The organism is Streptomyces sp. LUP47B (assembly GCF_001746295.1).
Taxonomy (GTDB): domain Bacteria; phylum Actinomycetota; class Actinomycetes; order Streptomycetales; family Streptomycetaceae; genus Streptomyces.
In genome coordinates this window covers 400845-456159 of record NZ_MJAH01000002.1, presented here as the reverse complement: position 1 = coordinate 456159, position 55315 = coordinate 400845, and the positions used below count along the sequence as shown (strand labels likewise).

The 55315-nt window shown below is 70.9% G+C and carries 53 protein-coding genes, 1 tRNA gene and 2 pseudogenes (2 of these 56 only partly in view); 32 read left to right on the top strand and 24 right to left on the bottom strand.

The features are described 5' to 3' along the window. A protein-coding gene (locus tag BFN33_RS08655) for a helix-turn-helix domain-containing protein (protein WP_069759312.1) crosses the window boundary here: on the top strand, window positions 1–1808 show its 3' portion. 457 nt of this gene lie to the left of the window's left edge; 1808 of the gene's 2265 nt are visible here — the last part of the coding sequence; the start codon falls outside the window, past its left edge; its stop codon occupies window positions 1806–1808. Between the two features lie 38 nt (window positions 1809–1846). Here the strand turns inward: BFN33_RS08655 and BFN33_RS49575 are convergent. Then, window positions 1847–2116, bottom strand: a pseudogene (locus tag BFN33_RS49575) (DUF664 domain-containing protein); the annotation flags it as partial. Between the two features lie 200 nt (window positions 2117–2316). Here BFN33_RS49575 and BFN33_RS54210 point away from each other — a divergent pair. The 3 genes from BFN33_RS54210 to BFN33_RS08640 all read left to right on the top strand — a co-directional run bounded on the left by BFN33_RS54210 (window position 2317) and on the right by BFN33_RS08640 (window position 4186). Further along, a complete protein-coding gene (locus BFN33_RS54210) occupies window positions 2317–2445 on the top strand; it encodes an RHS repeat-associated core domain-containing protein (RefSeq protein WP_370743270.1) in 129 nt (42 codons plus the stop codon). A 228-nt stretch (window positions 2446–2673) separates the two neighbouring features. Further along, window positions 2674–3045 (top strand): hypothetical protein, encoded by a 372-nt coding sequence (locus BFN33_RS52610; RefSeq protein WP_141757953.1) that lies wholly within the window; start codon window positions 2674–2676, stop codon window positions 3043–3045. Window positions 3046–3370: 325 nt separating this feature from the next. Then, window positions 3371–4186: a hypothetical protein gene (locus tag BFN33_RS08640; RefSeq protein ID WP_069759309.1), complete on the top strand. Its 816-nt coding sequence runs from the start codon at window positions 3371–3373 to the stop codon at window positions 4184–4186. Window positions 4187–4282: 96 nt separating this feature from the next. Here the strand turns inward: BFN33_RS08640 and BFN33_RS08635 are convergent. After that, window positions 4283–4510, bottom strand: a pseudogene (locus tag BFN33_RS08635) (hypothetical protein); the annotation flags it as partial. A gap of 286 nt (window positions 4511–4796) precedes the next feature. Further along, a complete protein-coding gene (locus BFN33_RS08630; protein WP_256122691.1) occupies window positions 4797–5189 on the bottom strand; it encodes an ATP-binding protein in 393 nt (130 codons plus the stop codon). Window positions 5190–5281: 92 nt separating this feature from the next. On the opposite strand from BFN33_RS08630, the gene BFN33_RS08625 reads away from it, so the two are divergent. Beyond that, a complete protein-coding gene (locus tag BFN33_RS08625; RefSeq protein WP_069759307.1) occupies window positions 5282–6109 on the top strand; it encodes a helix-turn-helix transcriptional regulator in 828 nt (275 codons plus the stop codon). Beyond that, entirely contained in the window at window positions 6090–6272 is a 183-nt protein-coding gene (locus tag BFN33_RS08620) for a DUF397 domain-containing protein (protein WP_069759306.1), read from the top strand. Before BFN33_RS08625 ends, BFN33_RS08620 begins: the two co-directional genes overlap by 20 nt. On the opposite strand, the gene BFN33_RS08615 is transcribed toward BFN33_RS08620, so the two are convergent. Then, a complete protein-coding gene (locus tag BFN33_RS08615) occupies window positions 6256–7425 on the bottom strand; it encodes a steroid 3-ketoacyl-CoA thiolase (protein WP_069759305.1) in 1170 nt (389 codons plus the stop codon). The genes BFN33_RS08620 and BFN33_RS08615 overlap by 17 nt on opposite strands. A gap of 253 nt (window positions 7426–7678) precedes the next feature. On the opposite strand from BFN33_RS08615, the gene BFN33_RS08610 reads away from it, so the two are divergent. Further along, on the top strand, window positions 7679–8917 hold the full coding sequence (locus BFN33_RS08610; protein WP_069759304.1) for a cytochrome P450: 1239 nt from the start codon (window positions 7679–7681) through the stop codon (window positions 8915–8917). Here BFN33_RS08610 and BFN33_RS08605 read toward each other — a convergent pair. Continuing rightward, the gene (locus tag BFN33_RS08605; protein ID WP_069759303.1) at window positions 8904–10952 is read right to left on the bottom strand and encodes a bifunctional glycosyltransferase 87/phosphatase PAP2 family protein; all 2049 of its coding nucleotides are present in this window, start codon (window positions 10950–10952) and stop codon (window positions 8904–8906) included. The two genes, BFN33_RS08610 and BFN33_RS08605, sit on opposite strands and share 14 nt — an antisense overlap. A 311-nt stretch (window positions 10953–11263) precedes the next feature. Between BFN33_RS08605 and proP the strand changes: the two genes are divergently transcribed. Both proP and BFN33_RS08595 read left to right on the top strand, forming a co-directional pair. Further along, a complete protein-coding gene (proP, locus tag BFN33_RS08600) occupies window positions 11264–12628 on the top strand; it encodes a glycine betaine/L-proline transporter ProP (protein ID WP_069759302.1) in 1365 nt (454 codons plus the stop codon). Between the two features lie 86 nt (window positions 12629–12714). Further along, on the top strand, window positions 12715–13386 hold the full coding sequence (locus BFN33_RS08595; protein ID WP_069759301.1) for an O-methyltransferase: 672 nt from the start codon (window positions 12715–12717) through the stop codon (window positions 13384–13386). A gap of 10 nt (window positions 13387–13396) precedes the next feature. Here the strand turns inward: BFN33_RS08595 and BFN33_RS08590 are convergent, their stop codons facing one another. From BFN33_RS08590 to BFN33_RS08575, 4 genes are all read right to left on the bottom strand, one after another. Continuing rightward, window positions 13397–13789: a hypothetical protein gene (locus BFN33_RS08590; RefSeq protein WP_069759300.1), complete on the bottom strand. Its 393-nt coding sequence runs from the start codon at window positions 13787–13789 to the stop codon at window positions 13397–13399. 159 nt (window positions 13790–13948) lie between these two features. Next, a complete protein-coding gene (locus BFN33_RS08585; RefSeq protein WP_069759299.1) occupies window positions 13949–14626 on the bottom strand; it encodes a hypothetical protein in 678 nt (225 codons plus the stop codon). 5 nt (window positions 14627–14631) lie between these two features. Then, entirely contained in the window at window positions 14632–15327 is a 696-nt protein-coding gene (locus BFN33_RS08580; protein ID WP_069759298.1) for a hypothetical protein, read from the bottom strand. A gap of 87 nt (window positions 15328–15414) precedes the next feature. Continuing rightward, window positions 15415–17457, bottom strand: a complete 2043-nt coding sequence (locus BFN33_RS08575) for an MDR family MFS transporter (protein WP_069759297.1) — start codon at window positions 17455–17457, stop codon at window positions 15415–15417. A gap of 159 nt (window positions 17458–17616) precedes the next feature. On the opposite strand from BFN33_RS08575, the gene BFN33_RS08570 reads away from it, so the two are divergent. Beyond that, window positions 17617–18561: a peptidoglycan-binding domain-containing protein gene (locus BFN33_RS08570; protein ID WP_069759296.1), complete on the top strand. Its 945-nt coding sequence runs from the start codon at window positions 17617–17619 to the stop codon at window positions 18559–18561. Window positions 18562–19241: 680 nt separating this feature from the next. Here the strand turns inward: BFN33_RS08570 and BFN33_RS08565 are convergent. Together BFN33_RS08565 and BFN33_RS08560 are read right to left on the bottom strand one after the other, a co-directional pair. Further along, a complete protein-coding gene (locus tag BFN33_RS08565) occupies window positions 19242–19910 on the bottom strand; it encodes an HAD-IA family hydrolase (protein WP_069759295.1) in 669 nt (222 codons plus the stop codon). 190 nt (window positions 19911–20100) lie between these two features. Then, window positions 20101–20682 carry a TMEM165/GDT1 family protein gene (locus BFN33_RS08560; RefSeq protein ID WP_069759294.1) on the bottom strand — a complete coding sequence of 194 codons (582 nt, stop codon included), beginning with the start codon at window positions 20680–20682 and terminating at the stop codon, window positions 20101–20103. A 343-nt stretch (window positions 20683–21025) separates the two neighbouring features. On the opposite strand from BFN33_RS08560, the gene BFN33_RS08555 reads away from it, so the two are divergent. The 5 genes from BFN33_RS08555 (at window position 21026) to BFN33_RS08535 (ending at window position 27123) form a co-directional block, all read left to right on the top strand. After that, window positions 21026–21670, top strand: a complete 645-nt coding sequence (locus BFN33_RS08555; protein ID WP_069759293.1) for an HNH endonuclease family protein — start codon at window positions 21026–21028, stop codon at window positions 21668–21670. A gap of 71 nt (window positions 21671–21741) precedes the next feature. Then, entirely contained in the window at window positions 21742–23421 is a 1680-nt protein-coding gene (locus tag BFN33_RS08550) for an alkaline phosphatase D family protein (RefSeq protein WP_069759292.1), read from the top strand. Between the two features lie 220 nt (window positions 23422–23641). Next, window positions 23642–25762, top strand: a complete 2121-nt coding sequence (locus BFN33_RS08545) for an FAD/NAD(P)-binding protein (protein ID WP_370743269.1) — start codon at window positions 23642–23644, stop codon at window positions 25760–25762. An 86-nt stretch (window positions 25763–25848) separates the two neighbouring features. Then, complete coding sequence (locus BFN33_RS08540) at window positions 25849–26298, top strand: DoxX family protein (RefSeq protein WP_069759291.1); 450 nt, start codon at window positions 25849–25851, stop codon at window positions 26296–26298. Window positions 26299–26511: 213 nt separating this feature from the next. Next, window positions 26512–27123 carry a DedA family protein gene (locus BFN33_RS08535; protein ID WP_069759290.1) on the top strand — a complete coding sequence of 204 codons (612 nt, stop codon included), beginning with the start codon at window positions 26512–26514 and terminating at the stop codon, window positions 27121–27123. Window positions 27124–27792: 669 nt separating this feature from the next. On the opposite strand, the gene BFN33_RS08530 is transcribed toward BFN33_RS08535, so the two are convergent. Next, window positions 27793–28023, bottom strand: coding sequence for a DUF2277 domain-containing protein (locus tag BFN33_RS08530; RefSeq protein WP_069759289.1), 231 nt, complete (start codon window positions 28021–28023; stop codon window positions 27793–27795). 117 nt (window positions 28024–28140) lie between these two features. On the opposite strand from BFN33_RS08530, the gene BFN33_RS08525 reads away from it, so the two are divergent. Next, window positions 28141–29055: a ketopantoate reductase family protein gene (locus BFN33_RS08525; protein WP_069759656.1), complete on the top strand. Its 915-nt coding sequence runs from the start codon at window positions 28141–28143 to the stop codon at window positions 29053–29055. A 41-nt stretch (window positions 29056–29096) separates the two neighbouring features. Here the strand turns inward: BFN33_RS08525 and BFN33_RS08520 are convergent, their stop codons facing one another. After that, complete coding sequence (locus BFN33_RS08520; protein ID WP_069759288.1) at window positions 29097–29609, bottom strand: GNAT family N-acetyltransferase; 513 nt, start codon at window positions 29607–29609, stop codon at window positions 29097–29099. A 150-nt stretch (window positions 29610–29759) separates the two neighbouring features. Between BFN33_RS08520 and BFN33_RS08515 the strand changes: the two genes are divergently transcribed. After that, a complete protein-coding gene (locus BFN33_RS08515) occupies window positions 29760–30728 on the top strand; it encodes an alpha/beta fold hydrolase (protein WP_088245286.1) in 969 nt (322 codons plus the stop codon). Here the strand turns inward: BFN33_RS08515 and BFN33_RS54205 are convergent. Next, on the bottom strand, window positions 30686–31300 hold the full coding sequence (locus BFN33_RS54205; RefSeq protein WP_069759286.1) for a dihydrofolate reductase family protein: 615 nt from the start codon (window positions 31298–31300) through the stop codon (window positions 30686–30688). The genes BFN33_RS08515 and BFN33_RS54205 overlap by 43 nt on opposite strands. Before the next feature lie 60 nt (window positions 31301–31360). Beyond that, entirely contained in the window at window positions 31361–32548 is a 1188-nt protein-coding gene (locus BFN33_RS08505; protein ID WP_069759655.1) for an MFS transporter, read from the bottom strand. A 131-nt stretch (window positions 32549–32679) separates the two neighbouring features. On the opposite strand from BFN33_RS08505, the gene BFN33_RS08500 reads away from it, so the two are divergent. The 3 genes from BFN33_RS08500 to BFN33_RS08490 all read left to right on the top strand — a co-directional run bounded on the left by BFN33_RS08500 (window position 32680) and on the right by BFN33_RS08490 (window position 35046). Beyond that, the gene (locus tag BFN33_RS08500; RefSeq protein ID WP_069759285.1) at window positions 32680–33441 is read left to right on the top strand and encodes a hypothetical protein; all 762 of its coding nucleotides are present in this window, start codon (window positions 32680–32682) and stop codon (window positions 33439–33441) included. 28 nt (window positions 33442–33469) lie between these two features. Then, window positions 33470–34018 carry a YciI family protein gene (locus BFN33_RS08495; RefSeq protein ID WP_069759654.1) on the top strand — a complete coding sequence of 183 codons (549 nt, stop codon included), beginning with the start codon at window positions 33470–33472 and terminating at the stop codon, window positions 34016–34018. 62 nt (window positions 34019–34080) lie between these two features. Further along, window positions 34081–35046, top strand: a complete 966-nt coding sequence (locus tag BFN33_RS08490) for a YihY/virulence factor BrkB family protein (RefSeq protein WP_069759284.1) — start codon at window positions 34081–34083, stop codon at window positions 35044–35046. Window positions 35047–35515: 469 nt separating this feature from the next. Here the strand turns inward: BFN33_RS08490 and BFN33_RS08485 are convergent, their stop codons facing one another. After that, window positions 35516–35941, bottom strand: coding sequence for a DUF6003 family protein (locus BFN33_RS08485; RefSeq protein ID WP_069759283.1), 426 nt, complete (start codon window positions 35939–35941; stop codon window positions 35516–35518). A gap of 238 nt (window positions 35942–36179) precedes the next feature. Here BFN33_RS08485 and BFN33_RS08480 point away from each other — a divergent pair, with 238 nt between their 5' ends. After that, the gene (locus BFN33_RS08480) at window positions 36180–37472 is read left to right on the top strand and encodes an MFS transporter (protein WP_069759653.1); all 1293 of its coding nucleotides are present in this window, start codon (window positions 36180–36182) and stop codon (window positions 37470–37472) included. A gap of 83 nt (window positions 37473–37555) precedes the next feature. Then, the gene (locus BFN33_RS08475; RefSeq protein WP_069759282.1) at window positions 37556–37894 is read left to right on the top strand and encodes a hypothetical protein; all 339 of its coding nucleotides are present in this window, start codon (window positions 37556–37558) and stop codon (window positions 37892–37894) included. Between the two features lie 46 nt (window positions 37895–37940). Here BFN33_RS08475 and BFN33_RS08470 read toward each other — a convergent pair. After that, a tRNA-Val gene (locus tag BFN33_RS08470) sits at window positions 37941–38012 on the bottom strand. A gap of 243 nt (window positions 38013–38255) precedes the next feature. Between BFN33_RS08470 and BFN33_RS08465 the strand changes: the two genes are divergently transcribed. The 7 genes from BFN33_RS08465 (at window position 38256) to BFN33_RS08435 (ending at window position 44501) form a co-directional block, all read left to right on the top strand. Next, window positions 38256–39026, top strand: coding sequence for a DUF4097 family beta strand repeat-containing protein (locus BFN33_RS08465; RefSeq protein WP_069759281.1), 771 nt, complete (start codon window positions 38256–38258; stop codon window positions 39024–39026). 80 nt (window positions 39027–39106) lie between these two features. Continuing rightward, window positions 39107–40483: a hypothetical protein gene (locus BFN33_RS08460; protein ID WP_069759280.1), complete on the top strand. Its 1377-nt coding sequence runs from the start codon at window positions 39107–39109 to the stop codon at window positions 40481–40483. Between the two features lie 138 nt (window positions 40484–40621). Further along, window positions 40622–40810, top strand: a complete 189-nt coding sequence (locus BFN33_RS08455) for a hypothetical protein (RefSeq protein WP_069759279.1) — start codon at window positions 40622–40624, stop codon at window positions 40808–40810. A 13-nt stretch (window positions 40811–40823) separates the two neighbouring features. Continuing rightward, on the top strand, window positions 40824–41537 hold the full coding sequence (locus BFN33_RS08450; RefSeq protein WP_069759278.1) for a hypothetical protein: 714 nt from the start codon (window positions 40824–40826) through the stop codon (window positions 41535–41537). Then, window positions 41534–42493, top strand: coding sequence for a hypothetical protein (locus tag BFN33_RS08445; RefSeq protein ID WP_069759277.1), 960 nt, complete (start codon window positions 41534–41536; stop codon window positions 42491–42493). Before BFN33_RS08450 ends, BFN33_RS08445 begins: the two co-directional genes overlap by 4 nt. Beyond that, window positions 42490–43410, top strand: coding sequence for a hypothetical protein (locus tag BFN33_RS08440; protein WP_069759276.1), 921 nt, complete (start codon window positions 42490–42492; stop codon window positions 43408–43410). Before BFN33_RS08445 ends, BFN33_RS08440 begins: the two co-directional genes overlap by 4 nt. Next, a complete protein-coding gene (locus BFN33_RS08435) occupies window positions 43407–44501 on the top strand; it encodes a serine hydrolase (protein WP_079140721.1) in 1095 nt (364 codons plus the stop codon). Before BFN33_RS08440 ends, BFN33_RS08435 begins: the two co-directional genes overlap by 4 nt. A 39-nt stretch (window positions 44502–44540) precedes the next feature. Here the strand turns inward: BFN33_RS08435 and BFN33_RS08430 are convergent, their stop codons facing one another. Together BFN33_RS08430 and BFN33_RS08425 are read right to left on the bottom strand one after the other, a co-directional pair. After that, on the bottom strand, window positions 44541–45905 hold the full coding sequence (locus tag BFN33_RS08430) for a carbohydrate-binding protein (protein ID WP_069759275.1): 1365 nt from the start codon (window positions 45903–45905) through the stop codon (window positions 44541–44543). Window positions 45906–46077: 172 nt separating this feature from the next. After that, window positions 46078–47703, bottom strand: coding sequence for an alkaline phosphatase (locus BFN33_RS08425; protein ID WP_069759274.1), 1626 nt, complete (start codon window positions 47701–47703; stop codon window positions 46078–46080). A 102-nt stretch (window positions 47704–47805) separates the two neighbouring features. Between BFN33_RS08425 and BFN33_RS08420 the strand changes: the two genes are divergently transcribed. Then, complete coding sequence (locus BFN33_RS08420) at window positions 47806–48030, top strand: zinc ribbon domain-containing protein (protein WP_053850450.1); 225 nt, start codon at window positions 47806–47808, stop codon at window positions 48028–48030. A 51-nt stretch (window positions 48031–48081) separates the two neighbouring features. Then, the gene (locus tag BFN33_RS08415) at window positions 48082–48714 is read left to right on the top strand and encodes a DedA family protein (RefSeq protein ID WP_069759273.1); all 633 of its coding nucleotides are present in this window, start codon (window positions 48082–48084) and stop codon (window positions 48712–48714) included. Here BFN33_RS08415 and BFN33_RS08410 read toward each other — a convergent pair. From BFN33_RS08410 to BFN33_RS08400, 3 genes are read right to left on the bottom strand one after another with little or no spacing between them, the layout of a single operon-like run. Next, window positions 48689–49519 carry an HAD family hydrolase gene (locus BFN33_RS08410; protein ID WP_069759272.1) on the bottom strand — a complete coding sequence of 277 codons (831 nt, stop codon included), beginning with the start codon at window positions 49517–49519 and terminating at the stop codon, window positions 48689–48691. The two genes, BFN33_RS08415 and BFN33_RS08410, sit on opposite strands and share 26 nt — an antisense overlap. Beyond that, complete coding sequence (locus tag BFN33_RS08405; protein WP_069759651.1) at window positions 49519–52014, bottom strand: phosphoribosyltransferase; 2496 nt, start codon at window positions 52012–52014, stop codon at window positions 49519–49521. Before BFN33_RS08405 ends, BFN33_RS08410 begins: the two co-directional genes overlap by 1 nt. 24 nt (window positions 52015–52038) lie before the next feature. Continuing rightward, window positions 52039–53202 (bottom strand): HpcH/HpaI aldolase/citrate lyase family protein, encoded by a 1164-nt coding sequence (locus BFN33_RS08400; RefSeq protein ID WP_069759271.1) that lies wholly within the window; start codon window positions 53200–53202, stop codon window positions 52039–52041. 206 nt (window positions 53203–53408) lie between these two features. Here BFN33_RS08400 and BFN33_RS08395 point away from each other — a divergent pair, with 206 nt between their 5' ends. Beyond that, a complete protein-coding gene (locus BFN33_RS08395) occupies window positions 53409–54206 on the top strand; it encodes a TerD family protein (RefSeq protein ID WP_069759270.1) in 798 nt (265 codons plus the stop codon). A 6-nt stretch (window positions 54207–54212) separates the two neighbouring features. On the opposite strand, the gene BFN33_RS08390 is transcribed toward BFN33_RS08395, so the two are convergent. Continuing rightward, window positions 54213–54950, bottom strand: a complete 738-nt coding sequence (locus tag BFN33_RS08390) for a Tellurium resistance (RefSeq protein WP_069759269.1) — start codon at window positions 54948–54950, stop codon at window positions 54213–54215. A gap of 88 nt (window positions 54951–55038) precedes the next feature. After that, on the bottom strand, window positions 55039–55315 hold the 3' portion of the coding sequence (locus BFN33_RS08385) for a DUF475 domain-containing protein (protein ID WP_069759268.1). Its footprint extends 872 nt past the window's final position; the window shows 277 of its 1149 coding nt (coding positions 873–1149); its start codon lies beyond the right edge, outside the window; it ends in the stop codon at window positions 55039–55041.

Genomic DNA, 55315 nt, shown 5'->3' with positions numbered 1-55315 from the left:
GCTCCTTCCCGGACGGCAGCGTCTGCGTCCAGCTGCACGGCATGAGCGACTCCCCGCTGCCGGCCGCCGAGGCGCTGGTCCTCCTGCTCGTGGCGCTCGGCCACCCGCCCGACCGGATCCCGGTCGACCCGGTGGCCCGGGAGGCCGTCTACCGGGCCATGCTCGCCACCCGGCGGACGCTGGTCGTCCTCGACGACGCGGCCGACGAGATCCACACAAGACCGCTGCTGCCGGACGCCGAGGGCAGTTTCGTGCTGGTCACCAGCAGACGGCCGCTGGCCGGTCTGGAAGGCGTACGGCGGATCAGGCTCGGCGGGCTCAGCGGCGGGGAGTCGGCGACCCTCCTGAAGCGGATCCTCGGCGCCCCGCGCACCGACGGACAGTCCGAGGCGATCACCCGCCTGACAGAACTGTGCGGACACCTCCCGCTGGCCCTGCGCATCGTCGGCAACCGCCTCTCCAGCCGCCCGAGCTGGACCCCGGCCCGCCTGGTGAGCCAACTCGCGGACGAAGAAAGCCGGTTGAGCGGACTGATCGCGGGCGACCTCGCCGTACGCGGCGCGCTCGCCCTCTCCTACGATCAACTCACGCCGCCGCACCGGCTGTTGCTGCGCCGCCTCGCCCTGCTCCCCGGCCATGACACCGGCCCCGACCTCGCCGCGGTCCTGACCGGCGAGGACCCGTTCACCACCGGGGACTCTCTCGACCTCCTGGTCGACCGGGGCCTGCTGGAGGAGACGGCACCCGGCCGGTACGCCCTCCACGATCTGGTACGGCTCTTCGCGCGCGAACGACTCGACGGCGAGGAGCCCGAGTCGGTGGCGCGGGAGGTCCAACTGCGCATGGCGGACTGGTTGTTGCGGTCGGCCTCGGCGGCGGGCCGGATGTTCGAGGCACCGGGCGCGCCGGAGCCGTGGCCGGGGGCGACCGCCGCCTTTGCCCCCGAGTCCGCGGCGGAGGCGGAGGAGTGGCTGACCACCGAACGCTCCAACTGGGCGGGCGCCCTGCCCCTGATGTACGCGGCGGGCCGGCACGCGGAGGTCCTCCACACCTCGCGCACCCTGTACTGGTTCTCCGACCGCTGGAGCCAGTGGCCCGAGTGGCGGACCCTCTTCTCTTACGGCGCCCGGTCCGCGGCCGCCGTCGGGGACCGGGCGGCCGAGGCCCACCAGCTGAACTGTCTGGCCTGGGCCCACGGGGTCGGCGCGTACCAGTACGAACAGGCGGAACAACTCGCCCGCAGAGCCCTGGAGTTGGCGATCGAGGTCGGCGACGAGGGCCAGCAGGCCTGGGCGTGGTCCTACATCAGCGGTGCCTGTCTGGGCCTGCGGCCCGCGGAGGCCGCGGAGGCCGCCGCGAAGGCCACCCGGCTCTTCGAGGCCGTCGGCGACGCCGCCGGGAAGGCGGTCTCCCAGCGGGTCCTCGGCAAGGCGCTGCGCCAATCCGGCCGAGCCGAGGAGGCGCTGACCCTCCACCGAACCCTGCTCGACACCTCCGCCGGGGATGTTCCCGGCCTGAACGAGTACATCCAGGCCCTGCTCCGCCACGAGATCGCGAACGACCTGCTGGCCCTCGAACGATGGCCCGAGGCGGCGGCGGCCTACCGCACCGTCACCGCCCCCCTCGCCCACGGCAACCTCGACCGCTTCCACGCCCAGTCCCTCACCGGCCTGGCGACGGCCCTACGCCACTGCGGCGAACTCCGCGAGGCCCGCGAACACCTCACGCGGGCGTACGAACTGTTCACGGCGGTCGGCGACACGGAGTCTGCGGCGGAGACGGCGGGGGCGATCGAGGCCGTCGGGTAAACCGGTTGGTGTCTGACGCCTGTCGTCCCGTCCGCCAGCTCGCGCAGGATGTCGAGGTGACCGTTGTGCCGGGCCGTTTCTTCGACCGGGTGCAGCATCACCCAGCGAAGGGTGACGTGTGTGCCGGAGCCGTTGGGCTGCTTGGCCGTCGAGTCCAGGTCGAGGGCGTTCAGAAGAGTCTCGTAACGGGCGCTCTGCTGCTCATATGGAGCAATCAGTTGGGCCAACGGCGTCTCCATGGCGATGCGCGTGTCCCGGTCAGGGTCCTCCTCCGTCCAGGGCGCCTCATCCGCCTCGCCGAGGAACATCACTTGGATCCGCACGGGGCGCGACCCACGCAAGGGACTGGGGTCCCACGATGCCAAGGCATGGGTACTGAGCAAACCACGGGTGCGCTGGCACCACTTGCCGTGACAGCAGCGCACCCGATGGGTGGCCTGAGGGGGGTGTTCGCCCGTCGGGTCAGCCGAACAGCTGGCCCAACCAACACACCTACCTCGGCGTCGGCATCGACGACACCAATACGGGCCTGACCCACATGGGGGCCCGCGAGTACGACCAGAACACGGGCCGCTTCGTCTCGGCCGACCCGGTGTTCGACATCGCGGATCCGCTGCAGATGAACGGGTACGCCTAAGCGAACAACAGCCCCATCACCACGAGCGACCCCACCGGGCTGTGCCCGAAGGACATCTGCCAGGGGTACGGACAGAACACGGCCGAGACACCGTTCAACACGCCGGGTGATGACGGCTCGGACGACACCACGGGCAAAGGCAAGCAAGGGACGACGATCGTCCGCAACAACGGGCAGACCAACCTCGGCAACTGCCTGGCCTTCCAGGGCTCCGCGCACAACGCGGCAGTGTGCGCGAGTGGCTTCGCTGCTGCTACCTGGGCCAAGCAGCACAATATCGACGCGTACGTCACCGTCGACATCGGTACCGGCGGTCACGAGGCCAATGCTGTTCCGGGAGCCAGTGACGGTAAGAACAACAAGAACAAGGGGTATGCCGACGTGGTCCTCTGGACCAAGGACACGGTCTACATCTGGGAGGTCAAGCCGAACGGCGCGGAGAGCGAGTATGGAAGGAAGGAGGGACCGGTGGACCTCACACGATATGTCACCAAACTTCAGGCTCACTTCGACAAGATGGGCGACGATCGCGACGTGGAGCGTGGCCCCTACCTGCCTGCCCAGGTGTTCAACTCGGGTCAAGGCAAGGGGCGAGTGTGATCTGAGGAGCGCTCACCAGGGATGAGGGGTACTACGGGACAGACCGCAGACGCACCAGAACTCCCACGCCGGGTCCCTCGTCTGAACCAAGTCCCGGGACTCCGGTGACAGAACCCACGCGTACACCGACGGCGACCCCCAGCCCGTACCCGGGTCCGCCTGTCAATGGTTATTCGCCACAGAGGGATCCAAAGACTTACGGCGTATCGGCAGCTGTCATCGTCATAGTTTCGGGGTTGGGGAAGATTTTCTCGCAGGGGCCGGCTTGCATCTTTGGTGGTGCGTGTTCCTGAGATCCATAGGAAATGTCTGAAGGGTATCTGAGATGGATGTCTATCTGGAGGCCACATTCGATCTCGATGCGGCCGTCGAGCCGGGTGAATCACTGATTCAATGGTTCAGGGCTGCCCGGTCCCATCTTTTTGTCGACTTGGAGGCGGCAGAGCCGAAAGGCGACTCGAGAGTGGTCTCTCGCGCTCTGGTCACGCAGGACATCGACGGCTCGTCTGAGCTCTTTACCAAGGTCGGCGACAAGTGGGGGCATTTCGAGCAGTGCCTCGCTACGTTTCCCTGGTGGGCCGACGTCGACTACTCGACCGGCAACACTGAATTGGTTGGGGCGCGCACCAACCACGTACTCACCGATGGGTCCCTCTGGCTGGCCTCGGCGCGCGTCGCCCTGAATTCTCTGAACGACGCCAGTGAATGTGCCGGACTGGTGGCGTTCCTGCAGGAAGCACTGCAAGGCAGCAATCCAGCTTTTGCCCGTATCGAACTCAACGACTTCAACGATTCCACCAATCTCGATGCCGGGCTCCGTCGAAAGAGGCGCACGTCTCTGCGAGCTGGCCGTCAGGTCCTTCGAGGCTATGCCTGGGTGATGGTGTGTCCTCAGGAACTGTCGGTGCGCCTCGGTGGGAGCACAGCTTTGGAGGCGTCAGGGGCCTTTCACAAAGTGATTCCGCTACGGTCGGGCGGGGTGCTGCTGCAGGCTTCGGAGACATTGGCCGGATACACGGAGCAGGTGATGGAACGGGTGTTCCTGGCGCTCGCCCCGGTGCTGCCGGAGGGCGAACCCCTCCCGGATCCGGCCCACCCCAACCTCCGCTTCGTGCTACGAGATGCTGGTCAGGTGCGCTGAATCCCGGTCCCAGACAGAGAAAGAAATCGGGCTTGCTGCAGGCGGAGGAGCAGGGAGGCCAAGTTTCTTCTCTTGCGTCTACGCAAAGGGATGAATCGGATCATGCCCTTCCCACTCTGAGACGGGTAGTTCAGCTGTGATGCCGAACCTGTTGTCGTATGCGTCGAGGAGGCCCGCTTCATGGGCCTGCTGCCATTCGTCGAGGGAGGCAGCTGCGATCGGCGTCAGTTCAGGGCCCTGGAGCTCGATCTGCCGGGTCACCCAGCCTTCGGCGTTCACCTCGAAGTAGAACCAGACGTCTTCCTCTTCCCAGTAGCAGCGCATCCACGTAGTCACGAGTCCATGATGAGGTCTCAGGTGCGGCACTCCTTCGCCGGTCCCACGCACTGTTCTGACCTTGCGCCCGGCCCGTGCTTCACCAGGTTCAGTTCTTCGGCATTGAGTCGCCCGACGGCTTTCACTCTGAGAGTGCTGGGCTCTGCGCGGGGGTGGTCAGCAGTGCGATCACGGCGCAGAGCATCAGGAGGGCGCGTCTGAGACGCGTACGTCTTCACCACCTGTGCCCGTGGCGTCCAGAAGGTCTAACACTTACGCGCACATGACCAATTGGTCAGCTTTCAACACACTCGAACCAGACCCTCTTTCCGCCACCCGATCTCGGCCCCACACCCCACTTGTCCACGACGGCGTCCAGCAGCACCAGTCCACGACCATGTTCGGCCTCCGCGTCCAACTCGGCCGGAGAAAGCGGGAGTTCGGGCACCCCGTCCGCGACCTCCACCCGAACACCGGTCTCCAGTCGCAGCACCAGCACCACACACCGACGGTCCGGCACATGGCGTACGACATTGGCGACCAGCTCCGTCACGCCGAGCTCGACGGCGTCGCACAGCGGGGACAGCCCCCACTCGTCCAGCAGCGAGCGGACGATCCGGCGGATGTGGCGGGCGGAGTGTTCGCCCGCGGTGAGGGACAGGCGCCACTGGGGAATGTAGGAGTTCACGGGACGAGCGTGACCTCGCATGACTACGCTGGGCTATCGAACGGACACAACTGGTTGAGCCGTGGACCCAGTTACCCGAGAGGGGACCCCGCGTGACCGGCATTCACTCCCTCGACCCCGGCGCCTCGCCCGGCGACTACTACGGTTTCGAGCTGCGCCGCCTCCGAGAAGCCGCCCACCTGACCCAGCGTCAACTCGGCGACATCCTCAGCTACACCGGCTCACTGGTCGGGCAGATCGAGACGGCGAGGAAGGTCCCGACACCGGAGTTCAGCGAACGGGCGGACGCGGCGCTGGGGTCGGACGGGTTGCTGACCCGGCTCGTCGACCTGGTGCTGCGCAGTCAACTGCCCGCCTGGTTCAGGCAGGTTGCGGAACTCCAGGCGCGGGCCACCGAGATCTACTCCTTCGAGACCCACATGATCCACGGCCTACTGCAGACCGAGGCCTACGCCCGTGCCGTACTCGGCGTGCTGGATCAGAGCAACCTCGACGACCGCACCGCCGTACGCCTGGCCCGCCGGAGCATCTTCGAGAAGGAGGAACCACCGGTCTTCTGGGCCGTCATCAGTGAGGCGGCGCTGCATCAGGAGATCGGCGGCCCGGAAACCATGAAGGGCCAACTGGCTCATCTGTTGGCCTTCGAGGACAGCCCCCGGATCAACATCCAGGTCCTGCCCTTCTCGGCCGGAGCGCACACAGGACTACAAGGCTCGTTCGACCTCTACCGTTTCCTGACCGACCCGAGCATCGTCTACACCGAGGGGTACGGCAGCGGGCATCCGACCGCGAACCCGGACACCGTCAGGGACTGCTCGCTCCGTTACGATCATCTTCAGGCCGCCGCGCTCTCCCTCAGGGAATCTGCGGGGCTGATCCGGCGAGTGATGGAGGAGCGCTATGGAGACCACCTGGCGTAAGTCGTCGTACAGCGGCGACCAGGGCGGCAACTGCGTAGAGATCGCCGAGACTCCTGCCACCGTGGCCGTCCGCGACTCCAAGACCCCGGCGGGACCGATGCTCACGATCGACCCCGCCGCCTTCGCCACCTTCGTCAACTGGACGTCTACAAACGCTGAATGATCGTGCCGGTGGCCAAGCCGCCCCCCGCACACATCGTGATCAGCGCGAACTCCTTGTCCACGCGCTCCAGTTCGTGAAGCGCCGTCGTGATGAGCCGGGCGCCGGTGGATCCCACCGGGTGCCCGAGCGCGATCGCGCCGCCGTTGACGTTGACCTTCTCCAGGTCCTGTTCGAAGACCTGGGCCCAGCTGAGCACCACCGAGGCGAAGGCCTCGTTGATCTCGACGAGGTCGATGTCCTTCAGGGACATGCCCGCCTTGCCGAGCACCGCGCGGGTCGCGTCGATCGGACCGTCGAGGTGGAAGTGCGGGTCGGCCCCGACCAGCGCCTGTGCCACGATCCGGGCCCGCGGCTTCAGCTTCAGCGCCCGCGCCATCCGCTTCGACGCCCACATGATCGCCGCGGCGCCGTCGCTGATCTGGGAGGAGTTGCCCGCCGTGTGGATCGCGGTCGGCATGACCGGCTTGAGGCCCGCCAGTGCCTCCATGGACGTGTCGCGCAGGCCCTCGTCCCGGTCGACCAGACGCCACATGCCCTGCCCGGCACGCTGTTCGTCCTCGGTGGTCGGCACCTGCACCGCGAACGTCTCCCGCTTGAAGCGCTCCTCGGACCAGGCGACGGCCGCCCGCTCCTGTGAGATCAGACCGAGCGAGTCGACGTTCTCGCGGGTCAGCCCCCGGTGGCGGGCGATGCGTTCGGCCGCCTCGAACTGGTTCGGCAGGTCGACGTTCCACTCGTCCGGGAACGGCTTCCCGGGCCCGTGCTTCGACCCCGACCCCAGCGGCACCCGGGACATCGCCTCGACACCGCAGCTGATGCCGACGTCGATGACCCCGGCCGCGACCATGTTGGCGACCATGTGGGAGGCCTGCTGGGACGAGCCGCACTGGCAGTCGACCGTCGTCGCCGCCGTCTCGTACGGCAGCCCGACGGTCAGCCAGGCGGTGCGCGCGGGGTTCATGGACTGTTCGCCGGCGTGGGTGACCGTGCCGCCGACGATCTGTTCCACCGCGTCGGCGGGGATGCCGGTGCGGCCGAGGAGTTCACGGTAGGTCTCGCCCAGCAGATAGGCGGGATGCAGATTGGCGAGCGCGCCGCCGCGCCTGCCGATGGGAGTGCGGACGGCTTCGACGATCACGGGTTCGGCGGCCATGGGTGCGGGTCCTCTCCTCCGAACGGATCCATGGAAGTTCCGTAGAACACAGACAGAACCACGCAGAACTAGTACGTGTTCTACTTCGCGCTGCCTTGCAGTCTGCGGACGAGCCGCCCGCCACCGCAAGGGTCGTGCACACAATTGAGGGCTCCGTGCCCCTTGCCACTTGTAGAACCCGTTATTACCTTCACGGCAGCTCTGTTCCTGATGGGCCGTCAGAAAGCTGTCGAACGGCTGGAGTGAGTTGCCGATGTCGTGTCCAGCGCTTCCCGACGGGTTCGACTTCACCGACCCCGACCTGCTGCAAAGTCGCGTACCGCTGCCGGAGTTCGCCGAACTGCGCCGGGCCGAACCGGTGCGCTGGATCCCCCAGCCGGGGAACGTCGCCGGCTTCCAGGACGAGGGGTACTGGGCGGTCACCCGGCACGCGGACGTCAAGTACGTCTCCACCCACCCGGAGATCTTCTCGTCGTACCTCAACACGGCGATCATCCGCTTCAACGAACGCATCGATCGCGACGCCATCGACGCGCAACGGCTGATCCTGCTCAACATGGACCCGCCCGAGCACACCCGCGTCCGCGGAATCGTCCAGCGCGTGTTCACCCCGAGGGCCATCCGCGCCCTGGAGGAACGTCTCCGCAACCGCGCCCTCGCGATCGTCGAGGCCGCGCGCGCCCAGCCCGGCGGCTCCTTCGACTTCGTCACCCAGGTCGCCTGCGAACTGCCCCTCCAGGCCATCGCCGAGCTCATCGGCATCCCGCAGGACGACCGGGCGAAGATCTTCGACTGGTCCAACAAGATGATCTCGTACGACGATCCGGAGTACGCGATCAGCGAGGAGGTCGGCCAGCAGTCGGCCATGGAGGTCATCGCCTACGCGATGAACATGGCGGCCGACCGCAAGCAGTGCCCGGCGAAGGACATCGTCACGACCCTGGTGGCGGCGGAGGACGAAGGCAACCTGGGCTCCGACGAGTTCGGCTTCTTCGTGCTGATGCTGGCGGTCGCGGGAAACGAGACGACCCGCAACGCCATCACCCACGGGATGCACGCCTTCCTCACCCACCCCGACCAGTGGGAGCTCTACAAGGCCGAGCGCCCCTCGACGGCGGCGGAGGAGATCGTCCGCTGGGCCACGCCGGTCAACTCCTTCCAGCGCACGGCCACCCAGGACACGGAGCTGGGCGGCAAGCAGATCAAGAAGGGCGACCGCGTGGGCATCTTTTACGCCGCCGCCAACCACGACCCCGACGTCTTCGAGAACCCGGACGTCTTCGACATCACCCGCGACCCCAATCCGCACCTAGGCTTCGGCGGCGGAGGCCCGCACTACTGCCTCGGCAAGTCCCTGGCGGTGCTGGAGATCGACCTGATCTTCAACGCGATCGCCGACGCCATGCCGAACCTCCGCGCGGCCGGCGACCCCCGCCGTCTGCGCTCGGCGTGGATCAACGGAGTCAAGGAACTTCAGGTCACCCTGGGTTGACCCTTGTCCCGGCGCCCCGGGCCGACGGCTCCACGAGGCCGTCGGCCCGTTCTTCGGCATGCCGCGCCGCCACCGCGAGCACCCGGGCCCGCGGCCCCTGGAACACATACGACAACCCGAACCCGCCGGCGACCACAACCGCACCCCCGACCGCGTCCAGCACCCAGTGGTTACCGGTGGCCACGATCGCCGAGACGGTGAACAGCGGGTGGAGCAGCCCGAGTCCCTTCATCCACCACCGGGGCGCGATGATCGCGATGACGACCCCGCACCACAGCGACCACCCGAAGTGCAGCGAGGGCATCGCCGCGTACTGGTTGGTCAGGGCGGTGAGCGTGCCGTAGTCCGGCTTGGAGAAGTCCTGCACGCCGTGCACGGTGTCGATGACCCCCAGCCCCGGCATGAGCCGTGGTGGTGCCAGCGGGTAGAGCCAGAATCCGACGAGGGCCAGCAGGGTCGCGAACCCGAGCGAGGCCCGGGCCCACCGGTAGTCCCCCGGCCGCCGCCAGTACAGAACGGCCAGCACGCTCAGCGGCACCACGAAGTGGAAGGACTCGTAGTAGAAGTCGAAGAAGTCCCGCAGCCAGTCGACCTTGACGACCGCGTGGTTGGCCCAGTGCTCGATGTCGAGGTGCAGCCAGCGCTCGATGTCGAGGACCTGCCGGCCGTGCTCCTCGGCGGTGGCCCGCCCCGCGGAGTTGGTTCCGCCGGTGGCCGCGAGTCTGACCTGCTGGTAGGCGGCGTAGGTGACACGAATCAGCAGCAGTTCGAGCAGCAGGTTCGGCCGGGTCAGCACCCGCCGCAGGAACGGCAGCAGCGGCACGTGCCGCAACCGCGCGGGCACCGGTGCGGCGTACGCCGTGGGGATCGGCACCTGGTAGTACGGCGAGGTCCGCGACAGGAAGGGGATCACCGTGGCGGCGGCGAGCGCGGCCAGCAGCACCACGTTGTCCCGCAGGGTGTACAGCGCTGAGATGTGCGGCAGCATCATCGACGCCGGGAGGGTCATCACCACGACGACGGCCACGGGCCACACGTACCGGTCGGAGGCGCGCTTGCCGACCCGCCCGACGACCGCGAGCAGCACCCACAGCAGCTGGTGCTGCCAGGTGGTCGGCGAGACGGCGATCGCCGCGCAGCCGGTGATCGCGACGGCGAGCAGCAGCTGGCCGTCGCGGGCGTAGCGCACGGCCCGCCGCACGCCCAGCGCGGCCACGGCCACGCCGAGGACCAGGAAGAGGGAGACCTCCAGCGGTCCGGTCGCCCCCAGACGCAGCAGCAGGCCGTGCAGGGACTGGTTGGAGAGGTCGTCGGCGGGCCCGCCGAGTCCGGTGCCCGCGATGTGGTGCACCCAGTAGGTGTACGAGTCGTGCGGCAGCGCGGCCCAGGCCAGCGCGGTGCCGGCGGCGAAGGTCGCGGCCGTGGTGAGGGCGGCCCGGCGGCGGCCGGTGAACCAGAGCAGGGGCGCGAAGAGCAGGACGGTGGGCTGGAGGGCGGCGGCGAGACCGATGAGCAGGCCGCTGAGCCGCTCACCCCGTACGACGAAGCAGGCGACCAGGACCAGCAGGACCGGCATGATGCTGGTCTGCCCGAGGTAGAGCGTGTTGCGCACGGGCAGCGACAGCATGAGCAGGCTGATCGCGACCGGCGCGGCGAGCAGGGAGGTGCGGCGGTCGACCGGCTGAGGGAGGGCGCGGGCGGCGACGAGGCCGAGGGCGACGACCAGGAGCAGGGTGCCGAAGGTCCAGCCCCAGCCGAGAGCCTGTTCGGCGGCGCGGGTGAGCGGCTTCAGGACGAGTCCCCCGAACGGGGTACCGGTGAACTGCGTCGAGTCGTACAGCGAACCCTTCACATGCAGGACACCGTCCGGACCGACCCAGGTCTCCAGGTCCGTCAGCCGCTCGCCTCTGGGGGTACTGAGGACGACGGCCACCTGTCTGACGGCGAGAACGGCGGCCACCAGCCACAGGGCCAGCCTGGCCGCGCGCAGCCGCGCCTGGACTTCCGTGGTCCCACTGTGCTCCGCATTCGCCACGCCTCGCGGCCTCTCAATTCCGGTCGTGCCATGCGTCCGAGAGGAAGGACGCAGGCAACCCCCGCTTCACCTGACGTCTCCCTCCATTTGTCCGAATGACGATAGTCCGCGGCGAGTTCCGTTGCTCGACCAGGGCGCGAGATGGATCACACGGGCCGTGGGAAGACGCGTCCCTGATCAGGCACGGGATACCTGCATACAGCACATTTATGCACGCTCCGCGACCGGACCTGAGCATTACGTAAACCCGGCAAGTCCACCTATGGTCGCTTTTTGCCCTTGTCCCCGTCGAAAGGCAGGCGAGCGAAGTTTTGCCGAGTGCCGCAGCTGTCACCCATCCTGTCCACGCCCCTCGCGACCCCGAGACCCCCGATGCCCTCGTGGTCGACCCGGCCCTCGTGAAGCGTGCCGTCAAGGCCGCCGCGCTGGGCAACGCCATGGAGTGGTTCGACTTCGGCGTCTACAGCTACATCGCCGTCACCCTGGGCAAGGTCTTCTTCCCGTCCGGCAATCCGACCGCCCAGCTCCTGTCGACGTTCGGCGCCTTCGCCGCGGCCTTCCTGGTCCGCCCGCTCGGCGGCCTGGTCTTCGGCCCGCTGGGCGACCGCGTGGGCCGCCAGAAGGTCCTCGCCGTGACCATGATCATGATGGCGGCCGGCACCTTCGCCATCGGCCTGATCCCGTCGTACGCCACGATCGGCGTCGGCGCCCCGCTGCTGCTCCTGGCCGCCCGTCTGGTCCAGGGCTTCTCCACCGGCGGTGAGTACGCGGGCGCGTCCACCTTCATCGCCGAGTACGCGCCCGACAAGAAGCGCGGCTTCCTCGGCAGCTGGCTGGAGTTCGGCACGCTGGCCGGTTACATCGCCGGCGCCGGTCTGGTCACGGTGCTGACGGCCCTGCTGTCCACCGAGGACCTGGTGTCCTGGGGCTGGCGCATCCCGTTCCTGATCGCGGGCCCGATGGGCGTCATCGGCCTCTATCTGCGGCTGCGCCTGGAGGAGACCCCGGCGTTCGCGGCCGAGGCCGAGAAGGCCGAGTCGAGCCGCCCGAAGGTCCCGCTGCGGGAGATGATCACCGGCCAGTGGCGGGCGCTGCTGCTCTGCGTGGGCCTGGTCCTGGTCTTCAACGTCACCGACTACATGCTGCTGTCGTACATGCCGAGCTATCTGACCAGCGAGCTCAAGTACGACGAGACGCACGGCCTGCTCGTCGTCCTCGCCGTGATGGCGCTGATGATGATCGTCCAGCCCTTCGCGGGCGCCCTGAGCGACCGGGTCGGCCGCCGCCCGGTGATCGCCGCGGGCTGCGCGGGCTTCCTGCTGCTCTCGATACCGGCCCTGCTGCTGATCCGTCAGGGCAGCCTGTTCGCCATCGCGCTCGGCATGGGCGCGCTGGGCCTGCTCCTGGTCTGCTTCACGGCGGCGATGCCCTCGGCCCTCCCGGCCCTCTTCCCGACCCGGGTGCGCTACGGCTCCCTCTCGGTCGGCTTCAACATCTCGGTGTCCCTCTTCGGCGGCACGACCCCGCTGGTGGTGACGGCCCTGATCGGCGTGACCGGGAACATGATGATGCCCGCCTACTACATGATGGCCGCGGCCGTGATCGGCGGCGTGGCGGTGTGGTTCATGACGGAGTCGGCCGGCCGGCCGCTGCCGGGCTCGCCGCCGCAGCGGTAATCCCCTGACAGGGACCGGGTGCCGGACTATATTCGTTAGCGCAACTAGTTAGCTGCTCTAACTAGACATATGAAAGGCACAGGTGCATGAGCCAGTCGAAGCTCTGGGACGACGTCGACGACTACTTCACCACCCATCTGGCGCCGGAGGACGACGTCCTCCGGGCGGCCCAGCGCGACAGCGAGGCCGCCGGGCTGCCGTCCATCGCCGTGACGGCACCACAGGGCAAGCTCCTGCAGCTCCTGGCCCAGATCCAGGGCGCCCGTACGATCCTGGAGCTCGGCACGCTCGGCGGCTACAGCACGATCTGGCTGGCCCGCGCCCTGCCCGCCGACGGCCGTCTGGTCTCACTGGAGTACAGCCCGGTCAACGCCGAGGTCGCGACCCGCAACATCGCCCGCGCGGGCCTCGACAAGATCGCCGAGGTGCGGGTCGGCCCCGCCCTGGAGTCGCTGCCCCAGCTCGCCGACGAGAATCCGCCCCCCTTCGACCTGGTCTTCATCGACGCCGACAAGGGCAACAACCCGCACTACGTGGAGTGGGCGCTCAAGCTCACCAGCGCGGGCAGCCTGATCGTGGTGGACAACGTCGTACGGGGCGGCCGGGTGGCCGATCCCGGCAACCCCGCCGCCGACGTCCAGGGCACCCGCACCGCGCTCGAACTGATCGGGCGGCACCCGAGGCTGAGCGCCACCGCGATCCAGACGGTGGGCACCAAGGGCTACGACGGCTTCGCGCTGGCCCGCGTGCTGCCGTGACCCGGCACCCTCACACCTCGTGGTAGAAGCCGACGTTGACGCTGCGCGGGGCGGTGCGGTCCCGGATCACGATCTCGCCGTTGCCGCCCCGGGGCAGTGTCACCGAGCCGCCGTAGACCAGCGGCTGCGCGTAGGCGCCGGCCACCAGCTGTACCTCGGACGAGGGATCGGGCTGCGAGCCCTGGAGCCAGGTCACCTGCCAGACGCCCTCGGGCCCGCACAGGAACTCCAGGTGCACCCGGGAGACGAACAGCCAGTCGTCGGGTGTCGCGAGCCGGCACACGGACTTGTCCCGGCCCACCCGCAGCACGGTGCCCGGGTCACTGGGCGCCTCGGCCATCTGCATCCCGGCCGTGGCACCCTCCTCCGCCGCGGTGACGACGGCCATGGTGAGTTCGAGCACGTGCGCTCCTCCTGAAGGGTCCTTGCGCGGCAGCCCCGTTGGCCCACCGCCGCCGCATGATAAATCGCCCGGCACGGCCGTGTCCGGTGCAAGGCAACCCAAGACCGGCCTGCCACCCGACTTCGGGCGACAGGCCGGTCGTACACATGGACGATGCTCTCAGCTGTGCAGCAGCCGCTCCGTCAGCTCGCGGTAGTCCCGAAGCGCCAGCCGGAGTTGCTCGGTGTCGCCGGCGCCGGCCGCCTTGTCGTCCCGGCCGCCCTCGCCGGTCTGCCAGGAGTTGCGCAGCGTGCGCCGACGCTGCTTCACCGCATCGGTGAACCGGGCGGCGACCTCCTCCAGCACGTGGTCGGCCTCCTCGACGGCGGACCGGGGCTCGTCCACGAACCCGGCGACGGCGTGCTGGAGGCGCGTGCTGAGCTTGTCGCACTCCTCGTGCGGCAGCAGCCGGGCCTCGTGGCTCGCGGGGCTCGAGGACCCGCCCACACCGGTTCCGAGGCCGCCGACGGTGTCGGAACCGGCGTCCCGCCCCCGCTCGGTCCCACGACCGAGGCCGGAGGCCTTGTCGCGGCCGGGGACCGAGTCGGCGCCGAAGCCGCCCTCGTCACCCCGCCCCGGAGGCGTCATCGCACCCGGTATGGACTCACGACGCTCCCCACGGCCCCCACGGTCCTCTTCCGCACCACGAGGCACACCCGCCGGGCGTCCCGTCACGGACCCCCGGGCGTCCGGTGCCTCGGTCTCGGTGGGAGCCACTATCGGGCTGCGAGCACCCGAGGGCTCGCCTGCGGTCCGGCCCTTGCGTTCCTCGCCCGCCCCGCTCACGGCATCCGTCATGTCGCTCAACTCCCCTTCGCGTGACGCCTGTTGAATGCCCACGGCAGGTGCCCCCGGCCGTCGTTGCGACCGTCGCGGGGCTGACCCGCGCGCAGGTGGGACTCGTCGGTGGACGTACGGGACTCCTCGCGGCTCCGCGGCGGGCCGACGAGGTCCTCGAAGAGGGCCCGCGCCTCCACCATGGCGGCGCGCATCTCCTCGGTGTCGGTCCGGCCGTCGCCGTCCTGCCGGGCGTTGGTGCCGGCACCGGCCACCGCGTGCACCCGCCGATAGCCGTGCACATGGTGCGCGTGGTGCACGGACAGCGCGTTGAACTGTTCCTCGTACTGCCCGCCGTCCGGGAAGCCCCGGGCCTTGGCGAGCTCGGCGAGCAGCCGGTCCGCCTCGGCGACGGCCTCACGAGGAGAGTCGACGAAGCGTTCCTGGGCGGCCGTCCAGCGGTCCTCGTACCGCTGACGCTCCGCCGGTTCCAGTGGCTGCTCGCGCAGGGATCCGTGCCGCTCCACGCGCTCGGTGAGTTCGCGCTCGGCGGCCTTCTCGTCCCCGTCGTGCCGGGCCACGGCGCGGTCGTACTCGGGCCCGAAGCGTCGCTTCAGGCCCCGGCCGTGCTGCGGTCCCCGGCCACGCCGGGTCAGGACGGCCGCCACTATCAGGACGGCCGCCACGATCACGATCAGTGCGATGATCAGGCCTGTTGACATGTGTGTCGGGTTGCCCTGAACGGTTTGTTCAAACCGTCTCCGCATGTGTGCAGGCGGCGATCGGGCCTTGACCAGGCAGGCGCCGCCTCACATCCGCGCCGCGGGCCCCTCGCGCGGCTGTTCCCGGTCGGAGCCGCACAACTCGTCGTTCAGATCCCTCACCAGCTGGGTCAGATCAGTGGGCCGATCGGGCCCCCACCAGTCCCCCAGCAGCTCCCCCAACGACGCCTCCCGGGCCCCCGCGAGCCGCGCGGCGACCTCCTCGCCGGTCTCGGTGAGCGCCAGATCGAGCCCCTGCCGCGACGCCAGCCCCCGCCCCTCCACCTGCCGCGCCGCCTCGATGATCGCGCTCAGCGGCACGGACGTGCGCTCGGCGAGCAGCGCCGGCTCCACCCATCCGTACCTCCGCATCCGCAGCACCAGCCAGCTCGACGCGGGCAACAGGTCGTACCCGGCCCGCGTGGTGATGTCCCGGTAGACCTCCCGCCGCCCCTCCCGGGTCCCCAGCACCGACAAGGCCCGGCACACCTCGTCGTACGACGACCGTTCCACGGGGTTGCTGGCCAGCGTCTCCGTGACGTCGGGTGCGGTGACCGACCCCCGCAGCGGGTCCTCCTTGAGGAACCACGCGAGCACGAAGCCGAGAAACGCGACGGGTGCGGCGTAGAGGAAGACGTCGGTGATCGACGAGGCGTACGCGTGCAGTGCCTCGGACCGCAGCGAGCCCGGCAGCTCCGCGAGCCCCCGGGAATCGGCCTCGATCCCCGACACCGAGACCCCGGGCGGCAGTTGAGCCCCGCGCAGGGCCTCGGCCAGCTTGTCCCCGAGCCGGTTCGCGAAGACCGTCCCGAAGATGGCGACTCCGAAGGACGCCCCGATGGACCGGAAGAAGGTCGCGCCGGACGTGGCGACGCCGAGGTCCTCGTACGACACGGCGTTCTGCACGATCAGCACGAGCACCTGCATGACCAGCCCGAGCCCCAGCCCGAACACGCAGAAGCAGACGCTCATCACCCAGGTGGAACTGTGCTCGTCGAGCCGGTGCAGAAGCAGCAGCCCGAGCGTGGTGACCCCGGTCCCGGCCACCGGGAACACCTTCCACCGCCCTGTTCGGCTGACGATCTGCCCGGACACGGTCGAGGACACCAGCAGCCCGAGCACCATGGGCAGCATGTGCACCCCGGACATCGTCGGTGAGACACCGTGCACCACCTGGAGGAAGGTGGGCAGATAGGTCAGGGCCCCGAACATCGCGAACCCGACGATGAAGCTGATGACGGCGGACAGGGTGAAGGTCCGCACCCGGAACAGTTTCAGGGGCAGCACGGGCTCGGCGGCCCGCCGCTCGACCCCCACGAACACGACCGCCAGCAGCACCCCCAGCACCGCGAGCCCGACGATCTGGGGCGATCCCCACGCCCAGGTGTTCCCGCCCAGCGAGGCCACCAGCACCAGACACGTGGCGACGGCGGCGATGAGGAAGGTCCCCAGGTAGTCGATGACGTGCTTCCTCGACTTACGGGGAATCCGCAGCACCACGGCGATCACGGTCAGCGCGACCACGCCCACCGGAAGGTTGACGTAGAACACCCACCGCCAGCTCAGATGCTCGGTGAACAGCCCGCCCAGCAGCGGCCCGAGCACACTCGTCGCCCCGAACACCGCCCCGAACAGCCCCTGATAGCGCCCTCGTTCACGCGGCGGGACGAGGTCGCCGACGATCGCCATCGACAACACCATCAACCCACCGCCGCCCAGCCCCTGCAGGGCCCGGAAGCCGATCAGCTGGGGCATGTTCTGGGCCATGCCGCACAGGGCGGATCCGATCAGGAAGATCACGATCGCGGTCTGGAACAGCCGCTTGCGCCCGTACTGGTCCCCGAGCTTGCCCCACAACGGCGTAGCGGCCGTGGACGCCAGCAGATACGCGGTCACCACCCACGACAGATGCTCCATACCGCCGAGATCGCTGACGATCGTGGGCAGCGCGGTGGACACGATCGTCTGGTCGAGCGCGGCGAGCAGCATCCCGAGGAGCAGGGCCCCGATCGAGACGAGGACGTTGCCGGAGACGTGTTGTTCCTGCCCGTCTCTCACATTCCCCGTCATACCGTGCGCGTGCGCGGCCATGAAACCTCCTGGGGCTCTCGTTTCCTCTCCATCGTGATCGGTGTGACCGGTTATGGCCTGTTGAGTCCTATTGGAAGCCGGTATTCCGGGGGCTTCCCAAAGGCGGCTGTGGAGGGGTTATGCATAATCGCTGGAGTTTGTGAGGGGAGGGACGAACACATGGCGGAGTCGAACGGTCATCGGTGCCCGGAGTGCGGGGCACCGAGAGGGGCCGACAACACCCCGTCCTGCGGGTGCACCCAGCGCGCGTCGGACGCACTGCGGGACGCACGCACGGCGGATGCGGCCGCGGCGGAGGACTTCGATCCGCTGCGCATACGGCCGTACGTGGAGCTGGACGACGAGACCGCACCGGTGCCGAAGGCCACCGCGCCGGACGCCACGATGCCGCTGCGCGTGCCGGCACCGCCGCCGGCCACCCCGAGCCGCACCGACCTGAACCTGTTCGACGTGGACGCCGGCCCCTCCGCGCCCGGCCGGACCCCCGACGGGCCGACGCACCGCACCCGACGCCGTACCGTCCTCCTCGCCACCGCCGGGGCGGTCGTGACGGTGGCCGCCGCGGCCGCCTTCGCCGGCGGGCTGTTCACATACGAGTCGCCGGTGCGGGACGAGGCGGCTGGGGGTGACGTACGGCCGGCGGTCCCCGATGCGACGACGACCGCGGCGACGGCGTCCCCGTCCACGGCCACCCCGTCCGTACGGCCGTCCTCCGCACCCCCGTCCGCCACGGCGAGCGCGAGCCCGTCGGCCTCCCCGTCCCCGTCGAGGTCCAGCGCCTCGCCCAGCCCGTCACTGTCCGCCGCGCCCTCGGCGACCCCGACGGCCTCCGCCCCGACGGATTCGGCGGCCGGGTCCGACGCGGGGCGCGAGGCGGCTCCGCAGGTTCTGCGGCGCGGGTCCGAGGGCCCGGAGGTCGTCGAGCTCGAGCTGCGGCTCACCCAGGTCGGGCTGTACTCGCGCAAGGCGAGCGGGCACTACAACGAGGGGGTCGAGGACGCGGTCTCCGCGTATCAGTGGCAGCGGGGGATGCAGGTGGCGGAGCACGGGGTGTACGACCTGGTGACCCGGCAGCGGCTGGAGTCGGAGACGACTGAGCCGTAGGTGGTTCTTCGGGTGCGGGCGGGCGCGGGGGCCGGCTGGGGATCTGCCGGACGGAGTCCCGGGGGGATGCAGGTGGCGGAGCACGGGGTGTACGACCTGGTGACCCGGCAGCGGCCGGAGTCGGAGACCACTGAGCCGTAGATGGTTCTTCGGGTGCGGGCCCGGCGGGGGTCGGCAGGGGATCTGCCGGACGGAGTCCCCGGGGGATGCAGGTGGCGGAGCACCGGGTGTACGACCCGGTGACCCGGCAGCGGCCGGAGTCGGAGACCACTGAGCCGTAGGCCGTTCTCCGGGTGCGGGCCCGGCGGGGGCCGGCTGGGGGCCTGCCGGACGGAGTCCCCGGGGGATGCAGGTGGCGGAGCACCGGGTGTACGACCCGGTGACCCGGCAGCGGCCGGAGTCGGAGACCACTGAGCCGTAGGCCGTTCTCCGGGTACGGGCCCGGCGGGGGCCGGCTGGGGATCTGCCGGACGGAGTCCCGGGGGGATTCACACGACGGTGAGCCGGAAGGAGTCCACCCGGCCGGGACCGGCGGTCACCCGACGGAGACCCGGGTCAATCCACCCGAGGGGGAATCCGCCCCCCACAGGGACCCGGGAGGGGGACTCACCCGACGGTGAGCCGGGAGGAGTCCACCTGGCCGGGACCGGGGACCACCCGACGGAGACCCAGGAGGGGACTCACCCGACGGTGAGCCGAATCGTGCCGTCCTCCCCCGCCTCGATCCGCACCTGCGTCAGATCCGCCACCACCACGTCCGGCCCGTGCACCGCGGCTCGCTCGCCGACTCCCACTACCCTCATCCCGGCGGCCTTCCCGGCGGCGATTCCCGCCCCGGAGTCCTCGAAGACGATGCAGTCGGCGGGCGCGACGCCCAGTTCCGCCGCACCCTTCAGAAAGCCCTCGGGGTCCGGCTTGCTCGCCCCCACGGACTCGGCGGTGACCCGGACATCGGGCAGTCCCAGTCCCGCGGCGGCCATCCGGGCCGTGGACAGCGGGACGTCGGCCGAGGTCACCAGCGCGTGGGGCAGCCCCCGCAGCGCGGCCAGGAACTCGGGCGCCCCCGGTATCGCCACGACACCGTCCATGTCGGCGGTCTCCTCCGCGAGCATGCGCGCGTTGTCCGCGAGGTTCTGCTCCATGGGCCGGTCGGGCAGCAGGACCGCCATCGACGCGTGCCCCTGGCGGCCGTGGACGACCTTCATGACCTCGTCGGCGTCCAGCCCGTGGTGTTCGGCCCAGCGGCGCCAGATGCGCTCAACGACGGCGTCGGAGTTGACGAGGGTGCCGTCCATGTCGAGCAGGAGGGCGCGGGCGTTGAGCACGGTGGGGGCGGCGGTGGCCGTCATCGGCAGCTCCAGGACGCGGGACGTGGGGCTTCGGAGGGGTCTCCCCCGCACCCCCGAAGGAACAAGGCGGCCCCGCCCGCCGGTCAGGGAAAACGAGCGGGAGCCACTTTGTTTCTCCACGGTACAAAATCGGGCCGGTTCCCGCCACCATCCCCGGGAATCCGCCCGAACAGTTCACCCACCGTTCAGCTCATCCGGCCACGGCCTCCCACAGGCTCCACAGCCCGAGCGCCAGCATCAGCAGCGCCGCGACCTTGGTGATGAGCTTGAGCGGGACCCGCTTCATCAGGGCCTTTCCGCCGACGATGCCGAGACCGGCCACCGCCCACAGCGCGAGCACCGCGCCGAGACCGACGGAGAGCGGGTCGTCGTAACGGGCCGCGAGGTTCGCCGTCATGATCTGGGTCAGGTCACCGAACTCGGCGACCAGGATGAGCATGAACCCGGCCCCGGCGACCTTCCAGAACGACTGGTCCTCGGGGTTGCGGATCTCCTCGTCGCCGTCGTCCTTCTTGAACAGCAGCACGGCCGCGCCGCCGAGGAAGAGCACGCCGGTCACCGCCTGCACGATCTGCTGCGGCAGCAGGGTCAGCACGCTGCCGGCCGCCACGGCGAGCGCGACATGCAGCGCGAAGGCGGCGGCGACGCCCGCGAAGACGTAGGAGGCACGGTAACGGGTGCCGAGGACCAGGCCGGCGAGCGCGGTCTTGTCCGGCAGTTCGGCGAGGAAGACGACGCCGAACACGACGGCCGTCACGGTGAAGCTGATCAAGGTTCCTCAATCGGTCGGGGCCGCCCCACCGAGAGTGTTCGCGAAACGACGCCTCGGCACGGCAGCACACAGTCAGTGCACTACTGGCCGAAGGTCTCGCTGGCGGGCCGCACGCGGCCTGCCTCCGGGCGCCGGCTCAGACGAGCTGAGCAGTATGTCGACGGTCCGGCGAAGAGCTACTCCCCTTCAACGCCATCCATCGTACGTGATCGTTTCGCCGTAAAGCTTGTCGTGTCATGTACACGTCACTAACTTCTTACCGAACGCACACCTCCCCGCAACGCGGAGCCGCGAGCATTCGATCGCTCGCGCTTCAACATCCCCGTCCCCCAAGGGAGTTCGCATGTCGAAGTTCTACGCGCGTCGACGGCTCAGCATACTCGGGGCGCTCACCGCCCTCATAGCCTCCGTCGCGGTCCTCAACGGCCCGACCGCCTCCGCCGCCCTCCCCACCCCGGTCAGCGCGGCCACCGCCCGCACCTACCTCGCCTCGCTCACCGTGGCCACCGAGAACCGCACCGGCTACAACCGCGACCTGTTCCCGACGTGGATCACCATCAGCGGCACCTGCAACACCCGCGAGTACATCCTCAAGCGGGACGGCTCGAACGTCGTCACCAACTCCGCCTGCACCGCCACCAGCGGCAGTTGGTACTCCCCGTACGACGGTGCCACCTGGACCGCCGCCTCCGACCTCGACATCGACCACCTGGTCCCGCTCGCCGAGGCCTGGGACTCCGGCGCGAGCGCCTGGACCACCGCCCAGCGTCAGGGCTTCGCCAACGACGTCACCCGCCCGCAGCTGATCGCCGTCACGGACAACGTGAACCAGTCCAAGAGCGACCAGGACCCGGCCGAGTGGATGCCGTCGGTCACCTCGTACCGCTGCACCTACGTCCGCGCCTGGGTCCAGGTGAAGTACTACTACGACCTCTCCGTCGACTCCGCGGAGAAGAGCGCGCTCACGAGCTACCTCGCCAACTGCTGACGATTACGTAACGGAACCTCCCCGCGGACCTCCGCCGTTCCGTACCGTACGGGGCGACGGAGGAGGATCACGTGGCCGAACTGCGGCTGGGACCACTGCTCAGGTACGTCGACGGCTCGTCCGCGACCGTGTGGGTCGAGACGAGCCGTCCGTGCACCGCCGAGGTGCGCTGCTCGGACGGCACCGGCGGCGAGGCGCCCACCTTCCAGATCGCGGGCCACTACTACGCGCTCGTCCCGGTCGACGGCCTGGCTCCGGACACCGAGCGGTCGTACGAGGTGTTCCTGGACGACACGCGCGTGTGGCCCCTGTCCGACGCCCCCTACTCGGGGTTTCCGCCGTCCGTCATCCACACGCCCGCCGACACCGACACCGTCCGCGTCGCCTTCGGTTCCTGCCGCTGGGCCGCGCCCCCGAAGGGCGAGAAGGACCCCGTGGGCCCCGACGCCCTGGACACCCTCGCGGCCCGTATCGCCGCCGAGCCGGAGGGCGAACGGCCGGACGTCCTCCTGCTGCTGGGCGACCAGGTCTACGCCGACGAGACCTCCCGGGCCACCCAGAGCTGGCTGGCCGCACGCCGCGATCCGAGCGACCCGCCGGGCAACCAGGTGGCGGACTACGAGGAGTACACCCACCTCTACTACGAGTCCTGGCTCGACCCCGAGGTGCGCTGGCTGCTGTCCACCGTGCCCAGCTGCATGATCTTCGACGACCACGACGTCATCGACGACTGGAACACCTCCGCCTCCTGGGTCGAGGACATGCGCACCGTCTCGTGGTGGCGGGAGCGGCTGCTGAGCGGCCTGATGTCGTACTGGGTCTACCAGCACCTGGGCAACCTCTCCCCGGCCGCGCTGGACACCGACCCGCTCTACTCCGTCGTACGCCGATCCGCGGACGGCACCGACGAGTTGCGCGCCTTCGCCTGCAGGGCGGAGGCCGACGCGGCCACCGTGCGCTGGAGTTACCGGCGCGACTTCGGCCGGACGCGGCTGCTCATGGTGGACTCCCGCGCGGCCCGCGTCCTCGACGAGGAGAACCGCTCGATGCTGGACCCCGGCGAGGCCGAGTGGCTGCGCGACCAGGTGCTGGAGGAGCGCGCCTCCTACGACCACCTCCTGATCGGCACGTCGCTGCCCTGGCTGCTGCCGCATCTGGTGCACGACGCCGAGGCGTGGGACGCCGCGCTGTGCCGGGGGGACCGCGGGGCGCGGTGGGCCCGGTTCGGGGAGGATCTGCGGCGGAAGGCGGACCTGGAGCACTGGGCGGCGTTCCCGGCGTCCTTCGCGGCGCTGGCGGACCTGATCGCCGAGGTGGGCTCGGGGCCCGAGGCGCCGGCGACGGTGCTGGTGCTGTCGGGGGACGTGCACCACGCGTACGTGGCCGAGCCGAAGTGGCACTCCGGCGGCCCGGAGGCCCGCGTCCTCCAGCTCACCTGCTCCCCCGTGCACAACTCCGTCCCCAGCTATATCCGGTTCGGCTTCCGCTTCGGCTGGAGCGCGACCGCGCGGGCGCTCGGGCGGCTGCTCGCCCGGCACGGCGGCTGCGAGCAACCGCCGGTCTCCTGGCGGCACACGGGAGGACCGTGGTTCGGCAACCAGCTCATGACGCTGACCCTGAGCGGGCGTTCGGCGCGGCTGCGGCTGGACCAGGCGCGGGAGTCGGGCCAGGGGCGGACGCGGCTGGTGACGGTCTCGGAGTCCGAACTCACCGGGGGGAGCGGGCGCGAGGCGTCCCGGCTCGCCCGGTAATCGGCTCCTTCCGGCCGTTTGCTGCGCCTGTGGCACGGGATGCTCGTGATGCATCCCACAGTCCAGGCCCTCCGGGCTCGGCACCCCGTACTCCCGACGGCATGATGAGGCGGACCGTCCGCTTCCGGTGGAGCTCCACGGCTCCGCCACGCGCCCCACACGCCCGGGAGTCCCGCTCTTGCCCGCACCGACCACGGACCACGCGCCCGTCTCCGTCGCCCTGGTCGGCGCGGGGCCCCGCGGCACCAGCGTCCTGGAACGCCTCTGCGCCTCCGCCCCCGAACTCCTCCCGCCCGGCGCCCACTTGACGGTCCACGTCATCGACCCGTCCCCACCGGGCCCCGGCCGCGTATGGCGCCCCACCCAGTCCCCGGACCTCCTGATGAACACGGTGGCCTCCCAGGTCACCCTGTTCACCGACGAGAGCGTGGACTGCGCGGGGCCGATACGCCCGGGGCCGAGCCTGCACGAGTGGGCGTGCGGGGGGTGGGGGGCGAAGGAGGAGGCAGGGTGCAGTGCCGAGGAGGAGCCACGACGGGACGACGGGCCGGAAACCGGTGCCGAACGGGCGGGATTCGACGGGATGCTCGACCCCGGACCCGCGGAGCTTGGCGGGATCCCCGACCCCGGACCGGCGGAGCCCCACGGGTCCCCCCACGCCGGACGGGCACGGACCGGCGGAGCGCCCGACCTCCGCCACGTGCCGTGGTCCGGCGGGGATTCGGGGGTCGGCGCGGGTTCGACCCCGGGCGACCCGCTCGGGCCCGACGACTATCCGAGCCGTGTTCAGTACGGGCGTTATCTGGAGTGGGTGTTCGCGCGGACCGTGCGGCAGGCACCCGAGGCCGTGCGCGTGGAGGTGCACGCGGCGCGGGCCGTGCGGGTCGATGACGCCGTCGACGGGCGGCAGACGGTGACGCTGGACGACGGGACCGCGCTGCACGGACTGTCGGCCGTGGTCCTCGCCCAGGGGCATCTGCCGGTCGTCGCCGACGCCCCCCGGCGCGGCCACAGCGCCCACGCCGAACGCCACGGTCTGCACCACGTCCCGCCCGCCAACCCTGCCGACGTGGACCTGTCCCGCATCCGGCCGCACGAGCTGGTGCTGCTGCGCGGCCTGGGCCTGAACTTCTTCGACCACATGGCCCTTCTGACCACCGGCCGCGGTGGCCGTTTCGTCCGCTCGGGCACCGGTACCCTGCGCTATCTCTCCTCCGGCAACGAGCCGCGCCTGTACGCCGGTTCGCGCCGCGGCATCCCGTACCAGGCACGCGGCGACAACGCCAAGGGCCCCTACGGCCGCCACCTCCCCCTCGTCCTCACCGACGAGACGATCGCCCGCTTCCGCAAACGCGCCGACTCCGGCGAGGCCCCCGACTTCCTCACGGAGATATGGCCGCTGGTGGCAAAGGAGGTGGAGACGGTCTACTACGAAGCCCTCCTCGATAACAGGGAGTTCAGGGACCGCTTCCTCGCGACGGAGCACCGCGGCCCCGAAGAGGCCGCCGTACTGGACGAGTTCGGCGTCCCGCACGCCGACCGCTGGTCCTGGGACCGCATTTCACGGCCGTACACCGGACAGACCTTCACGGACCCCGGCAGCTGGCGGCACTGGCTCCTGGACCATCTGCGCCAGGACGCCGCCCAGGCCGCGCTCGGCAACGTCGCCGGCCCTCTGAAGGCGGCCCTCGACGTCCTGCGTGACCTGCGCAACGAACTGCGGCAAATCGTCGACCACGGCGGCCTGTCGGGCCCGTCGCGCCGGGACCACCTGGACCGCTGGTACACCCCTCTCAACGCCTTTCTCTCCATCGGCCCGCCCCGCCGCCGCATCGAGGAACTGACCGCGCTGATCGAAGCGGGCACCGTGGAGGTGCTTGGCCCCCGCCTGGAGGTCCGCGAGGCGGACGGCACTTGGGTGGCCCGCTCGCCCGAGGTGCCGGGGTCCGCCGTACACGTGACGACCCTCATAGAGGCGCGTCTTCCGGAGCCCGATCTGCGACGCACCGCCGACGAACTGCTCGCCCGGATGCTGAAGACGGGCCAGTGCCGGCCGCACACCGTCGACGGCTACGAAACCGGCGGCCTGGACGTCACCCGGCGGCCGTATCACCTGATTGACCGTCAAGGACAGGCTCATGCAAGGCGGTTCGCCTTCGGTGTGCCCACGGAAGGGGTGCACTGGGTGACCGCGGCGGGCGCCCGGCCAGGGGTGGATTCGGTCACGCTTTCGGACGCCGATGCGGTGGCCAGAGCCGTTCTACGTGCGACGGCGAGCGAAACAGGAGGGACCAAAGGGGCAAACGAGTGGCCAAATGTTGAACTAGCAAGCATTGATTAGGGGCCCCTACCGTGGATGGCTGACTCGGTTCCATCCCCCTGGGGCAACCCCCTGTGGGACCGACCCGACCGAAGGAGTCCCCCACAATGACCGGACGCCTGAACAGCGCCCAGCCATACGCCCTCGGCCTCTACCGCATCGTCGTCGGCCTGCTCTTCCTCTGTCACGGCGCCGCCTCCCTCTTCGGTGTCTTCGGCGGTGTTCCGGGCACCGACGGGGGCACCCTCGAAGCGGGCACCTGGCCGGGTTGGTACGCGGCCGTGATCCAGCTCGTCGGCGGCGGCCTCGTACTGCTCGGCCTGGGCACGCGATTCGCCGCGTTCGTCGCCGCGGGATCCATGGCGTACGCGTACTTCAAGGTGCACCAGCCCATGGCCCTGTGGCCCATGGAGAACGGCGGCGAGGCCGCGGCGATGTTCAGCTGGGCCTTCCTGCTGCTGGTCTTCACCGGGTCCGGCGCGTTCGGCCTTGACCGGCTGTTCGCGAAGCGCTCGGCCGAGGAGCGGAAGCCGGCGGCGGAGCCCGTCGCCGTCTGAGGCGATCGCGTACGGTGCCCTCTCCCGCGTCCGTGGGGGAGGGCACCGGTGCGTTCGGGAGGGCATCGGTACGTCCGGGAGGACACCGACGCGGTTCGGGCGCGGCAGCCGGGTGAACATGCCGTACCCATCTCATGAGCCCCCCGTGAATCTCCTGCCCCAGCCCCCGCGTACGCTGTATGGCTGTCTACGGGGGAATCACGGGGAGTCGCGGTGCTGGAGAATCTGGGGTCACTGACCGGCAGTCCATGGATCTACGCCATGGTCGCGCTGTCGGTGCTCCTCGACGTGTTCGTGCCGTTGCTGCCCAGCGGGGTGCTGGTCATCACGGCCGCGACGGCCGCGGCCGCGGGCAGCGCGGCGACCGGCAAGGTCCCGGACGTGATGGCCCTCATCCTCTGCGCGACCACCGCCTCCGTCCTGGGCGACCTGGCGGCGTACCGCCTCGCCTTCCGGGGCGGTGAGCGCCTCGACCGCGCGATCGCCCGCTCGCGTCGCCTCACCACGGCGCAGGAACGTCTCGGCGACGCGCTTTCCGCGGGCGGCGGGGCCCTGGTGGTCCTCGCCCGCTTCGCCCCGGCCGGCCGCTCGGTGGTCTCCCTCCTCGCCGGCACCGCCCACCGCCGAGCCCGTGACTTCCTCCCCTGGTCCGCCCTCGCGGGCCTGTCCTGGGCCGCGTACAGCGTCGCCCTCGGCTACTTCGGCGCGCACTGGCTGGGGGCGACCTGGCTGGCGACGGGGGTCTCGGTGGCGGCACTGTTCGGTGCGGGAGCGGCGGCGGCGTACGTGATGCGCCGACGCCCGGAGCCGGCGCAAGCGCGATAGCGGCCGAGGACGGCAGCGGGATCTACGTCGGCTGCGGGCCGGTGAGTGCTGGTCGGCGGGGCTGGCCGCGCCCACGCTGCGGCGCAGTAAATGCACGCCGCCCCGGGCCCCAGGGTCCGGCTGAAGCTGCACCGGTGGGCCCGGCCGCGACCATGGCGAAGCCACGCACACGGCCCCGCCCCGGGGCAGGTCAAGCTGTGGCCGCACAGGGCGTACGTACGTCGGCCCCAAGCCGGTGGGGCCGGCCGCGAACACTCGGCGAAGCCGCACACGCACACAGCCCCGCGTCCCCCAGGCAGGTCCAGCTGAGGCCGACGGCTGCGGGCGGGTGGGGGGTAGTCACGCCCACCCAGCGGAGCCGCACATGCACACCGCCCCGCGCCCCAAGGCAGGTCCAGTTGCAGCGGCACAGCGCGTACGTACCTCCGCCGCGGACCGGTGAGTCCGGCCGCGACCACTCGGCGAAGCCACGCACCCGCACGGCCCCGCGCCCAGGCAGGTCCAGCTGACGCCGTCGGCTACGGGCCGGTGGGGGCTCGTAGCGCCCGCTCGGGGGAGCCGCACATGCACACCGCCCCGGGCGCCCAGGCAGGTCCACGCGAAGCCGCCCACGTCCGGCGGCGAGTACGAGCTATCCCGGTCGACCCCCGCGCCCCACGCCGGCGCAGGTCACCCCGCCTCGCGGCGAGCCGCTCCGCGGATCTCCAGCCCCGCCAGCAATTCCGCCGTGGCCTCCGCGATCACCTCCACGGCCCGGTCGAAGACCTCCTGGTTGTGGGCGGCGGGGGCCCGGAAGCCCGACACCTTGCGCACGTACTGAAGCGCGGCGGCGCGGATCTCCTCCTCCGTCGCTTCCTCGGGCAACACCGGCGGACGAAGCGTCTTGATACTGCGGCACATACCGACAGTCTCCCTCCCCGAGCGGATCGGCGCTTCCGTCCGCCCGTTCCGAATGTCATGATCCTCGACGAGGCGGCCACCGGTTCCGGGGCCGACCGACGAGAGGAACAATCCGACATGGCGCACGACTCCGCGCACCGGAAACTCACCCTGGCCGTCCTGGGCCCCGGCGGCACCGGCGGCCTTCTCGCCGCTCTCCTCGCCCGTGCCGGACACCGCGTGATCTGCCTGGCGGGCGACGACACGGCGAACACCCTGCGCACGGCCGGTCTCCAGGTCCGCAGCGGCACCTTCGGAGACTTCACCAGCCCCGTGGAGGCCAACACCGAACTGCGCGAACCGGTCGACGCCTGCCTGATCGCCGTCAAGCACACCTCCCTCCACTCCGCCCTCGGCCGCGTCCCGCCCACCGTCCTGGGCGACAGCCTGGTCGTCCCCCTCCTGAACGGCGTGGAGCACCCGGCGACCCTGCGCACCCGCTACCGCCCGGACCGAGTCGCCCCCGCGGTGATCCGCGTCGAGTCGACACGGATCGCGCCGGGCGTCATCGAGCACGGCAGCCCTTTCGCCGAGCTCGACCTGACCGGCGACGGCGTCCCCCGCGAGCGCCTCGAGGCACTGGCCTCCGCCCTGGCCGAAGCCGGACCCAGGACCCGTGTCGTGGACGACGAGTCGGCCGCCCTGTGGGCCAAGATGTCCTTCCTCGCTCCCTTCGCCCTCCTCACCACCCTGCACGGCCTCCCCCTCGGCGAGGTCCGCACCCGCCACCGCGAGGAGCTGACCACCCTGGTCGAGGAGACCGCCGCGGTCAGCGCGGCCTGCGGCGGCCCCGCCGACCCGGCCCAGGCCCTCGCCCGCTACGACGCCTTCCCGCCCCGCACGAAGTCCTCGATGCAGCGCGACGCAGAGGCGGGCCGCCCCCTCGAACTGGACGCGATCGGCGGGGCCTTGCTGCGCGCGGCGGACCGGCACGGGCTGAAGGTGCCCGTCGCGACCCGGGTGGTACGGGAGTTGGCGGACGCCGCCCGCTGACGGCCCGCCCCGACCGCCACCGCCAGCCCTCACGCGCCCCCTCAGCCGCCGTCGCCGCCCGTCAGGTCGAACCGCCAGTCGTTCGACGTGAGCCAGTGCCCCTTCGGGTACTCGAACTCGGCCTGTCCGAGCAGCGTGAAACCCGCACGGCGACAAACACCGTTCGACGCGGTGTGCTCCACGCTCGGGAACGCGTGCAGATACCGGTGCTCTCCGGCGGCCCGTGCCTCCCCCACGACGGCGCGGGCCGCCTGCGCGGCCAGTCCCCGTCCCTGGAACTCCGGCAGGGTCCCCCATCCTGTCTCCCATATCAGGGAGTCCCGCCACTCACGCTGCCAGAATCCCACCGAGCCCACGGTCTCCCCGCTGTCCGCGAGCGTGACGCGGTACATCTGCCCCGGCGACAGCTCGACGTACCGCCGATGCCGTGCGACGAGCTTCTCCTCGCTCTCGGGACCGCCCAAATGGGCGGTCATCTCCGGGCTGTTGGTCCGCTCCAGCAGCCAGAAGTCGCCCTCCGCCCAGGGCACCAGCCGCACCTGTTCCGTCTCCATGCCAGCCACCTTAGGCGCCGGGTCTGACAACGCCTCCGGCCTGCGGTTTTGCCGAACCGGCAACAGACCTCGCGCCCCCGCGCCGTACGTTGGCAGGATCGCCGTGAGCCGCAGTCCGTGAGCCGTCACCGCCGTACCCACGGAGGACACATGCCGCACCGCACCCACCGTCTGGTCCCCGGTCCCGCCGGCCGGATCCACCTCGTGGAGCAGGGCACCGGGCCCCTGGTCCTGCTGCTGCACGGCTTCCCGGAGTCCTGGTACTCGTGGCGCCACCAGCTGCCGGTGCTGGCCGCGGCCGGATACCGCGCGGTCGCCGTGGACGTACGCGGATACGGCCGCTCCTCGAAGCCGGAGGCGGTGGCGGCGTACCGGATGACCGAGCTGGTGGCGGACAACGCGGCCGTGGTGGAGGCACTCGGCGAGCGTTCCGCGGTGGTCGTCGGGCACGACTGGGGCGCGACGATCGCCGCGCACTCGGCGCTGCTCAGGCCGGACGTCTTCCACGCGGTCGCCCTGCTGAGCGTGCCGTACACCCCGCCCGGCGGCCCCCGCCCCAGCGAGGTGTTCGCGCGGCTCGGCGGGGCGGAGGAGTTCTACGTCTCCTACTTCCAGGAGCCCGGCCGGGCCGAGCGCGAGATCGAACCGGACGTCCGCGGCTGGCTGGCCGGCTTCTACGCCGCGCTCTCCGCCGACACCATGCCCCTGGCCGCCGACCCCCACTTCGTCGCACCCGGCGGCCGACTCCGCGACCGCTTCCCCACCGACCGCCTCCCGGCCTGGCTCACCGAGGACGATCTCGACGTCTACGCAGGGGAGTTCGAGCGCACGGGCCTGACCGGTGCCCTGAACCGCTACCGCGCGATGGACCGGGACTGGAAGGATCTGGCGGCCCACGCGGGCGCGGCGATCCGTCAGCCCTCTCTCTTCCTGGGCGGCACCCTGGACGCCTCCACCACCTGGCTCTCCGACGCCATCGACGCCTTCCCCACCACTCTGCCGGGTCTGCGCGGCGCTCATCTCCTCGACGGTTGCGGACACTGGATCCAGCAGGAACGCCCCGAGGAGGTCGGCCGTCACCTGACCGACTGGCTGGGATCGCTCGCGGCCGGTCGGTAGCGCACGTTCACCGTGGCCGTGCGGTCGCCGCCGTCGAGGAGTTCGAGGCGGAGGGGAGCGCCGCCGGGGTTGTCGAACAGCCGGATCCCGTCGCCCAGCAGGACGGGCGCGATGTGTAGGTCGATCTCGTCGATCAGTCCGCGGTCGAGGAGTTGGCGGCCGATCGTGGGTGAGAAAACCTCGACGTTCTTGCCGTCGGCGGCCTTGAGCGCGATCCGGACCGCCTCGGCGACGTCACAGCTCAGGAAGGTCACGCCCTCGGCGCTCGGCGCGTCCTCGGGGTGATGTGTGAGGACGAACACCGCTCCCTGCCACGCCCCGCCGTAGATGCCACCGGCGTCGGGAAAGGCGTCCCAGCCGTCCCGGCCGCCCAGCACGGCCCCGGTCGTCCCGGCGTACTCCTCGACGAGGCCGGGCCGGAACGAGAATCCCGTCATCCAGTCCATGCCGTGTCCGGGGCCCGCCACGAACCCGTCCAGCGACATCGTGAAGTGCCAGAGCACCTTGCCCGCGGCGGTCTGCGGCTCCATGCCCGCCGCCGGCCTCGTGTCCACGTGCTGCGGGTTCTCCATGGCTGGTCCTCTCTCAGGGCGCTCCTCGTCCTTCCTTGAGACCGGCCCCGCGCGCGAAAGTCATCGCCGGACCGCCGCCGCGCGGGCCCGCCTTCCCGCCGACCTCGCTCGATGCGCGGCGACGGTCATGACGAGGACGGAGATCAGGACGATGCCGGCGCCGACGTAGAGGGGTGCGGTGTAGCCGAGGCCCGCCGTGATCGCGAGGCCTCCGGCCCAGGCGCCCAGCGCGTTGCCGAGGTTGGACGCGGACACGTTGGCGCCGGCGGCCAGGGCTGCCCCGTGCGCGTAGTCGGTGACGCGGGTGATCAGGCCGGGCACACCGGCGAACCCGAACGCCCCCATCAGGAACGCCAGCACCACCGACGCCGTGGCGCTGGAGGCGAGCAGCCCGAACGCGGCCAGGGTGAAGGTGAGCCCGGCCAGGGCGAGGATCAGCGCGCGGTCACGGTCCTGGTCGGCGGCGCGCCCACCGATCAGGTTCCCGACGACCAGGCCGACGCCATACACCATCAGCAGCCAGGGGACAGCCGCCGAGGAGAAGCCCCCGACCTCGGTGAAGGTGTAGGCGATATAGCTGAACGCGCCGAACATCCCGCCGTAGCCGAGCGCGGTGGCCACCAGGGTCAGCCAGACCTGCCCGGACCGGAATGCGCCGAATTGGGCGCGCACGCCGGTGGGGACCGTCGGCGGTGTCCGTCCGGCGCGGCTCGGCACGAACGCGACGATTCCCGCGAGCGCGAGCAGGCCGATCACCGTGACCGCCCAGAACGCGGCCCGCCAGCCCCAGCGCTCCCCGACCAGCGCGCCGAACGGCACACCCAGCACGTTCGCGACGGTCAGCCCGGCGAACATGACGGCCACCGCGCGGGACGCGCGCTCCGGTGCGACCATGCCGCGCGCGACCAGCGAGCCGATGCCGAAGAACGAGCCGTGGCACAGCGCCGCGACGATCCGCCCGAGCAGCATCACCGGATAGCTCGGCGCGATCGCGGACAGCAGGTTGCCGAGGACGAACAGGACCACCAGGCCGACCAGGACGTGCTTGCGGGGCAGCCGCGCGGTCGCCGCGGTCAGGGCGATCGCACCGACCGCCACACTCAACGCATATCCGGAGATGAGCCGCCCCGCGGCCGCCTCGGACACCGCGAAACTCGCCGCCACCTGGGGCAGCAGCCCCGCGATCAGGAACTCGGTCAGCCCGATCCCGAACCCGCCGACGGCCAACGCCACGAGCCCACTTGGCACCCGTGACCGTCCGATCACCGGGCTATGCACGACAATCCCCAAGATCCGCGCTCATGGACCGACCCTCGCGTCCCGACCGCGGACCGGTCCATGGACAAAGAAGCCACGACGCTTGGACGAAAGCGGGGACGATGTTCACAGTCGAGGAACGGGACCGCCTCCGGGAGCGGTTGCTCGCGCGCGCGGAGGCCGACGACAGCGTCGTGGGCGCCGCCTTCACCGGCTCGTACGCCGTCGGGGAGGGCGACCGCTGGTCGGACACCGACCTGGTACTGGCCGTGCGCGGGGAGCTGACGGCGACGCTGGAGCGGTGGACGGGCTGGCTCTACGACGATCTCGGCGCGCGGCACCACTGGGACCTGTCCGTCGGGTCCGGCGTCATCCGGGTGTTCCTCCTGCCGGGCTGGCTGGAGATCGACCTGACCTTCGCCCCGGAGGCCGAGTTCGGCCCGCGGGGCCCGCAGTGGCGGACGGTCTTCGGCCGGACCCGCCCCCTCGAACCCTTCGCTCCCCCGGACGGCGACACCCTCGTCGGCCTCCTGTGGCACCACGCACTCCACGCGCGCGTGTGCGTCGAGCGTGCCCGCTGGTGGCAGGCCGAGCACTGGATCAGTGCCCTGCGCGAGCACGTGATCACGACGGCCTGTCTGCGACTCGGCCACCCGGCCGCGCATGCGAAGGGCGCCCACCTGCTCCCCGACGGCCTCTCGACCGCGCTGGAGACGACCCTCGTCCGCACGCTCACCGCCGCGGAACTCCACCGTGCCCTGAGCGCCACGATCGGCGTCGTCACGGCCGAACTCGAACGCTTCCGTCCCGAACTCGCCGCGCGTCTGGTCCCGATGTTCGCGGAGCTGACGAACACGCCGCCGGACGAAATGCCGTTGAGATGACGTCGCCCGTGGACAAGGCTCCGTGGTCATGGAGTTCTTCTGTTACCACCGTGACCGGCCCGGCTCCCTGCCGCTGCGTGAGCAGCTGACGGAAGCGCACTGGTCCTACATGGACCGGTACGCGGCCGAACTGATCGCCCGTGGCCCGACGTTCGCCGCCGACGGCGAGACGCCGACGGGAAGCGTGCACATCGTCGACCTGCCCGATCCGGCGGCGGCCCGCGCGTTCGCGTTCGACGAGCCCAACTACCAGGCGGGCGCGTACCGGGACGTAATGCTGCGCCGTTGGCGCAACCTGCTCGGCCGCACCATGTGGGACTTCCCCGGCGGCCGGACCGGTGGCGACCGGTATCTGGTGCTCGGTCTCGGCACGGGAGAGGCCGCCGACCTCGCCGTACCGCCCGACAGGGACGATCTGATCGCCTACGGTCCTCTCCTGTCCGACGACGCCGGCGCCTGGCTGGGAACGGCGGCCCTGGTCCGCGCCCCGGACCCGGAGCGGGCACGAGCCGTGCTGACCGCGGACCGGTACGCGGCCGTGGAGGTCCACGAGTGGGAGTTCGGCGGACGACGCTGACAACCCTGGTTCTCGGGGCAACCGCACAGGGACCGGCCGTCCGAGCAAGGAGCGTCCACGCCATGGGTACCGCCGTCCGCGTCCCGCAGACCAGGGACATGATCGGGGACGAGCTCTCCGGAGACGAGGCCTTCACCGCCCTGCGCCACTACGGCGGGCTGCGGCTGCTGACCGACTCCTTCGCCCGGTTCCGTTACGCCGACGGCTTCACCAACGCCCGCGCCCTCGCCTTCCAGGTGGTGCTCGGCCTGGTGCCGTGCACCGTGGCGCTGGTCGGCCTCGCCACGTCGGTGCACACGGAGGGCGTGGGCCGGATCATCGAGCTCACGCTCGGCCGGATCGTGCCGGGCGCGAGCGCAGACATCGTGAAGGACGCCTTCGACGGGACGCGGCGCACCGCGCACGGCGATGTCTGGAGCACGCTCGCCCTGTGGCTCGGTCTGGGCTTCGCGCTGCTGAACCTCGCCTCGGCCATGGGCCAGATCGAACGCGGCGCGAACCGGATCTACGGCATCGAGCGCGACCGGCCCTTCCCGCGCAAGTACGCGCGCGGGCTGGTGCTCGCGCTCGCCGCCGGTCTGCCCCTGGTGCTGGGGTTCGTCGTGCTGGTGGCCGGAGAGGCCGTGGGGGACGCGGTGGCCGAGTCCGCGGGCCGGGACGGCGGCGGGCCGCGCTGGTGGGGTGTGCTCGACCTGCCCGTGGGGCTCGCGCTGGCCTGGGTGGCCTCCGCTGTGATCTTCCGCTGGTCGCCGCGCCGGGTGCAGCCCGGCTACACCTGGCTGGCCTTCGGCTCGGCCGTGCATCTGCTGCTGTGGGTGGCGGCCACCTGGCTGCTCGCCCTGTACGTCGAGGAGAGCGGTGCCTTCGGCGCCGTGTACGGGCCGCTCACCGCCTTCATCGCCCTGCTGCTGTGGGCCAACCTGACCGCCGTCGCGCTCTTCCTCGGCATCGCCTTCGCCGCCCAGCTGGAAGCGGCCCGCGCCGGCCTCGAGTCCGCCGTACACCCGGACCCCGGCCCGGGTGTGTGAGGCGACGCGAGCGCCGGCCACCGTGCGAGCGCGCCGCCGCCCGCGCAGCGGCCGGGCCTCCGAGCCGATGCGCGCCGCCGGACTCGTCCGCCCGCTGCCGAGACGGCCGTCTCGCGGTCAGCCGTGTGCGGCGGCGGTGACCGTCGCGGGGTCAACGCCGGTCAGTTCGACGATGCGATGCGGCGGCACACCCGCAGCCGCGCAGGCGTGCGAGGCCGGGCGGCGGTCTCGTCGTCAGCCCTCCGCGGCAGGGGTGACCGTCGCGGGGTCCACACCGGTCAGCTCGACAAGGCGATGCGACGGCACGCCCGCAGCCGCGCAAGCGTGCGAGGCCGGCCGGCGGTCTCGTCGTCAGCCCTCCGCGGCAACGGTGACCGTCGCGGGGCCCACCCCGGTCAGCTCGACGATGGCGATGCGACGGCACACCCGCAGCCGCGTAAGCGTGCGAGGCCGGGCGGCGGTCTCGTCGTCAGCCCTCCGCGGCAGCGGTGACCGTCGCGGGGTCAACGCCCGTCAGTTCGACGATGCGGTGCGGGGGCACGCCCGCGGCCAGTGCGCGTCCGATCAGACCGTCCCGGCCGTCCGCGCAGTCGCGGTAGGCGAGCAGCTCGTCCTCGACCCCGGCGAGCGGCTCCGGTGCCAGGTGGTGGCGGAGCCGGCTCAGTTCCTCGTCGCTCAGCGGCACGGGCAGCCGCTCGGCCCCCTCGGGCACGGCGGCGGTCTCCTCCGGCGGCAGCAGCCGCAGACGCGGGGAGGTCGCCGTGCTGCCCTGGGCGTCCAGCCACGCGCGCACCGCGGGAGTATCCATGCACGCGAGGTCGCCGACGGCGGCGGGGGCCACGCCGAGTTGCGCGGACGCGTCGTCGAGCAGAAACAAATAGGCGTCGTCGGTCATCGTCGGCTCCTTCTCGACACTGACTCCTCCACAGGGGCTGATCGACCTCCCATTACCCGGCCTCGCCCGGCTAATGTTCTGGTTCGGCGAGTGACCGAAGAGGAGCGAGGACATGGTCGGTCTTCCGAGCGCGCGTTGACGTCGTGGGCCGTCCGGCCCGTCATCGCGTGCTGCCCGTGAAGGTGTGGCACAGCAAGCCTTCGATACGAGGTTCTCCGTGCCGTCCGCTTCCTCCGCCATGTCCGATTCCGGTCGCCCCGCCCCGTCGAGCCTGTGGCGAAACGGCGACTTCCGTAGCCTCTGGGTGGGCCAGACGGTCTCCCAACTCGGCGAACAGACAAGTCTGTTGGTATTGCCGCTCTTCGCCGTCCTGACCCTCGACGCCAGTGCCGGCCAGCTGGGTGTCCTGCGAGCGGTGGGGCAGGCGCCGATCCTGTTGCTCTCGCTCCTCGTCGGCGCGTGGGTGGACGGATGGCGGACCCGCACGGTGATGGTGCTGACGGACGTCGGCCGGACGCTCGCGCTGGGCGCAGCCGCCCTGGGCGGTCTCCTCGGTCTGCTCGGCCTGCCCGCGCTGCTCGTGGTCGCCTTCACCGTGGGAGCCCTGTCCGTGTTCTTCGACGTGGCCTACCAGGCGTCTCTCGTACGGCTGGTGAGGCGCGATCAGCTGGTGCGGGGCAACAGCGCGCTCGAGGGCAGCCGGTCCGCGGCGCAGATCGGCGGACCCGCCCTCGGCGGCGCGTTGGTGTCCCTGCTGTCGGCGCCGATCGCCGCCGCCGCCGGCGCACTGTTCTTCGCTGTGTCGTTCCTGTCGATCCGGCGGATCCGTCGCCGCGAACCGATCCCGGAGCGCCAGCGCTCGGAACGCCCCTCTCGCACAGGGCGGCGCATTCACGAGGGCCTCCGTTTCGTCGTCGGCGACACCTCGCTGCGGACCGTGTGCCTGGCCTCGGCCGCCTTCCAGTTCTGCTTCGCGGCCATGATGACCGTCTATCTGCTCTTCCTGCCGCGGGAGCTGCACCTGTCGGGCACCGCCGTAGGGCTGGCGCTCGCGGCGACGGGGCCGGGCGCGCTCCTGGGCTCGGTGCTGGCCGCCCGGCTGCCGGGCCGGTTCGGTTACGGCGTGGTGCTCATGTCAGCGGCGGCACTCGGCGACGGCGCGTTCCTGTGCGTGCCCGCGCTGCACGGCTCCGCCGCGGTGACGGTTCCCGTGCTCGTCGCGGTCGGCTTCGTGTTCGGGACGGGCGGCCAGTTGGTGAACGTCATGGTCATGGCCGTCCGGCAGACCGCCACCCCGGACGGGATGCAGGGCCGCGCGGCCGCCACGATCACGTTCGTCGGCATGGGGATGACCCCGCTCGGCTCCCTGCTCGGCGGATTCCTCGCACAGGAATGGGGGTTGCGCACCAGCCTCCTGGTGACGGCCGCGGGCATGCTGCTGTCGCCCGTGGTGATGGCCCTGTCCCCGCTCGCCCGCCTGGGACGGACGCTTCCTGCGGGCGCGGGACACACCGATCCGTCGTCGCCCTGATTCCGGTGGGGTCCGGCCGCTCGTTCGCATGAACCTCCCGAAGCCACTCGCAACCCAAAATCGAACAGGCGTAGCATTGTGCCGTGGCTACGACCTATGACTTTCCGAGTGACCTCCTCGCCGGTCAGGAGGAGCTGCATCAGGTCCGGGCCGAGCTGTCGGCCCTGCTCAAGCGGCTTCCTTGGTCGGTCACGCCGCTGGACGGCTTCAGCGACAGCAACGGCTGGCGGAAGGTGGAGCGCCCCGCCTCCCCGGGCTGGACCCCGGACGAACAGGCCGAGGTGGAAAAGCTCCGGCAGCGCGAACACGAACTCGCGGTCTTCGTCACCACCCACCGTTTCTGGACGGAAGTGGCGACTCCGGAACGCGTGGACGCCCGCACCAGGCTGAAGCACGCGTCCCGCGGGCCGGAAACCGGCTGAACGACGAAGGACCCCGGCCGAGATCGGCCGGGGTCCTCTTCCGGTGTGGGCGCGGACGGTTTCGAACCGCCGACATCCTGCTTGTAAGGCAGGCGCTCTACCCCTGAGCTACGCACCCGAGACGAGTCGACAGCCTACCCTGCCCGGCACCCTGTCCTGCAAACCTTTAGCCGGGGGGCCGGCGGCGTCAGAGCAGGAGTCAGGGTTGATCAGGGCAGGAGTCAGGGTCGATACGGGGGAAAACCCCACCCTCGATCCGGGAGCGACCCGGATCCCCCGCGTGAGCCCCGGTCCCTAGGGTCGAAGCAGGGTCGCGGACTGCCCGCGACCGCCCGTCCAGGGCTACCAGGGGGAGATCGTCATGGTCCGTTCCGTTCCCGTACGTGCCGCCGCCGCGGCCGGAGTCGTCGCGCTCGTCGTCGCGGGGGCCACCGCCTGCGGCGCCTCCGCCGGGGACGACAAGACCCCCGACCACAAGTCCTTCGCCCTCCAGGGCCGCACCCTCACCGTCGACTCCGACGACTCGGCGCTGGAGATCGTCGCCGCCGATTCGAACAAGGCGGGCACGGTCGAGGTCACCCGCTGGTTCCAGGGGACCGTCGCCATCGGCAAGGACCCCGAGGTGACCTGGTCGATGAAGGACGACCGGCTGGTGCTGCGCATGAAGTGCAGCGGTGTCGTGGCCGACTGCGCGGCCAAGCACCGCATCGAGGTGCCCCGGGACATCAGCGTGAAGGTCCAGGACGGCGACGGCAGTGTGCGGGCCCGGGGGTTCACCCGGCCGCTGAGCATCAGCACCGGCGACGGGTCCGTGCGGGTCTCCGACTCCAGCGGGCCGCTGGAGCTGCACACCGGCGACGGCTCCATGAAGGCGGACGTCACCTCCCGCCGCATCAGCGCCCGTACCGGGGACGGCTCGCTCCACCTCGAACTCGGCGCCGTACCGGACCGGGTGGAGACCCGCAGCGGTGACGGCTCCGTGACCGTCGAGCTGCCGAAGGCCACCTACCGCGTGGACACGAAATCAGGCGACGGAGGGGTCGATGTGTCCGTGCCCCGGTCCGACTCCAGTGACCATGTGGTGTCCGCCCAGAGCGGAGACGGGAAGATCACGGTGCGAACCGCGAACTAACCGGCCCGTGTGTTCGTCCCTTACCGGTGGGAGAATGACACCGGGCACCGCCAGGACGGAACACAGCACGGGAGAGGGATGTGACGGCGACACCATCGCAGCCGTACTCGTCGTCGTCGGTGCCGCGCGCACACCGCCAGGCGCTCAGGGACACCCTCACCCTCATCGGTCTGCCCCTGCTCGCCGCCCTCGCGCTGCCGGCCTCGTTCGCCGGCGGCGGCACCCGGCGCTGGTTCGGCGGACGGGCGGAGAGCCAGCGGGCCGAGGCGCAGGCCGCGAAGGACGCCGCCGCGGCCGCGTTCTACGAACTGGACACCGCCCAGCGGGATCTGCGGATCTCGATCGAGACCATCACGGCCGTCGACGACTCACCCGCTGCCCGGCGGGCGGTCGCCGACTTCCAGGCGATCAGCGGACGGATCGACGAGGCCAGTCAGCGCTACATCGAGGCCGTCGACGCCCATGACCTCGACCGGGACGACCTGGAGGCCTCGGTCGCCGCACACGCGCGTACCGAGCTCACCCGGGCCAAGGACGACCTCGGCAACGTCAAGCGGGAGCTGGACCGTTTCGGCGACAGTCTCGGACCGCTGCTCGGCAAGGCCGAGACCCAGCTCGCCCGCCTCGCCCCGGCCGTCGAGCGGGCCCGGCAGGGGCTGCTGGCCGCCTCCAACGCCCTGGACGCCGTACGGGAATCGGGGCTGAAGGCGGACGACCTCGCCGCCCGGCTCGCCGCTCTGGGAACGGAACTGACCAAGCTCAACCAGGGCGCGGGACAGCACGGCGTGCCGCAGACCCTGGAGCGGGCCGAACGGGTCGCGCGGGAGGCCGAGTCGATCCGGGTGGAGGCCGAGCGGCTGCCGGAGCGGGCCGCGGAGATCGACCACCGGCTCGTCTCCCTGCGCACCCGCGCCGAGGCCCTCACCACCCGCGCGGGCCAGGTCGACCCGGTGCTCAGCGAACTGCGCCGCCGGTTCACGGCCGCCTGCTGGCAGGACCTCCAGCACGTCCCGGACCAGGCCACGGAGAACGTACGGCAGGCCGAGCAGAAACTCCGCGAGGCCCGCGCCGCGCGGGACGAACAGCGCTGGCCGGACGCGACGTCCCTGCTCTCCACGGTCCGCGCCCTGCTCAACACCACCGACGAGTCCGTCTCCGCCGCCGGCGACCGGCTGCACCGGCTGAACGCCGTGCAGAAGGACCCCCAGCAGGAGATCGACCGCACGCGCTTCGCCATCCGCGACGCCCAGCGCCTCGCCATGAGCGGCCGCAACACCCCCGACCCCAGGCACGCACGCCCGTTGGACGACTCCGTGGCCCGCCTGGACCGGGCGATCGCCACCCTGGAGGGCCGCCACCCCGACTACTGGCACTTCCTCACCGAGACGGAAGCGGTGCGGCAGACCGTGGCACGGGTCGTGTCCCAGATCCGCGAGGAGCGCGGGGGCTCGCACTGACTGCGTCGCTCGTCAACTACTCGCGAGCGGGCGATTGAATCTCGCACGAACTAGACAAATCACCTCTTTTTGCATAGATCGCTCCGATGGGGTGACATGTAATAAGACCCGCATATCTCTCATAAAGGAGATGGTGGTATGTCTTCCACCGAGTTCCTGCTCGACGACCTCACCGATGCCCCCGGCATCGACGTAGAAGCGGCTCTCGACCCCGTCGAGGCCGACGGCTACTACCGCGACAGCCGCCAGTGCGCGGCGCTCGCTCTGGTGTCGGCGTCGAGCCAACTCCTGCTCTCGCCTCCGACGCCACGGCCGAAGAAGGGCTGACGGGAGAACCCGAATGGAGCAGTCAGGCACTTCGACCCGCCTCGCGGGCGCGGTGCAGGGCCTCATGTCGGAACTGGTCTCCGCTCTTCGGAGCGGAGACCAGTTCCGGCTGGCAGGCACGGTCGCGCGGGGGAACGGCCCCGAGGCGACCGCCGACCCGGCTCTCGCCGCCGTACGGGTGGTCGGAGCCGATGTCGTCCTGCCGAGCGTCCTGCTGCGCTGCGCGCTTCCCGCACCGGACGATCTCACCGTGTTCAGCAGGGCCGCACACGCCTACCCACCACCCGCCGGAGCCCCTCCCACCTCGGTGTGGAGCCATTGGGCCATGCGGCGGGCGCTCCTGCGGCTGGACGCGTCCCTCGACGGCGCGTGGGACGACGACACCGAGCCCGACGCGGCCTGGCTCGAGGACGCGCCGTGGCAGTTCCTCACCCACCAACTCGCGGTGCTCGCGCCGCTCGCGCTCCCCGGCGAGGACTGCGCGGTGGCCCGTGTGGCGCGCCGCCGCCCGGTCGACGTCGCCCGGGGATTCGTCCGCGCGGTCCGCCGCCGCGACTGGCTCCAGGCAGCCGGAGCGGGACGCTGGCTGGTCCTCCTCGACGAGGTGCCGCAGACGCTCGGCCTGGACACCGGGCTGGAGTTCGTGGCCCAGATGGGCGGCGAGGACGCCCGCGTGGCGTTCCAGGTCGAGGCCGCTCAACTGATGCGCGCCGGGGTGCCGGTGTGACGGCGCACGAGGTCCGGGCTCTGGGCGCGGCCGCCTTGGCCTGGGTGTCCGCCCACCGCGAGGGATTCGCGCTCGGCGACGACGCGCTCGCCGAGCACGGCAACGTGAACACCACCTGGAAGCCCCTCGGCGAGCTGGCCCAGGTGTGCGTCTGTGTACGCCGGCACACCGATCCGACCGACCCGCTCCACGTGCTGGCGTCCGACCTGCTGTCGTTCGCGTGGCAGCAGACCGAACGGGGCGCCCTCTTCGTGGAGTTGCAGCGCCTCGAACCCTTCGCGACCTATCCGCTGGAGATCTACGCGGCGTTCGCGTCGGCGGGCCTGCGCCACGCCGGCTACGAGAGCGCCACCGCGACGGTGGCCCGCACCCGCGGCTGGCACCTGACGGAGCAGGAACCGAACCGACGCCTGAGCGTGCTCAACTCCGAGCGCCGCAGCGGCCTCCCGGAACACGAGGACATGCCGCGGGCGCTGCACCGCACCTGGCTCGCCGGTCTGCCGGAGCCGTGGACGTTCGAGCTGGCCGCCGGCTACACGCTCACCCATGTGATCTTCCATCTCACCGACTGGGGTCTGACCCCGCAGGCCGTGCCCCCGCCGGTCGCGGCCTATCTCCGGAACTGGCTCGCGCCCTGGCTCGACACCTGTCTGGAGGACGAGCAGTGGGACCTGAGCTGTGAACTGCTGGCCGTGGCGAGCAGTCTGCCCGGCACACCGGACCGCGCCCTGCTCCAGGACGCCTGGGCGAGACTCTCGGTGGCGCAGAACGACTCGGGCGCCGTCCCGGAGGTGGGCGGCCGGGGCAGCCGTACGACCGCACCCGACTTCATCGACTGTTACCACTCGACACTGATGACGGTCTTCGCCGCCGTGCTGACCGTCAACCGGCTGCGCGAGACGGCCGGGGACGCGGAGACGGCCGCGGCGTACGGCGGACAGGGAGTGCCGGGATGAACAACACGCGTCTCATCCACAACGTCGGCGTCGGCGCCCTTGAGTGGCTGCACGCCCACCGCGACGGATTCCGGCTGGAGGTGGACGTCGACCCGGAGGTCGGCTTCCTGGAGCGCTTCAAACCGGTCGGCGAACTGGCGCTCATCTGCAAGGTGTTGTTCCGCGAGGGCGTGGCCGGCTCCCGACAGGCCACACTGGCACGGCAGTTGATCGACCACGCCTGGTGCCACACGCTGGACGGCGGCCGGATGCTGGTGCGCGGCCAGCGCACCGAGCCCATCTCGCCCATCCCCTTCGAGGTGTACCTGCCCTTCAGGGAGCTGGGCTACAGCAGCCCCGAGGCCGAGCGGGCCTTCCGGCTCAACCAGCGGCTGGACAGCTACGCCGCCCTGGAGATGTCGCCGGTCCGGCGCCTGGGCCTGTCCGCCTTCCAGCGCCGCTACGGCCTGCCGCCCCGGGTGCCGGAGGCCGACATCGCCGGCGCGACCTGGCTGGGACGTTCGCCCGAACCCTGGACCGTGGAAGGGCACATCGCCTACGACATCACCCACACCGTCTTCCACCTCACCGACTGGGGAGAGAACCCCGACGGGCTGCCGGCCGAGATCGCCTGCTACCTCGCTGACTGGCTGCCGGCCTGGCTGGACGACTGGCTCGACCTGCAACGCTGGGACCTGCTCGGTGAACTGCTCGTCGTCGACGCCTGTCTGCCCCGCCCCACGTTCGACGAGCGGGCGTGGGAAGGCTTCGCCGCCGCCCAACAGCCCGACGGCGCTATGCCCGCCGTACGCACGATGCCGCAGGGCGCACCCGACGAGGTCTTCGACGTCGTCTACCACCCGACGCTGGTCGCCGCCTTCGCCTCCGTCCTGGCCACGTCCCGCGCCCTGACGCAACTGGCGCACAGCCCGTCATGACAGTCGGCGCACGCCCCACGCGTCCCGCCCCCTGGCCGGGCGTCCTGCCCGACGTCACCGGCGTGACGCGGACAGAGATATCCGGCGACGAGGAGGCGGTGTGGCGGCGGCTCGACGAGGCCATCGACGCCGTGGACGCGCCCGACGTCGTCTTCGCCCTCTCCCGGTACGGCCGCCGGACCGTGCGCACCGGGGGCACCGCGCCGCCCCCGTCCGTCCCCCGCGATCAGCTGCGCTACGAAATGGGCTCGGCCTCCAAGACGTTCACCGGACTGCTGCTCGCCCATCTGACGCAGACCGGCCTGCTGTCCGCGGGCGAGCCGGCCGCCGCCCTGCTGGATCCGGCCAGGCGGCCCGGCGAGGATCCCGTGACCCTCGCCCATCTGATCACCCACACCTCCGGACTGCCCGCCCTGCCCGCCGACTTCTTCGTCCGGGCGCTGCCGGCCTGGCGCACCAACCCCTACGCCCGCTATCCGGCCGAGCGCGTGGTCGACGCCTTTCTGCGCCACCGGCAACGCCACCGGCCCGGCACCCGCTGGCACTACTCCAACTTCGGTGTCTCCGTCCTCGGTCACGCCCTGGCGGCGGCGACCGCCACCCCGTGGGACGAGCTGCTCACCGGTCAGGTGCTGGGTCCGCTCCGGCTGAGCGGCGCCACCCTCGCCCCCGGCGGCCCGGACACCGACGCCACCGGACACCGCAAAGACGGCACCACGCCCGTTCCGCCGCTGACCGTCGGCGGCTTCCAGGCGGCCGGCGCCGTCCGGGGCACCCCGCACGACCTGCTCACCTTCCTGGAAGCACATCTGGATCCGGCGGGCAGCCCGCTGACCGGTGCGTTGCGCGCGGTACGCCGCCCCGTGCTCCGGCGCGGTCTCGGGCACCGGCATGTGCACACGGTGGCCTGGTTCCAGCACCCCACGCAGTGCGGTCCGATGTACTTCCACGGCGGGGCGACACTCGGTCAGCAGGCCTTCCTGGGCTTCAGACCCGACATCGGAACGGCGTTGGCCGCCATGTGCACCCGCCGCTTCCGCGCCGGCGACGCCTTCGTGCCGACCGCGTACACCCTGCTGGCAGAGATGTAGCGACCGACGAGCTCGGGCATCGCCGGCGTCACCGCGTCCTCAGACGCGCTGCCACAGGGCCGGAGCGAGGGCGGGCTGCCAAGCGGACTGCGCCTGATGGGACTGCAGGCACTCGTACGAGACGCCGTCGAGGGTCACCCGCGCGCCCACCTCGTACACCCGACCCGGGGTCCAACCACCCGTCTGACCGTCCTCGGGGGCGGTGGTGCCGCTCCCGCTCGTGCTGGTGCTGAGAGTGAGGCCGTAGGTGCTGAGCAGCGGGTTGATCGGCTGGTAGAAGGTCGTTCCGCCGCTCGTGCAGTCGCCGGAACCCCCGGACGTGACGCCCTGGGCCTGGGTTCCCGAGATGTACGAGCCACCGGAGTCGCCCGGCTCCGCGCACACCGTCGTACGGGTCACGCCGTCGATGGTGCCCTCGGCGTAGGTGACGCTCGTGTCGTGCTGCTCGATCGTGCCGCAGTGCCAGCCGGTGGTGGAACCGGACCGGCACACCGCGGCGCCCGTCAGGGCCTGCACCGAGCCGGCGGTCTGAACGTCCTGGCCGCCCTCCCCCTTGACGGCGGGCGTGGCGGTCCAGTCACTGTTGACGCCCACCCAGGCCATGTCCTTCCCGGGGAAGACGGATGCCTGGAAGGTGCCCTGGGCGACCTGGTTGTACCCAGTGGTCTTCGCCCCCGCCTTGCCGCAGTGGCCGGCTGTCGCGAACCCCTGCTGGGTGCCCTTGGTGACCCCGAACCCCACGGAACAGCGGGCCGAGCCGTCGATGTAGAAGGCGTCGCCGCCCCGGATGTCGTACAGGGCGCGCGGCTGGTCGGCCGACACCTTGACGTCCACGATCGCGCTGTCGACGCGGGCTGCCGCGATGAGCTTGTCGGCGGCGGCACGGCTCTTCGCCTGCACCGTCACCCGGTTGGTCCGTACGTCGATGTACCGGACCGGCGTGTCCAGCGCCTCGCCGGCCGCGGAAGCGTCCAACTTCGCCTTGGCGGTCCGCAGGTCCTGCAGCGGGGTCCTGACGACGACGGCCCGCGCTCCACCGGCCTCGATGGCGGGGCTGTCCGCGGCGTCGGTGGTGGCGACCGTGAGGTCCGCGGAGGTGGCGCCGCTCACCCACGCTCCCGCGAAGCGCTTGCCCAGCGCGTTCTGCAGGCGGCCCGCACGCGTGCCCGCCTCGGCCTCGTTGACCAGGCGCGTCCTGGCCTGACCCTCGGTCAGGCGCAGATCACGCTTCAGCGCCCGCAGGACCGCGGGCGAGGGACGGTTCGCGCCGAGCGTCTCGGCGGCGGAGGGCGCCGACGTCGGCGCGGGGGGCTCGACGGCCGCGGCCGCGGGCAGCCCCGTGAGCACGAGCGCACTGAGCAGCGTCAACGCGGCGCAGCCGGCCGACGCGTGTCTGTGGACCATCAGGCAATCTCCTCGGATGTGAGTACAAAGGGCCTCGAATCCTTAGGTTTTGCCGAGAACCAAGCGGACGATGTCCGCTTCCTGACCGTTCCACGCATCGGACGACACGAGAGGGCCGCCCGGCGGAGCACGGGATGCCGACGGGCCGTCACACCGGGTACCGACGCGTTCCTCAGGCGGGCTGGAGGCCCGGGTTGCCCGCCTCCGTCACGAAGGACGCGGCGGTGGTGATCGGCGCACCCTTCGTGGTCACGGCGGACACGGTCCTGAAGTCGGCCCGCGCCTGCTGCCGGTCGAGTGTGACCCGCACATAGCCGCGGCGCCCGTTGTAGAACCTGAGATGCGGGTTGGCCTTGAGGTACGTGTCCCAGGTGGGGGGCCGCTCGGCGCCGTCCCGTCCGCTCGTGACCGACGTGGCCGTGAACTCCGTGCCCAGCGTCCTGGAGGCCGGGTCGTCGAAGTCGTCCTTGATGTCGAAGGCGTAGCCGGCGTGCACGTCCCCGGTCATCACCACCAGGTTCTCGACCCCGGCCGATTTCGCGCCGTCGAGGATCCTGCGCCGGGAGGCCCGGTAGCCGTCCCAGGCGTCCATGGACATCAGGGGTTCCGACGTGAGGTCGAGTTTGCGCTGGGAGAAGCAGACCTGTTGCGGCATCACGTTCCACAGGGCCTGCGAGGCCCGCCAGCCGTCGATCAGCCAGCTCTCCTGCGCCGCCCCGGTCATGGTGCGCGACGGGTCGTCCTGGAGGGGACCGCCGGAGTGCTTGGTGGACGCGTACACCTGGTCGGAGCGGTACTGCCGGGTGTCGAGGATGTCGAACTGGGCGAGGGTGCCCCACTGGAGCCGGCGGTAGAGCCGCGCGTCGGGACCGTTCGGCAACTGCGCGCCGCGCAGCGGCTGGTTCTCCCAGTACGCCCGGTAGGCGGCGGCGCGGCGCAGCAGGAACACCTCCGGCGGGTCGTCGTTCTCGCTGATGGCGCCCGCGTAGTTGTTCTCGGTCTCGTGGTCGTCCCAGGTGACGACGAAGGGGTGCGCCGCGTGGGCCGCCCGCAGGTCCGGGTCGCTCTTGTAGAGCGCGTAGCGCAGACGGTAGTCCTCCAGGGTCATGGTCTCGCGGTTGAAGAGGGCGGGCAGCTTGCGGTCGGTGTAGGCGCGCTGACCGCCCGCGGCGTTCACGGCGTACTCGTACAGGTAGTCGCCGAGGTGGAAGACCACGTCGACGTCGTCCTGGGAGAGATGGCGGTGCGCCGTGTAGTACCCGTCGTGGTAGGCCTGGCAGGAGACAGCGGCGTAGGAGAGCGACGCGGCGGCGGCGGTGGTGGCCGGCGCCGTGCGCGTACGGCCCGTCTCGCTGATCCAGGTTCCGGTCTTGAACCGGTAGTAGTAGACACGGTCGGGTTCGAGGCCCGTCACGTCGACGTGCAGGGTGTGGTGGTACTCGGGGTAGGCGATGTCGACGCCGCTGCGGACAGGCGCGCCGAAGCGCTCGTCGAGGGCCATCTCCCACTGGACGGTGACGTACTGCTGGGGAAGACCGCCGTCCGGCTCGAACGGGGCGGGGGCGAGCCGGGTCCACAGCAGCACGGAGTCGGGCAACGGGTCCCCGGAGGCGACGCCGAGGGTGAACGGATCGACGGCGATCCTCGCCGCGTCGAGTTCGGTGGAGCCCGCCGCGCCCCGGGCCGGCAGCTGGGTGCCGAACGCGAGAGCGGCGGCCGCCGCGGTGACCGTGAGAAAGCGGCGCCGCCCGAAGTACCGGGCGGCGGCGAGCAGTTCGGGGTCGTGTCGCACAGCCAAGGGGTCCCCCCACTGTTGATCGACGGCAGAGAACCCCCGTATGCTAACCGGACAAAGATCATAATTCGGGCACCCCGCCGGGACGCCGGTTAACCTGTGCTCATGCCTCGCTACGAGTACCGCTGCCGGACCTGCGGCGACACCTTCGAACTGAGCCGTCCCATGGCCGAGTCCTCCGCCCCCGCCGACTGCCCGGCGGGCCACGACGACACGGTGAAGCTGCTGTCGACGGTGGCGGTGGGCGGCTCGGCGTCCGCGTCGGCCCCTGCGCCCCAGGCGGGTGGCGGCGGTGGGGGCGGCTGCTGCGGCGGAGGCTGCTGCGGCTGACCGCCGTACCTCTTCAGGCAGCCTTCAGGTCGGCCTTCCTAGCGTGGGCCCATGTCAGCCATCGACCGGGTCAACGGCCTCATGGACACGCTCGGCGCGCCCGGTGCCGGGATCGCCATCGCCCTGGAGAACCTCTTCCCGCCCATCCCGAGCGAGGCGATCCTGCCGCTGGCGGGCTTCGCGGCGAGCACCGGCCGGATGAGCCTGGTCGCCGTGCTGCTGTGGACGACGGCGGGCTCGGTGATCGGCGCCCTCGCGCTCTACGGCGTCGGCGCGCTCCTCGGCCGGGACCGCACGATGGCGCTCGCGGCCCGGCTGCCCCTGGTCAAGGTCTCGGACATCGAGCGGACCGAGGCCTGGTTCCTGCGGCACGGCACCAAGGCGGTCTTCTTCGGCCGGATGATCCCGGTCTTCCGCAGCCTCGTCTCCGTCCCGGCCGGCGTCGAACGCATGCCGCTGCCCGTGTTCCTGACGCTGACCACCTTGGGCAGCGCCCTGTGGAACACGGCGTTCGTCCTCGCGGGCCACGCCCTGGGCGCCAACTGGACCCAGGTCACCGACGTGGTGTCCGCGTACTCGAAGGTCGTCCTCGCGGTCGCCGCGCTCGCGGCCGTGGCCTTCACAGCCGTACGACTGCTGCGGCGAGGCCGGCCGAGCCCTACTGAGGTGTCCGGACCGTCCTGAGGAACTCGCGCAGGATCCGCTCCCCCGCCGCGACACCCCGCTCCGGCAGCGCGGTGATCGCCGGAGCCGTCCAGCCCACGTCCGCCAGCTCCCCGTGTCCGGGCCGCCAGCCCCGGTCGGCCGCGAGGAGCAGGTCGGCGTCCAGCAGGGAGTCACCCGCGGCCAGCGTCAGAGCGGCCCCGGTGCGCCGGGCCACCTCGCGCATGGCCGCGCTCTTGGTGAGCGGCTTGGGAACGGCGTAGATCTTGCGGCCCTGGAGGGAGACCGTCCAGCCGCGGTTCTCGGCCCACACCGCGAGCTCCTTCACCCAGTCCTCGGGCAGCAGTTCACGCTCGACGACGAGGTAGACGAAGAGATCCTCGGCGATCCGGTGCTTGCGGACCCACAGCGGATCGGCCGTCTCCTGGAGGTGCGCGCGGATCTCCTCCAGGGGCGCGCACTCGTCGGCGAGGCGGGCCGTGACCCGGGCGTGCCAGTCGACGTCGGTGACGCCGTCGACCAGCAGGTGGCCACCGTTCGCGCAGATCGCGTAAGTGGGCGCGGGGCCCGGCAGGTTGATGCGCTGGTACTGCTTGCGGGTGCGGGTCGTCGTCGGCACGAAGACCGCCGCGTCCCCGAGCTCGGAGAGCAGCCCGGCCGCGGTCTCCGTCATGTACGACAGCGGCCTGCTCTCGTGCACCTCGACACAAAGCAGCCGGGGCGCCCGCGCGTCCGGCATGGTGAGCGCCAGGGCGGCGGCGGAGTAGATGAGCGTGCGGTCGAGGTCGCTCGCCACGAGCACCGGAGCCTGAGCCTGAGCCGGCATCAGAGGGTCACCGCCCTGCCGTCGGCGCCCGTCGCGCCCCGCGTGTACTTGGGGTGGATCAACCCCACGCAGGTGTACGGGAGTTCGGCGACCTCTTCCACCGGGACACCTCTCTGCTCGGCCAACAGGCGTACGTGGTCCAGGTCGGCGCCCGCCCCGGCCCGCGCCAGGATCTTCCAGGGCACCCGGCGCAGCAGCACCCGGGTGGTCTCGCCGACGCCCGGCTTGACGAGGTTGACGTCGTGGATGCCGTACTCCTCGCTGATGCGTTCGACGGCCGCCCAGCCCTCCCAGGTGGGCTCCCGGTCGCCGGCGAGGAGCTCCTTGACCTGTGCGCCGACCGCCTCGGCGACCTCGGGGAAGCGGGCGGCGACGGCGTCCAGGAAGTCCACCGACACGTCCGCGCCGGCGAGTTCGCGGTAGAACTTCGCGCCGTGGAAGTCGTCCGGGCCGACCAGGTCCGCGCGCAGGACCGTGCGCGAAATCAGGCCGGACACCGTGGAGTTGAGACACGCGGAGGGGATGAGGAAGTCCTCACGGGTGCCGTACGTCTTCACGCACGATCCCGGGTCGGCGAGTACGGCGATCTCCGGGTCGAAGCCGGCGGAACCGCCCTCGGCCTCGAACTGCTTTATCGCTTCCGTCAGTTCACGCGTGATCGCGCCCTTGCCGGTCCAGCCGTCGACGAACACGACGTCGGCCGGGTCGTGGTGTGCGGCCAGCCACCGCAGGGCGTTGGCGTCGATGCCGCGGCCCCGGACGATCGAGACGGCGTAGTGCGGCAGTTCGAGGCCGTGCCGGAACTGGGCCCAGCGGCGCATCAGGACACCTATGGGGGTGCCGGCACGGGCGAGGGAGACCAGGACCGGACGGGGCGAGCGCTCCTGGAGCACGATCTCCGTGACCGCGCCGACCGCCTGGGCGAGCCTCGCGGAGGACTCCTTCAGGGCCGTGCGGAACAGCTCCTGGTACTGGTCGCTCGGCTGGTACTCCACCGGCAGCGACTCCGCATAGTGCGCGCCGCCGCTCTGGATGGCCTCCTCGCGCTCCTCGGTCGGCGCCTCCAGCGTGACGTCCGAGAGGTCCTGGAGCAGCCAGCCGACCTCCTCGGGGGCGTACGAGGAGAAGGCGGGGCCGCGGAGGGGCTCGGAGAGCATGGGGGGCCTTTCGGGGGTGTAACTGGGGACGACGGCGAGGACGACCTGCCGGGTGTGCGCGGCGAGCTGGGCCAGGAGGCCGTCGGGGGCGTGCAGTTCGGGGGTGTCGGCGGTGGAGTCGATCACGGCGACTATCGCGTCGAAGCCGGCGCCGGCGACGTTGTACGCGTAGCGGTCGCCGGGGCCGTCGGCGGGGGTGTCGTGGGCGGGGAAGACGATCCGGCTGCGGATGGCGTAGCCGGGGTCGTCGACGGCGAGCACCGGGGAGCGGGTGGTGGTGGAGTAGGTCACCTCGACGCCTGCGGCGACCTGTTCGAGTTCCCGGGCGAGTCGCAGGGGGGCGTACATGAGCTCTTCGAAGCCGAGGATGTGCACGTGGTGCGCGTCTTGAGGCAGCGCCTCGGCGAGCCTTGCGGTCATTGCGGGGAGGGCGTTGTCCAGGCGTATTCGGTGCGCCGGGGTGAAACCGTGACGGCCGCCGTCGGGGAGGTCTCGGGGCCACGAGAGGTCTGTGCGGTTGATTGCCGGGTGCGGGTCCGTGGGGGCTTGTCGCGCCCACGCGGCGGTAGCCGCAGATTCAACACAGCCCCGCGCCCCTGGGGAGTTGGACTCGAACCTCGCTACAAGGTCCTGCCCCTTCTCCAGGACTCCTTCAGGCAGCTTTACGGTGCCCGAAGCCGCTGCCACCAGGTCCACCCGCGCGTCGATCTCCCGCGCGAAAGCCGCCAGTCGGCCCGCATCCTCCTCCGACCGCATGTCCACCAGGGCGACCACCACGTACCGGTCCCTCGGATAGCGCTCGTGCAGATCCCTGATCGTGTTCAGGACCGTGTTGCCCGTCGAGAACTCGTCGTCCACGAGGACCAGGGGGCCGTCCCCGGCCAGCAGGGCCGGGTCCTCCGGCAGCAGAAGATGGCTCGTGGCGTGGGAGTGGGACTCCTCGAAGCCGCCCGCGGGGGCCACACCGGGGACCGGGCGGCGGGTGGAGTGGAGGTAGGGGGCGAGGGCGATGCCGTCGGCGACGGCGTGGCCAAGACCTGTCGCCGTCTCCGCGTAGCCGAGGACGACCGCGCGGGCCGCCTCCTCGTCACCCAGCAGGTCGCGGACCCTGCGGCCCAGTGCGAAGCCCTGGCCGTAGACCACCGACGGCGACTGCGGGACGTGCTTGCCCAGCACGTTGGAGACCAGCAGATGGGCCCGCTTGGGGTTGCGGCGCAGCGCCAGTCCCAGCAGGTCGGTCAGCCGGCTGTCGCCCACGAGTTCGACGCCGAGCCGGTCGGCGACCCATGTCCCCGACCAGACCTCGCCCGGCGTCCCGTCGTTCACTGCCTTGTTCATGCGTCCCTTGGTGTCCACGAATGATCAGCCGGAGATTCCGGCGGCGAGCAGCTCCACGAAGCCGATGTCCTCGTTGGCCACCCCGAAGACCTCGGCGCGCAGCAGCGTCCGCTCGGCCCAGGCGCGATGCGGCTTCACTTCATTCATTTTGTTCGTGTACTGCGACCTCAGCACCCCGCCGCCGCCGCGCTCGGGCCGCAGGATGTCCTGCGCGTCACTGAATTCCTCATGGCTGACCACGGACAGTGCGTGCACGGGCAGCACATGGGAGGGGTGGATGCAGGTCTTGCCGAGCAGGCCGTTGGCCTGGTCGAGGGTGATCTCGCGCAGCAGGCCGTCCATGGCGTGCTCGATGAGCGCCTCGCGCAGTTCCTCGGCCTGTCCCTCCAGGAAGGGGCTGCGGCGCAGCTGCGGCTTGAACATGCGCTCCTGGACCCGGAAGTACTCCCAGACCGGTCCGGTCACGGTGAAGCCGGTGCCGTCGGCGCGGCCCAGCATGTTCACCACGTCGGCGATCACGGAGGCGACGATCTGGACGTCCCAGGCGGTCATGTCGGGGGCGCGGCGCAGGCCGTAGGAGGAGCAGAAGTCGGTGACGCCGAGGCGCAGCGCCAGGACCCGGTCGCGGTACTTGTCTACCGCGCGCGCGATGCCCTCCAGGGTCTCTACGCGCGTCTCCCGGTAGAGCAGCTCCGGAGACTCCAGCACGGGCATGGCGAACAGCCGGTGGCCGCTCGCGACCTCGGCGCCGGAGAGGGCCTCCAGGAACGGTATGCCGCGTTCCTCGGTGAACTTCGGGAGCACGAATCCGGACAGCAGCCGGACGGCGGAACCGAGCCGTCGTACGAGATCGGGGATCTGCTCGGGGTGGCGGACCCGGATGAACAGCAGTGGCGGGTCCACCTGCCGGTCCGCGAGGTCCGCGAACTGCCGGACGAGGTTCTCCTCGCCCTCCGCGACGTCGTCGTCACCGATCGAGTCTTCCAGGCACAGCACCATCGAGACCACGCCGCGTCCGGTCTGCTTGACGATGTCGTCGGCGAGCCGCGGCCGCGTGGCCGGACTGTAGAGCGTGGCGCCCAGCGCCGCGGAGAGCAGCCGGGCCGAGGAATCCGCGGTGAACTCGCAGGGCTCCTGGTGGAAGAGGCGCTGACGCACCTCAGGGGTGATGTGCCCGAAATGCCGCATATGACTCCCCCGTGGTAGCTGTGCCACCCGTGAAGGGTTCACAGGTGGCCGGTAATAGTACGTAGGTACCCGTGTCCGAGGTTCCCACCGGGCATGAATTTCAGGTAACGCAGACAAACACGGCCATGTCGACACCGGTACGACATGAACCGGTATCCCGCACCCCCGCGTTGTCGTGATCAGGACCGAGAGGGCAGGATGACCGCATGACGCACGCCATGCTGAAGGGATCGAACGTCCCGCTGGAAGCCACCACGGTACGCGCCGTGCTGCGCTGGGCGCCCGGGCAGGGGGTCCCGGTCGTCGATGCCTCGGCGCTCCTCCTCGGCCCCGACGGTCGTGTGCGATCCGACGAGGACTTCGTCTTCTACAACCAGCCCCGGCACCCCTCCGGGAAGGTCTGGCTCCTCGGCAAGAAGCGCGTCGCCGAGGGCCCCACCGACACGATCCAGACGGATCTGGCCGGTGTCGAGCCCGACGTCAGCCAGATCCTCCTGGTCGCGTCGGTGGACGAAGCGTCGGTGGACAACGCCACGTTCGGCCGCGTGCAGGGCTTGCGCATCCTGTTGTACGACGCCTCGGTCGCCGACGGCAAGCCGCTGCTCTACTTCGACATCAAGCCGGAGACGGGCGAGGAGACCGCCCTGATCTGCGGCGAGCTGTACCGCCGCGGCGAGGGCTGGAAGTTCCGCGCCCTGGGCGAGGGCTATGTGGAGGGCCTCCAGGGCCTGGCCACTGACTTCGGCATCGTCGTGGACGAGTCCGACTCCCCGGAGACACCGGCCCAGCCCGAGGCCACGTCGTTCCCCCTGCCTCCCGAGCAGGCGGCCCAGTCGGCCACCTCGGTCCCCACCCAGCCGGCCTACGGCTACCCGCAGCAGGCGACTCCGGCGACAGCCCCCGTGGCGGCGTCGGGTTACGGCTACCCGCCGCCGGCTGCTCCGGTACCGGCCGCCGCGGAGTTCCGGATGCCTCCCCAGGGGCCGCAGTTCATCGGACGGTAGCGGCCCTCACTTGTCCGCCTTCGCCTTGTACCCGCGCCCCCACTGAAGCCCCCACCCGTACAGCCGGTCCAGCTCGCCCTGGAACCCGTACACGAACTGCACCTCACGCCGCACGATGAGCTCGCCCTTGACGTTCTCGATCATCACGACCGCGCAGGACCGGGCCTGAGGGTGCCGCTCGTCGAGACCTATCTCGATCCGCGGCCCGTTGCTCGGGTACAGCGTCACGATGGCGTGCGTACGGTCGAACGCCGGCGTCTGGTCGTAGATGTACACGAAGACCAGCAGCCGCTTGATCTGGTCGCGGTGATCGAGGTTGACGTACATCGTCTCGCCGGACGCCGACCCGAACCGGTCGTCCCCGCTGAGCTTCACGTACGGCGGCGCGTTGACGTCCCCCAGGAGGCCGCCGAGGGGCTGGACGACACCCTTCGTGCCGTCGGCCAGCTCGTACAGGCACCCCAGGTCGAGGTCGACGTTGACCATGCTCTGGCTGTGTCCGAGGACCTCCGGCGGCTTGAGCGCCTTGAAGGGGTGCCGCAGCAGCGACTCCCGCTGTGAGCCCCCGATGTCGGAGGTCCGCATCCGCCAGGTCAGGTTGACGCGGAGGTTCCCGGTCGCCGCGCCCTGCTTGGTGAGCGAGACCCGGTTGTGCCGCTTGGTCAGTTCGATCGCGTTGCTGGCCGCGCTGCCCGAGTCGAAGTCGACCTCGCGGCCGCCCCGGAGTCCGTCCAAGAAGCCCATTCCCGCCCCCATGTTCAATTTGGAGAAAACCGGCGGGGCGGCCGGAGGCCGGCCGCCCCGCCCAGAGCGTTCCTCACCAGGGAGGGTGTCACACCCCGGACGAGACCTCAGTCTTCTCGTCCGAGCCCTGGGCTTTTCCCTCGGCGGCCGCCAGTGCCCTGTTGCGGCGCACGGAGGACAGGAAGGACCAGCCGATCAGGAGCACACCGACGAGACCGGTGATGATCTCGTGGATCTCGTACTGGATGGTGACCATCAGGATCACCGCGAGGGCGCCGATCGCGTAGTGGGCGCCGTGCTCCAGGTAGACGTAGTCGTCGAGGGTGCCCTGGCGGACGAGGTACACGGTCAGCGACCGGACGTAC

What these genes read in the sequence shown, in the direction of transcription:
- BFN33_RS08640 (WP_069759309.1), top strand. Translation starts at nt 3,371, where the DNA reads ATGGATGTCTATCTGGAGGCCACATTCGATCTCGATGCGGCCGTCGAG.
- BFN33_RS08620 (WP_069759306.1), top strand. Translation starts at nt 6,090, where the DNA reads ATGGAGACCACCTGGCGTAAGTCGTCGTACAGCGGCGACCAGGGCGGC.
- BFN33_RS08615 (WP_069759305.1), bottom strand. Translation starts at nt 7,425, where the DNA reads ATGGCCGCCGAACCCGTGATCGTCGAAGCCGTCCGCACTCCCATCGGC.
- BFN33_RS08610 (WP_069759304.1), top strand. Translation starts at nt 7,679, where the DNA reads ATGTCGTGTCCAGCGCTTCCCGACGGGTTCGACTTCACCGACCCCGAC.
- BFN33_RS08595 (WP_069759301.1), top strand. Translation starts at nt 12,715, where the DNA reads ATGAGCCAGTCGAAGCTCTGGGACGACGTCGACGACTACTTCACCACC.
- BFN33_RS08585 (WP_069759299.1), bottom strand. Translation starts at nt 14,626, where the DNA reads ATGACGGATGCCGTGAGCGGGGCGGGCGAGGAACGCAAGGGCCGGACC.
- BFN33_RS08580 (WP_069759298.1), bottom strand. Translation starts at nt 15,327, where the DNA reads ATGTCAACAGGCCTGATCATCGCACTGATCGTGATCGTGGCGGCCGTC.
- BFN33_RS08575 (WP_069759297.1), bottom strand. Translation starts at nt 17,457, where the DNA reads ATGGCCGCGCACGCGCACGGTATGACGGGGAATGTGAGAGACGGGCAG.
- BFN33_RS08570 (WP_069759296.1), top strand. Translation starts at nt 17,617, where the DNA reads ATGGCGGAGTCGAACGGTCATCGGTGCCCGGAGTGCGGGGCACCGAGA.
- BFN33_RS08565 (WP_069759295.1), bottom strand. Translation starts at nt 19,910, where the DNA reads ATGACGGCCACCGCCGCCCCCACCGTGCTCAACGCCCGCGCCCTCCTG.
- BFN33_RS08555 (WP_069759293.1), top strand. Translation starts at nt 21,026, where the DNA reads ATGTCGAAGTTCTACGCGCGTCGACGGCTCAGCATACTCGGGGCGCTC.
- BFN33_RS08540 (WP_069759291.1), top strand. Translation starts at nt 25,849, where the DNA reads ATGACCGGACGCCTGAACAGCGCCCAGCCATACGCCCTCGGCCTCTAC.
- BFN33_RS08530 (WP_069759289.1), bottom strand. Translation starts at nt 28,023, where the DNA reads ATGTGCCGCAGTATCAAGACGCTTCGTCCGCCGGTGTTGCCCGAGGAA.
- BFN33_RS08525 (WP_069759656.1), top strand. Translation starts at nt 28,141, where the DNA reads ATGGCGCACGACTCCGCGCACCGGAAACTCACCCTGGCCGTCCTGGGC.
- BFN33_RS08520 (WP_069759288.1), bottom strand. Translation starts at nt 29,609, where the DNA reads ATGGAGACGGAACAGGTGCGGCTGGTGCCCTGGGCGGAGGGCGACTTC.
- BFN33_RS08515 (WP_088245286.1), top strand. Translation starts at nt 29,760, where the DNA reads ATGCCGCACCGCACCCACCGTCTGGTCCCCGGTCCCGCCGGCCGGATC.
- BFN33_RS54205 (WP_069759286.1), bottom strand. Translation starts at nt 31,300, where the DNA reads ATGGAGAACCCGCAGCACGTGGACACGAGGCCGGCGGCGGGCATGGAG.
- BFN33_RS08500 (WP_069759285.1), top strand. Translation starts at nt 32,680, where the DNA reads ATGTTCACAGTCGAGGAACGGGACCGCCTCCGGGAGCGGTTGCTCGCG.
- BFN33_RS08495 (WP_069759654.1), top strand. Translation starts at nt 33,470, where the DNA reads ATGGAGTTCTTCTGTTACCACCGTGACCGGCCCGGCTCCCTGCCGCTG.
- BFN33_RS08490 (WP_069759284.1), top strand. Translation starts at nt 34,081, where the DNA reads ATGGGTACCGCCGTCCGCGTCCCGCAGACCAGGGACATGATCGGGGAC.
- BFN33_RS08485 (WP_069759283.1), bottom strand. Translation starts at nt 35,941, where the DNA reads ATGACCGACGACGCCTATTTGTTTCTGCTCGACGACGCGTCCGCGCAA.
- BFN33_RS08480 (WP_069759653.1), top strand. Translation starts at nt 36,180, where the DNA reads ATGTCCGATTCCGGTCGCCCCGCCCCGTCGAGCCTGTGGCGAAACGGC.
- BFN33_RS08465 (WP_069759281.1), top strand. Translation starts at nt 38,256, where the DNA reads ATGGTCCGTTCCGTTCCCGTACGTGCCGCCGCCGCGGCCGGAGTCGTC.
- BFN33_RS08455 (WP_069759279.1), top strand. Translation starts at nt 40,622, where the DNA reads ATGTCTTCCACCGAGTTCCTGCTCGACGACCTCACCGATGCCCCCGGC.
- BFN33_RS08450 (WP_069759278.1), top strand. Translation starts at nt 40,824, where the DNA reads ATGGAGCAGTCAGGCACTTCGACCCGCCTCGCGGGCGCGGTGCAGGGC.
- BFN33_RS08440 (WP_069759276.1), top strand. Translation starts at nt 42,490, where the DNA reads ATGAACAACACGCGTCTCATCCACAACGTCGGCGTCGGCGCCCTTGAG.
- BFN33_RS08435 (WP_079140721.1), top strand. Translation starts at nt 43,407, where the DNA reads ATGACAGTCGGCGCACGCCCCACGCGTCCCGCCCCCTGGCCGGGCGTC.
- BFN33_RS08430 (WP_069759275.1), bottom strand. Translation starts at nt 45,905, where the DNA reads ATGGTCCACAGACACGCGTCGGCCGGCTGCGCCGCGTTGACGCTGCTC.
- BFN33_RS08420 (WP_053850450.1), top strand. Translation starts at nt 47,806, where the DNA reads ATGCCTCGCTACGAGTACCGCTGCCGGACCTGCGGCGACACCTTCGAA.
- BFN33_RS08415 (WP_069759273.1), top strand. Translation starts at nt 48,082, where the DNA reads ATGTCAGCCATCGACCGGGTCAACGGCCTCATGGACACGCTCGGCGCG.
- BFN33_RS08410 (WP_069759272.1), bottom strand. Translation starts at nt 49,519, where the DNA reads ATGCCGGCTCAGGCTCAGGCTCCGGTGCTCGTGGCGAGCGACCTCGAC.
- BFN33_RS08405 (WP_069759651.1), bottom strand. Translation starts at nt 52,014, where the DNA reads ATGAACAAGGCAGTGAACGACGGGACGCCGGGCGAGGTCTGGTCGGGG.
- BFN33_RS08400 (WP_069759271.1), bottom strand. Translation starts at nt 53,202, where the DNA reads ATGCGGCATTTCGGGCACATCACCCCTGAGGTGCGTCAGCGCCTCTTC.
- BFN33_RS08395 (WP_069759270.1), top strand. Translation starts at nt 53,409, where the DNA reads ATGACGCACGCCATGCTGAAGGGATCGAACGTCCCGCTGGAAGCCACC.
- BFN33_RS08390 (WP_069759269.1), bottom strand. Translation starts at nt 54,950, where the DNA reads ATGGGCTTCTTGGACGGACTCCGGGGCGGCCGCGAGGTCGACTTCGAC.